We start from the raw sequence: 57,671 nt of genomic DNA, 5'->3' as shown, positions 1-57,671 counted from the left end.
GCCTACGACAGGGGCCAGATCGCACAACGCGTGGGCACGCTGCGGCGCGTGCTGCCGGCCGGGATACGGCTGCACTATGCGATGAAGGCTAACCCCATGCCGGCCGTGGTGCAGATGCTGACGGGGCTGGTCGACGGGATCGACGTCGCCTCCGGCGGCGAACTGCGGGTGGCGCTCGATACGGGCATGGCGCCAGAGCGCGTCAGCTTCGCCGGGCCGGGCAAGACGGATGGTGAATTGCGCAGCGCGGTGGCGGCGGGCATCCTGCTGCACCTGGAGTCGGAACAGGAGCTGGACCGGGTGGCGGTGGCCGGCGAGCATGTGGGTGTGGTACCTCGGGTGGCGATCCGGATCAATCCCGATTTCGAACTGAAGCTGGCCGGCATGAAGATGGGCGGCGGTCCCCGTCCGTTCGGCGTGGATGAGGAACGGGTGCCGGCCATGCTGCGCACGGTCCGGCAGCGGGAGCTGGACTTCCAGGGCTTCCATATTTTCTGCGGCGCCCAGAATTTGTCGGCCGCCGCCATCGCTGAAGCGCAAACGCTGAGCGTGCAACTGGCCGTGCGTATGGCCGAGCACGCGCCCGCGCCCCTGCGCCAGGTCAATATCGGCGCCGGCTTCGGCGTGCCATACTTTCCCGGCGACCAGCCGCTGCCGCTGGAACCGGTGGCAAACGCCTTGCAACAGTCGCTGGACCTGTTGCGCGCCGCCGCGCCGGACGCGGCGCTGGCGCTGGAGCTGGGTCGCTACCTGGTGGCTGAGGCGGGAGTCTATGTGTGCCGCGTCCTGGAGCGCAAAATTTCCCATGGGCACACTTACCTGATCACCGATGGCGGCCTGCACCACCATCTGGCCGCTTCAGGCAACTTCGGCCAGCGGGTACGCCGCAATTTTCCGGTCGCCATCGGCAACCGGATGGCCGGGGAGGCGCGGGAAGTGGTGTCCGTGGTCGGCCCCTTGTGTACGCCGCTGGACGTGCTGGCCGAGCAGATGCCGTTGGCGCCCGCCGTGGCCGGTGATCTGGTGGTGGTGTTTCAGTCGGGCGCATACGGCCTGAGCGCCAGCCCGGCCGGCTTCCTCAGCCATCCACCGGCGCTGGAGGTGCTCGTATGAGCGGCCTGTGCGGTTGGTTCAATCTGCCGTCCAAGGATGGCGGCGACGCTGATGCGACGCTGGCGCGCCAGCGGCTGGCCCGGATGGCGGCGCCACTGACGCGTTTCGACGGCAGCGACGTGCAGGCCATCGCGGGCGCCGATGCGGGGGCGGCCATCGCGGCCCGTCCGGACAGCGCCCATCTGTACCGCGAGGATGGCTTGCTGATCGCCGTCTGGGGCCAGCCCACCATCGCCGGCACGGCGGAAGGCATAGGGGAACGATTGGCCGCCCTGTGGCCGGAGCAGGGCGCGTTGAGCTGCGCCGCGCTGTCGGGCGCGTTCGCCTTGTGCATACTGGACAGCCGCCAGGGCATCGCCTTGCTGGCAGTGGACCGCTATGGCACCCGGCCCATGTTGATCCAGCCCACGCCGAAAGGGGTGCTGTTCGCCAGCTCGGCCGATGCGATGCTGGCCCATCCTGCGGCCGACGCCACGTTGGATCATCAAGCCATCTTCAATTACCTGTACTTCCATATGGTACCGGCGCCGGGCACCATGTATCGCCAACAACAGCGATTGCTGCCGGGCGAGTATGTGCGTTACGGTCGCGGCGGCATGGAGCGGGGCCGTTACTGGGAAATGCGCTACCTGGAGCAGGAGAGCGCGCCCTGGTCGCGCCTGCGCCCCCAGTTTCTTGAGTTGATGGACAACGCCGTGCGGGAAACGCTGGCCGGCCACCAGGTCGGCGCTTTTCTTAGCGGCGGCACGGACAGTTCCACGGTGGTGGCCATGCTGTCCCGGGCCGGGACGCCGGCCCGCACCTATTCCATCGGCTTCGACGTGGACGGCTACGACGAGATGGATTACGCCAACGTGGCCGTGCACGCGTTCGGCACGCGGCACCGCGCGCTGTACGTCACGGCCGAAGACGTCTGCGCCGCCGTTCCCCACCTGAGCGCCGTGTTCGACCAGCCGTTCGGCAACGCCTCGGCCGTGCCCGCCTACTACTGCGCCCGGATGGCCAGGGCGGACGGCATTACCCGCATGCTGGGTGGCGACGGTGGCGACGAACTGTTCGGCGGCAACGCGCGCTATGCGCACCAGGCCGTGCTGTCGCGCTACGAACGGTGCCCGGCCGCGTTGCGCCAGCTGGTGCTGGAACCGGCGCTGTTCGGGCTGCTGGCCGATAGTCAGCATGCGCTGCCACGCAAGGCGCGCAGCTATGTGCGGCAAGCCCTGGTGCCGCTGCCGGCCCGGCTGGAAACCTACAATCTGTTGCAGGGCTACGGACCAGGCCAGGTGCTGGAAGCAGCATTCCTGGCCACAGTGGACAGCACCGCACCCGCGCGCGTCCTGGACCTGGCCGACTGGCCCTCGCGCCACCTGAGCCAGATCAACCGGCTGCTGGCCCTGGACATGCGCTTCACGCTGGCCGACAACGACTTGCCCAAGGTGAACAAGGCGTGCGAACTGGCGGGGCTGGAGGCCGCCTTTCCATTCCTGAACGATGGGCTGGTGGCGTTCGCCGCCCGGCTGCGTCCCGAGGACAAGCTGCGCGGCACGCGCTTGCGCCATTTCTTCCGCGCGGCGCTGCGCGATACCTTGCCGCGCGCCATCTTGAACAAGAAGAAGCACGGTTTCGGCCTGCCCGTGGGCCATTGGCTGCATACCCACGCGGGCTTGCGCAACCTGGCCGGCGACAGCCTGAGCGACCTGAAGCGGCGAGGCATCGTGCGGCCCGCCTTCATCGATGCATTGCTCGACACGCATCTGGCCGCCCATCCCCCTTACCACGGCACGATGGTGTGGGTACTGATGATGCTGGAGCAATGGTTGCAATTGCGCGCCGAGGCGCGCCGGTCACATGAAGAGGTGCGCGATGAGCTCCAAATCCGCCAGGGATGATCCGGACTGGGATACCAGTTGCCAGGACGGTTTCTACCGCCATTATGAACAGCAGAGCGGCGGCGAGGCCGACTGGCACAGGTTCCAGATGATCCATGCGGCGCTGTGGCGGGCGCTGGGCCAGCCGGCCGGTTCCTTGCGGGTGGGCGATATCGGCTGTGGCGCGGGCACCCAGTGCCGCTTGTGGGCCGGCATGGGACATCGCGTGCAAGGGGTCGACATCAACGAAGCCTTGATCGGACTGGCCCGCCAGCGGGCGCAACAGGCGGGGCTGGAGATCCAGTTCGCCGTCGCGTCGGCCACCGCCTTGCCCTGGGACGATGGGGCGATGGACGTGTGCGTGGCGCCCGAATTGCTCGAACATGTGACGGACTGGACGACCTGCCTCAGCGAGATGGTGCGGGTGTTGCGGCCGGGCGGCGCCTTGTTCATCAGCACCAGCAACAAGCTGTGTCCCAGCCAGGAGGAGTTCAGCCTGCCGCTGTATTCGTGGTATCCCGCGTGGCTCAAGCACCATTGCGAACACCTGGCCCGCACCACCCATCCCCAGCTGGCCGCCTATGCCACCTATCCGGCCGTCAACTGGTTCACCTATTACGGCTTGCGCCAGCACCTGGGGCAGCAAGGTCTGCACTGCATGGACCGCTTCGACATGATGGACCTGGCGGGGCGCGGGCGGATGGCGGTCGCGCTGGTGCGGGCGATCCGGCGCATGCCGCCGCTGCGCTGGCTGGCCCATGTAGCCACGCCATACACGGTCTTGCTCGGGATTAAACCGGCCGTTGCCAGCGGCTCCGCGCGAGGCGCAAGCCAAAGCGCCATGGGGCCGCGTCCCACGGCGTGAAACGGGGCAGTTGCAGCGGATCGCAAGCATGGTGGGCCGCGGCCGCCTGGGTGGAAACGGCCGCCTGGAAGCCAAGCTCGGCGACGATGCGCACATGGCGGCCATCATAATCCTGACCGGGCTTGCCGTTGGGGTAGGCGAAGCACGGCACCGGGCCATCGATCAAGCGTTCCAGGGCCATCTTGCCGGCGCCAATTTCCGACCGTGCCGCGGCCGCCGGCAGCAAGGCCAGGATCGGGTGCCGCACCGTGTGGGCGCCCAGCTCCATGCCGGCACGGTGCAATTGCCGTACCTGGTCGCACGACATCATGAGGCCGGGCGCGCGGGGCGGGGCCAGCCGATCGGCGATTTCCTGGCGCTGCGCAAACGGCAGATATTTTAAGCGCAGCAGCAGTCGATCGAGCGCCAGGATTTTGTGCCGCCAGTCATGGACAGGGTGGCATTCCAGGCCCAGGTGGCGCAAGTCGAGCAAGGGACCGGCGGCGCCGCGCACATGCTCGATCACGGCGTCATTCCACATGCGGCCGCCATCGAGGTAGCCGGTGGCGATGAAGAAACAGGCGCTCAGGCCATGCTGGCGCAACACGGGCAGCGCCAGTTCCACATTGTCCGCATAGCCATCATCGAAGGTGAGGCAGGCCGCGCGCGGTGGCAGGGCGCCGTCGCGCAGGCGCCGGGCCGCCTCGGCCAACGGCAGTACGTGACACCAACGGCGCAGCCAGCGCATGTGCTGGTCGAACTGGTGCACATCCGGTATCGCCGGCTGCAAGGGATCGCGCCGCGCCACGATCCGGTGGTACATCAGGATGGACAGGCGGCGGTGGGGCCAGCGCATCACGCCTCCGGGGCCTGGGGCGCCGCCCGGCTTGGCGCCGCGCGTGGCGACGGCTGCGTGCTGAGCCTGGCCTGGATCAGGGCGCGGGTGGCCAGCAGGGCCGCCGCCAGGTAGTAAGGCACATCGTAATACACCAGGCTCAGGAAGGCGCCGCCCACGGCGAAGCCGACGAAGCTGGCCTGGATCATGGTCGCCAGGCGGGCGGCCCAGGCCAGCTCGGGCTGGCAGGCGGCCTCCCGCGTGATCCAGCTGGCGCAGCGCCAGGTGAAGAAGCCCAGCAGCAGATACAGGGCCAGTCCCACGAAACCATGTTCGCCCAGCACCTGGAAATAAATGCTGTGGGCCGCATGCACGTCGGCCGGGTTGGGCGCGTAGCGGGTGAACAGGGCCGGCTCGGCCACGTCGTAGCCACCGCCGAACAGCCGGTCGCGCGCCAGGTGGTAGGCCATATACCAGGCGTTGATGCGGCCCATGGCCGATTCGTCGGCCTGGAATTCGCCGATGGTGTCCATGCGGCTGCTCCAGCCTTGCGGCATGAACAGCAACAGCAGCGGCGCCAGCAGCACGATCACGGCGCCGCTCAGCCACTTGTTGCGGCTCCGGTACCACATGAACACGGTCATGGCGGCGATCGCGAGCAACGCGCCACGGGAATAGGAACCGAGCGCGGCCAGCGCCGACAGCACCATGGTGACGGCCAGCGCCCGGCGCAGCCATTTGTTGTCGGTTTGCTGCAGCAGATAGTGCATCAACGGGATGGTCATGATGAGCGCCAGGGCGATCGCGTTGTTGTCACCGATAAAGGTGCCTTCCGGACCCCACACGCGCTCCTCGCCGCCCGTGCGCAGCGTGAAGATGCCCCCTTTGACGCCGTAAAAACCCAGCGAGATGACCAGCACCCAGATCAGCCGGTGGATGTCCTCGCGGCTGCGGATCAGCATCATGGTCACCAAACTCATCAGCATGATCTTCATCACCTTGTTCCACTGTGTATAGGCGGCCTCGGGGAACAGGGCGAACAGCGTCGTCACATTCATCCACACGATGAAGGCCAGTAATGTCAGGGTCAGGCCATTGACGGGCAAGCCCTTGGGCCCGCGCTGGCCGGCCATGGCCAGCAAGGTGCAGATGGCGATCAGGTAGGCGAACGGGAAATGCTGCGCGTAGCCCCAGCCTTGCGTGTGCGGGTTCATCACGCTGATCCACACCCACAGCAGCACGCCGGTGACGGGGTTCCTGAATATCATCGGCAGGCTGCCGAATACGATCACGGTGACGAGGATGTCGCGCATGGGGGCGATAGGGGGTTAGGGGTTGACGCGTCTCAACGGCCGGATGCATGGCCGTCGCTACACTGGTGACTGGACATCCAGCCACTATAGGACAGAGGAGCAGCGCCCTTGTTGACCGTGCTCATGGCGACCTACAATGGTGCGCCCACCTTGCCCCGGGTGCTGGCCGCGTATGGCGCGCTGGCGGCGCCGGACGGCGGCTGGCAGCTCGTGATCGTGGATAACGGCAGCACGGACCACAGCCGCGACATCATCGCGGCCCATGCACGCCGCTTGCCGCTGCGCTATGTGTACGAAGGGCGGCGCGGCAAGAACGCGGCGCTCAACCGGGGCCTGGCGCTGGTGCTGGAAGATGCGGCCACGGATCTGGTCGTGTTGACGGATGACGATGCCTTGCCCGCGCCCAACTGGCTGCGCCATCTCGCCAACTGCGCCACCGCGCATCCCGCGTATGCTGTGTTCGGCGGCAGCATCGTGGCCGACTGGGCCAGTCCGCCGCCGGACTGGGTGCTGGCCCATGTGCCGCTGGGCCTGACCTATGGCCTGACGGCGCCCGACCTGGCCGACGGGCCCGTGTTTCCCGGCCTGGTGTGGGGCGCCAACATGGCCGTGCGGCGCGCCGTGTTCGACGCCGGCTATCGCTTCGACGAGAGCCTGGGCCCCAACGGCGGCGAGTACGCGATGGGCGGCGAAACGTCGTTCACGCGGCGGGTGGCCGACGCGGGCTTTCGCAGCTGGTTTTGCCGCGACGCCGTGGTGGCCCACCATATCCGTGCCCATCAATTGCAGCTGCCATTCCTGTTGCAGCGGGCGCGCCGCTTCGGGCGCGGCCAGTACCGCCAGGAACGCCCCGGCGCCGTGCCGGAATGGCTGGGCGTGCCGCGCTGGATGTTCAAGCGCGCGCTGATCGAGGCGGCGGGCGCGGTGCTGGCCTCTGTGCGCGGCGACGCGGCCGCCGCGTTCCGGCATCGGTGGGAGCTGGCGTATCTGCACGGGTACTGCCGCGAAGCGTGGCGCGGCGCCGGCCGGGCCGGGCCGGCGGTGTTGATCACCAGCCACTCCGGCGCGCTGGGCGGCATGGAATTACGCATGGCGCAAGAGGCCCGCTTCCTGGCCGACGCCGGCTACCCATCGCTGCTCGCCACCCACCGGTTTCCCGGCAGCGCAGAATGGAGCGCGCGGCTGGCGGCCGAAGGGTTGCGCTGGACGCCATTCTCGCCGCCGCTGTTCTTCGAGCAATGGCGCTGGCGGCGCTGGAACCGTTGGCGAGCCCGCCTGTTCGCCGTGCCGGCCATGCGGCGCCATGGCGCGCGGCTGGTGCATGTCGCCTTGTGCTGGACCAATTACGGCGCTTCCGCCCTGTGGCTGGCGCGCCAGTGCCGCTTGCCGGTCGTGCTCAGCGTGCATGGTACTTTCGCCATGGATACCATCACGCCATGGCATGCGCCCATGCTGCGGCATGCGTTCGGCGCCGTCGGCGGCGTCTACGCCGTGTCCGCCACGGCCATGCGGCATTTCCTGGCCATCTACCAAGCCTATCTGCCACCGACGGCGCGACTGGCCGTGATCCCGAATTGCGTCGACACTGACCGCTTCCAACCTTGCGCGCAGGCCCGGCTGACAGCCCGCGCGCATTGGGGCTTGCCGCCCGACAGCCTGGTGCTGGGCTGCGTGGCCCGGCTGTCGGTGGAAAAACGTCCGTCGCTCGCGATCGCCTTGCTGGCCCGCTTGCGCCGCCGCCATCCCCAGTTGTACCTGGTGCTGGTGGGAACGGGGCCGTTGGAATCGGCCTTGCGCAATCAGGCCGAGCAGGCTGGCATGAAACAGTACGTCATTTTCGCGGGCTACGTGCAACAGGTGGAAACCGTCATGCCCGGCTTCGACCTGCATCTGCTGATGAGCCGCAATGAAGGCTTTGGCATCGCCACCATCGAGGCGATGGCATGCGGCGTGCCGGCCGTGGCCACTGAAGTGGCCGGCAGCGTCGATATCCTGCGCGACAGCCAGGGCGGCATGCTGGTGCCGGCCAACGACCTGGAACAAGCAACCGCGCGCATCGGCGACCTTCTGGCCGACTTGCCGCTGCGCGAAGCCATGGGGCGCCATGGGCGGGCCGAGGCGCTGGCGCGCTACAGCATCGCCGTGGTGGGCCAGCAGGTGCGCGAGTTCTACCGTGGCCTCATCTGACGGCGGCGCCCCGGCCATGGAGACCACCCGGCGTTCCTTCCTGTATTCGTTCGCGGAAAAATACACCTCGCTGCTGCTCAGCACAGCAGGGGCGATGGTGATCTCACGCGTGCTGACGCCGGCCGAGATCGGCGTCTACTCCGTGGGCGCCGTGCTGGTCGGGCTGGCGCAAGTGGTGCGGGACTTCGGCGTAGGCCAGTTCCTGATCCAGGAACGGCAGCTGACGGATGAAAAACTGCGGGCCGCGCTCACGGTGAGCATCGGCGTGGCCTGGCTGCTGGCCGCCCTGGTGTGGCTGGCAAGCGGGCCGGTGGCCACGTTCTACCACGAACCGCGTTTGCGTAAGGTGCTCGTGCTGTTGGCGTGCAATTTCCTGCTGCTGCCGTTCGGCGCCACGACGCTCGTGTGTTTGCGGCGCGCCATGCGCTTTTCCGCCATCTACGCCATCAATACCGTGCACAGCGTGGTGCAACTGGGCTGCACGCTGGCGCTGGCGTTGCTGGGGTGGAGCTACCTGAGCCTGGCATGGGGTGCCGTGGCCGCCACCGGCGCCTCGCTGCTGGCCAGCCTGTACTTCCGTCCCGCCGGCTTGCCGTGGCTGCCCGGCTGGCGCGGGGTGCGCGGCGTGCTGTCGTTCGGCGCGCTGGCGACGGGCGGCGGAGTGGTGGATGAAATCGGCGTGGCCGCGCCGGAGCTGATCATCGGAAAATTCCTTGGCGTGGCTGAGGTCGGCTTGTTCGGCAAGGCCATGGGCTTGCTCAATGTCTTCAATCAACTGATCACCGGTGCGGTTTCGCCCGTCATCTTCCCGTGGTTTTCGATGCAGGCACGGGCCGGGCAGGATGTGCGCGCCGCCTACCTGAAAACGCTGGCATGCATGACGGCGCTGGCCTGGCCGTTCTTCAGCTTCGTGGCGCTGACGGCCGGCCCGCTGCTGCGGCTGCTGTATGGACCCCAATGGGATGCGGCTCAGCCTTTGATCCGCATCATGTGTTTCTCCTCGGCGTTCTATAGCATGTTCAGCATGGCCCGCTACCTGTTCGTGGCGCTGGGGCAGGTGCGGATGCAGGCCACGCTGGACGCGCAAGCCGTGCCGGCGCGGGTGGCCGCGGTGCTGCTGGCGACGCCGTTCGGTTTGGCGTGGGTGGCCTGGGCGGTCGTGTTTGGCGCCTTGTTTCGCAGCTGGCTCACATGGCGCTGCCTGGTCAGGCTGACCGACATGACGGCGGCGCAGTTGCTTGCCGCGCTGTGGCGCAGCGCCATCGTGACGGCGGCGGCGGCGGGTGGGGCGGTGGCAATGCAATGGACGTGGCAGGACGATGCCGCCCATCCCTTGCCGCGCCTGCTGGCCAGCGCGCTGGCCTGTCTGCTGTGCTGGCTGGCCGCCGTGCTGGCGTGCGGCCATCCGTTGGGCGCTGAAATCGGTTTGGCTGGCCGCAAGTCCTTGAGCATATTAACCAGGCAAGGGAGAACGTGATGCGCGTGGGCGTGGTGTCCTATCCTATGTTGTTCCAGCGCGAAGGCGGCTTGCAGATCCAGGTCCGCGAAACCATCTCCGCTCTCAATGGCTATCGCGACGACCATGCGGCCAAGCTGGAAGTCCAGCTGCTCGACCCCAACCGCCAACGGCTGGACGAATTCGACCTGATCCATGTGTTCGCGGCCATCAACGGCAACCATCGCGTGGTCGAGTCGGCCGATGACATGGGCGTGCCCATCGTGCTGTCGCCGTTGCTGTCGCCGGGCTGGAACCGCGCCAACGGCTGGCGCGCCCGGCTGGCCGAACGCTTGACGGGCCGGTTGACGGCCTGGACCGTGCAAACCAGCTACGCCCAGACCAAGCGCGCGCTGCAACTGGCGCAACGGGTGATCGCGCTGGGCGCGGCGGAGCGGGACGCGATCCAGTCGGCGTTCCGTATCGACCCGGGCAAGATCTGCGTGCTGCCCAACGGCATCAGCGGCCACTTCTTTCACGCCGACGGCGCGCTCTTTCGCAGCTGCTTCAGTATCACGCAGCCGTTCGTGCTCATGGTAGGGTCGATTTCGCCGTACAAGAACCAGTTGGGGCTGGTGCGCGCATTGGCCGGGATGGACTTGCCTGTCGTGCTGATCGGCCATGTCCAGCAGGCCCACCAGGACTATCTGCGTCAATTGCAGCGGGAACCGCAAGTGCGCTGGCTCGGCTCTTTCGAGCATGGCGATCCGCTGCTGGCCAGTGCCTACGCAGCGGCCTCGGTGTTGGCCTTGCCCAGCCAGGGCGAAGTGTTCCCGCTGGCCGTGCTGGAAGCGCTGGCGACGGGCACACCGGTGGTCATGACAGAGGAGAGCGCATTACGGCTGGCGAACGGGGACTTCGCCATCAAGCTGTGCCGCTGGGACGATGGCCGCCGCCAGCGCGAAGCGATCGCCGGGCTGCTGGCGGCGCCCCCAACGCGCGCCGCCGTGCGGGCGCTGGTGGCCGACTACACCTGGCGCCACGTTGCCGGGCGCATTGCCGCCTGCTATGCCAGCGTGCTGCAGGCCCGGCGGGAGGCGACCAGTGCTGTTTAACTCCTTCGGTTTCTTGTTTATCTACCTGCCCGTCGTGCTGGCCGGCTATGCGTGGCTGGGACGCTACGGCCCGCGCGCCGCCATGGCCTGGCTGACCGTGGCCTCGCTGGCCTTTTACGGCTACTGGGACGTGCGCTACCTGCCATTGCTGCTGGCCTCGATCGCCGGCAATTTCTGGCTGGCCAGGCGCCTGGGCGCGGCGGCAGGGGCGGCGCGCCGGCGCTGGCTGTGGGCGGGACTGGGCGCCAATCTGCTGTTGCTGGGCTATTTCAAGTATATGAATTTCTTCGTGCTGGCCATCGGCACGCTGACCGGCCAGCATGGCCAGCCGTGGGCGATCGTGCTGCCGATCGGCATTTCGTTTTTCACCTTCACCCAGATCGCCTTCCTCGTCGATTGCTACCGTGGTGCGGCCAGTGAACCCGGCATCGTCCAGTACGGCCTGTTCGTCAGCTATTTCCCCCACCTGATCGCGGGACCGGTATTGCACCACCGGGAAATGATGCCGCAGTTCGCCGATCCGGCCCAGGGCCGGCTGCGGGCGGCCAATGTCGCGGTGGGCCTATCCATCTTCGTGATTGGACTGGCCAAGAAGACGCTGATCGCCGACAACCTGTCCGACATGGTGGCGCCGGTCTACGCGGCCGGCGCCCATCCGCAACTGGTGGAAGCGTGGATCGCCACGCTCGCCTATACCCTCCAGCTCTATTTCGACTTTTCCGGCTATTCCGACATGGCCATCGGCCTGTCGCGCTTGTTTGGCGTGAAGCTGCCGCTGAACTTCAACTCACCGTACAAGGCGCGCGACATCAGCGACTTCTGGCGCTGCTGGCACATGACCTTGTCACGCTTCCTGCGCGACTACCTATATGTGCCGCTGGGCGGCAACCGCCTGGGACCGGCACGGCGCTACGCCAACCTGATGGTGACGATGTTGCTGGGTGGCCTGTGGCATGGCGCCGGCTGGACCTTCGTGTTGTGGGGCGGTTTGCATGGGCTGTATCTGGTCATCCAGCATGCCTGGCGCGGCTGGCGTGGCGGGGCGGCGCGCTGGTGGCATCAACCGTTGACCTTGATGGCTGTCATGCTGGCCTGGGTCACGTTCCGCGCGCCCGATCTTGCCACGGCGGCCGACGTGTACCGGGCGCTGGCCGGCGGGGCCGGCCTCAGCTTGCCCCATGGGCTGGCCGCTTCGGGCCAACTGTTCGCCAGCCTGGGCCTCCATCCCGGCTTTGACGGCGTGCGCTGGATCGACTTCGGTGGGCTGGGGCCGCCGACGCTGGCGGTGGCCGCCGTGCTGGCACTGTGGGCGCCAAATACTCAAGAAATATTCTTTCATTATGAGCCTGCGATTGAAAGAATATTTCATGCGCCCACGTGGCGCTGGCTCGACTGGCATCCCAGCCCCGCCTGGGGCGTGGCCATGCTCACCCTGTTCCTGGGCTGTCTGCTCAGCATGAACAAGGTCAGTGAATTTCTCTACTTCCAATTCTGATCATGCCCCGCGACCCACATCCCGACTGGCGCAGTTATCTGGCGATCCTGTGTGGCGGCGGTGCCGTCACCATCGCCGCGCTGCTGGCCTTGAACTATGTGGTGGACCCGTACCTGATCCACCAGTGGGACACGCCGCAAGTCATGCGCTTGCGGCCCGCCCGTGAAAAAATGAGCGCCTGGGGCAAGACTTATGCGCTCGCCCGGTTCCAGCCCAGCATCCTGTACCTGGGTAATTCGCGCACTGAGCTGGGCATGCCGACCAGTATCCCGTTGTTCGCCGGTCAAGACGTCTTCAACGGCGCACTGTCTGGCGCCTCGCTGGGCGATACGGTGGCGATGGCGCAGCACGCGCTGGCGATCAATCCGCCCCATACCGTGATCTGGGGCATCGACGCTCCCTCGTTTTCGGTGGAGGTGGGCAACACGGATTTTGACCGGGCCCTGGTTGCACAAGGCGGCTTCTACCAATGGCGGCGCCGCTTGCTGGACCTGAAGCGGGCGCTGACAGTGGACATGACACGCGATTCGCTCAGCGTGCTCATGGGTACGTTCGGCGCCGTGTGTCACTCCAGTCTCGCCTTCCATGGCCAGCGCGATGATGGCTGCATGCGCAGTTCCCCGTACGGCGGCTGGGCCGGCACACGGGCCGCCGTCGTGCCCCGCACCCGGGAATTCGTGCGCGGGTCCGGCCCCACGCGGGCCGCCTATGATGCGCTGGAACAGACGGTGGGCGCGATGTGCCAGGCCGGTGCGCGGGTGCGCCTGTACGTCAACCCGACCCACGCCATGATGGCGGACGCGCTGTACTGGGCCGGCAAGTGGCCGGCGCAGGAGCGCTGGCAAACGTCGCTGGCGGCCATGGCGGCGGTGCAGCGCGGTCGCGGTTGCGATGTGCGCGTCTATGATTTTTCAGGCTTTAACAGTGTGACCACCGAGGCCATCCCCCAGGCGACGCGCCATGAGTACATGGCCAATTATTGGGAACCGTCCCACTACCGGGTCAACGTCGGCCGCATGGTGCTGGGCCGCATGTTCGGCGACGCCGCCACGGCCATTCCCGATGACTTCGGGCTGGAACTGACCCCGGCCGCCATGCCGGCCCACCTGGCGGCCATGCGCGCGGGGCGCGAGCGCTACCACGCCGAACATGTACTGGAAACGACCATGGCGCGCGATATCGCGGCCGAACAACTGGCGCTGGCGCGCGCCAGGCGCAGCCAGCCTTAGTGGCTAGCGCGCGCGGCGCTGCAGGACGGCGCAGCCTTTCTCGCACTGGCGCGACGAGCGCAACAGTTCAGGGTAGTCCTGCTGCCAGCGCTGCAGGATAGCTTGCTCATCGGGACGGGATGCGTCATCCAGGAACACGACGGCGTTGTCCGACAAGCGCGGGAACAGCAGCGGTCCGGCCGGAAACCGGGCTTGCGCGCGCGTGCCCTGGGGCGGACCGTCGATCACCAGCATATCGATGCCGCCGGCAGGCACATCGGCCAGGCCGTACCACGGCCAGTGCTCGCCAGCCAGGCTGTGCGGCTGCAGCGGCGCATACAGCACTTCGGCCCAACCGTGCAGTCCGTGCAGGTGCAATTGCTGGCGCGTCTGCTCGGCGTATTGCAAATCATGTTCCAGACTGTAGACCTTGCCCGCGCCGTTCAGTTGCATGCAGCGGGCCAGCACCAGGGTCGACGTGCCGCTGCTGCATTCAACCACGGTCAGCGGCACGGCCGAGCGCGCATGGCGCACCAGTTCGAGCAGGAAGTCGGGCGAGGCGGCCCAACCGCGCGTGTCCGGCAGGCTGCGGCGCAGGGCCAGTTCCACGTACAGCCCTTGCAGGGCTTCCAGTTGGCGGAACAGGGTGACCGGTTGCTGGTGCGCCTGGTCGTGCACCTGGTCCAGCAGCACATGGACTTGCCGCGTCTTGCGCGCGTTGTACATGCCCAGCAGCAGGGCCAGGCACAGCAGGGAAATGATGGTATAGGGAAGCATAACGGGCCTTTCAGGGGGGAGGAGCGATTTTGCTGATCACATAGCGGTATTTACCGGACGCTTCGGCGGCGATTTCCGGCACTTCGGCGATATCGATCGCCACGTCGGCGCCCAGCCTGGCCTTGAACTGGGCCGCGATGCGCTGCCGCGCGTCGTCGGCCAGCGGGGGCACGCAGACCAGCAACACGCGCGTCAGCAGCAGGCTTTCCTGCACGATCTTGAAAGCGCGTACCTGAGCGATGTCGCGCAGGATATAGATCAGGGCCAGGCCGTGCATGACGGTGCCGTCGTGCGCCACGACGAAGTCCGTGCTGCGCCCCTCCAGGCTGTGCAGCAGTGGCAGCCCGCGTCCGCAGGGGCAGGGCGCCGTGCTGATCGCGCCCACATCGCCGGTGGCGTAGCGGATGAAGGGGAAGTCGGCGCTGGCCAGGTGGGTGACGACGATGGCGCCCGGCGTGCCGTCGGGGACTGGCTGGCCGTCCTGGCCGACGATCTCGACGATGATGTCTTCCGCGCTCAAATGCATGCCGCCTTCCGGGCATTCGTGGGCGATGAAACCCGCGTCGCGGCCGCCATAGCCGTTGGCCACCGGGCAGCCAAAGGCGGTGGCCAGCAGCTTGCGCTGTTCCTCGTACAGGCGCTCGGCCGTCACGAACACCACCTTTGTCCCCAGAGCGTCAAGCGGCACGCGCTGTGCCAGGGCGTGGCGGGCCAGCCGGGATAGTGCGGATGGGTAGCCGAACACCATGCTGGGGCGCAATTGCCTGAGCCGCCGCAGATAGCCGTCCAACTTCACGTCGGACATCTGGAAGGCCGGCAATAGCGTGCTGCGCAGCACGCGGTCGCGCCACGCGCGCCAGCGGTCCTGCGCGCCCAGCTCGATCGGAGAACCCCACACGACCACTTCGGGATCGCCGATATCGACGCCCCACCAGCGGGTGGCGCGCCATTTGGCGGCCACGTCGTGGCTGACACGCGCCTTGCCCAGATAGAAGATCAACGGTTCGCCGCTGGAGCCGCCGGTATTGCAGCGCTGTAAAGGGCCGGCCACGGCGGAACGGAAGGCGTCGCGCTGCGCGCTGATGTCGGCCTTGCGCAGGATGGGCAGGCAACGCAGATCGCGCAGATCGTGCACTTTGGCAGGATCGAAGTCCAGCCTGGCAAACAGCCCGCGATAGTAGGGGACATGGCGGGCCGCGTGGGCCAGGAGCTGGCGCAGGCGCTCCAGCCGCAGTTGTGCCAGCGCGGCGGGCGACAACCATTGGCTGACCTCCAGTTCATGCAGCAGGGCCGCTCCGGCATGGCCTTTGAGACGCTGCTGCAGCAGGAACAGAGGGCGGGCCACCAGCCGCGTGTACCAGCCGGGGTGCGGCAGGCGCGACAGCCGGCGGTATTGGGCCAGCAGGCGCGGGCCAACATACTGCCATGTGTATGCGCTGGCCAGTGCGATGCCGGCTGCGCGCAGGCGCTGGGCGCCCTCGGTGTCATGCAGGACGGCCACCAGTTGGCGGGCCATGGCCCCGGCGTCGCCCGGCGCCACCAACAGTCCCGTCGTCCCGTGTTCCAGCAGGCAGGGGATGCCCCCGACATTGGTGCTCACCACCGGCACGCCACTGGCCAGCGCTTCCAGGATGGAGACGGGCAGATTGTCGGCCAGGCTGGGATTGAGCATGGCGTCGGCGGCACGATACAGGCGCGTCATGCCCTCCTGATCCAGCGCGCCGGCGAAGGTGACGGCATGCGCCACGCCCAGGGCGGCGGCCAGTTGACGCAGCCGGGGCAGTTCCGCGCCTTCGCCGGCGATGGTCATGCGCGCATGGGGTACGGCATGGCGTACCAGGCTGAAAGCGCGCAGCGCCGTGGCGTGGTCATACACGGGTTCCAGGTGGCGGCAGACCAGGATCAGCGGGTGATCCCGGGAGACGGGCGGCCCCGGCGCGAAGCGCTCCAGGTCCACCACGTTGGGCAGGATCAGCGCGGACAAGCCATATTCCCCGAACAGGCGGGCCAGGAAGGCCGAGGGTACGACGATCGCGTGGGCGCGCGCCAGGGTGATCGTGACCAGCTTTCCCTGGCGGGCCAGGAAAGGCGCTGCTTCGCCGCCATGGTAGTGCAGCAGCACTGCTTTGCCGCGCAGCCGGCCTATCCAGATGGCCGGCGCCGCATGCAGATGCCAGGACCAGCCCGAATTGGCCATCACGTGCACGATCTCGGCGCGGCCGGCCGCGCGCCACAGGGCGCGCAAATACGGCAGCAAGCGGCACATGGCCCGCAGGCCGCGCATGGACCCCAGCCACGCCGGCCGCACCGGCGCGTTGCTGCGCACCAGCTCCACTGTGGCGCCGGAGGCGGCCAGTAGCTGGGCCAGCTGGGCGGTCTGGTTGGCCATGCCCCCGGCAGGCGGGGCGCATGGACCAACGAGTGCGATGTGCAACGCGCTCATGTCGGAGTACTCCCCGTCAGCGGGCCGTAGACGTCCGCGTAACGGGCCACGCTGCTGGCCCAGGTGCGTTCGCTTTCGACAAAGCGGCGGGCGTTCTGGCGCAAGCCGTTCCAGGTGTCGGCGTGGCGCGCGAGGTGGATGATGCGCTCGGCCAGGGCGGCGCCATCGCCGGCCGGGAACAGGATGCCGGTCTTGCCATCCTCGATCAGCTCGCGGTGGCCGCCCACGTCCGAGGCCACCACCAGCCGCCCCTGCGCCATCGCTTCCAGCGGCTTGAGGGGCGTGACCAGTTCCGTCAGCCGCATGGGCAGGCGTGGGTAGACCAGTATATCGACCATCTGGTAATACTCGGCGACTCGGACATGGGACACGCGGCCAGCGAAGCGGACGCGCCGTTCCAGTCCCAGACGCCCGACCAGGGCCTGCAACGCCGCTTCCTGCGGACCACCGCCCACCAGCAGCAATTGCAGCGAGGGCAGCGCCTGCACCATGCGCGGCATCGCTTCGATCAGCAGCGCCAGGCCTTCGTAGGCATAGAAAGAGCCGATGAAGCCCAGCACCAGGCTGCCTGTCAGCCCCAGGCTGTGGGCCAGCATGCCCGATGGCCGGGCGGGCGGACGCAACTGGCCCGCCTCCACGGCGTTGGGGATGATGGTGATCTTGGCTGCCGGGATGCCGCGCGCCACCAGGTCGTCGCGCATGCCGCCGCAGATGGTGGTGACGGCATCGGCCCGCCGCAAGGCGTAGCCTTCCAGCGCGCGGGTCAGGCGGTAGCGCAGGCCGCCGGGCCGGCTGGTGCCGTGGTCGGCCGCCGCGTCTTCCCAGAACGCCCGCACCTCGTACACGACGGGGATACCCAGCGCGCGGCCCACCCGCAGGGCGGCCAGCGCATTCAGGGCCGGCGAATGGGCGTGCAGGATGGCCGGCTTGACCTTGGCCGCCACCTGCCGCAGGCGGCGGCTCAGGCCCAGCACGATGCTCCACTGGCGCAGCAGCGGCAGCGCGCTCCACCAGCGTTGCTGTGGCGGCGTGCGGTAGAAGTGCCAGCCGTCCACGTGCTGCTCGGCCGCGCGCGCCGGGTCGGCCGCCGCGTGCTTGGCACTGGTCAGGTGGACAGTGTCCCAGCCCTGCGCGCGCTGCTGGCGCAGGATGGCCAGTGTGCGGAAGGTATAGCCGCTATGCAGCGGCAGGGAATGATCGAGGATGTGCAGGATGCGCATGGGGGTACCCGGCGGGCTGGCTCAGATGGTCTATGATTCAGACATTTCGCTGCGGGCGGTTTGCGCTGCATCAGCTTATCCGGCGCCAGGCCTGGCTCCAGGCTTGCTGGGCCATGCGCGCCAGGGTGTCCTTTGGGCGGGAACGCAACAGCGTCTGAGGGGCCGATGTCGCCGAGGTTGCCGGCATGGCCAGCGCGCCGTCCTCCCAGTCGCGGAACAGCGCGGTCTGGAAGCGCTCCCGGTGGCGGCCGAGGAAGGCGCACAGCCGTTCATAGCGGCGTATCACGGGCCACTCCGGCACGGGCAGGCGGCCGCCGTCGCGCTTGCGCACCATTTCAAAGCTGTGCAGCACGATGACGAAGGCGGGCCAGCGGGCGCGCCAGGCCGATTCCAGCGCGTGCGTCAGTTCACGGTCGGAGCAGGCACACAATTGCGCGTGCCGTACATGGCCGGGAAAATCGCGAAAGGATGATACGGGAAATTCCCACACGCCGTCGATCAGCACGGGCTGGCTGATGGGCTGTCCCCAGGCGCCGATCGGAAAGGACGGCGAGTAGCTGCTGTCGTAGCGCAGGCCGTTTTCGGCCAGGGCGCGCAGGGTCACGCGGTCGGCGCCGAAGCTGCCGGCGCGGAACGCCTGCAACGGCCCGGCGCCGGCGGCCCGCAGGTTGGCTATGGCTTGCCGGATCAGCGCGCTCTGCCGCTCCACGGGCAGCCGGCACAGGTACTGGCAGACCTGGGCCTGAGCGCGGCCATCGCCCGGCGCCGTCGCCCATTCCGGGTGCAGATGCAGCTCCACCTGCTGGCCGGCGCGCTGCACCAGGCCGACGATATGGCGCAAGGGTTCCAGTCCCGCCTGCTGGGGGAACAGGCCTTCCACGAAGTAGTTGGCCAGCAGACCATGGTAGCGCAGCACGCCGAGCTGGTAGGGCAAGCCATAGCCGCCGCGGTCCGTCAGGCCGTGGATGTCGGCGGCCAGTTCCTGGTCCAGCCGGCGGCCGGCGGGCAGGGGCTGGTGGGGCCAGCCGGCGGCGTTGGGCCACAGTTCCGTGTCCACGGTCAGGAACACCTTGAGGACGTGGTCGGGCTTCATGCGGCGCGCCGTTCGGCGCCCTCCGGCTGGTCCAGTACCTGGCGCAGGAAGCAGTCGAACATCAGCAGCGACCACAGCGCGGCGCTATGGTCGCGCTGGCCGTTGAATTGCTCGTCCACCAGTTGCCGCACGTAGTCCATGTTGAAGATGCCGGAGTCGGCCAGCGCGCCATCCTGGGCGCATCGCTGCAGGCGAGGGCGCAGCGGTCCAGCCACCCATCCGGCCATGGGCACGGCGAAACCCATCTTGGGACGGTGCAGGACGGCGTCCGGCAAGTAAGGCGCCATCGCCAGCTTGAACAGGTGCTTGCCCTCGTTGCCCTTCAATTTCATCTGCGGCGGCAGGCCCGAGATCCAGCTCACCAGTTCGTGGTCGAGCAAGGGCACGCGCACTTCCAGGCCATGGGCCATGCTGGCGCGATCGACCTTGGTGAGGATGTCGCCGGGCAGGTAGGTTTTCAAGTCCAGGTACTGCACTTGCGACAGCGGATCGGCGGCGGGACTGGCGGCTGCGTGGCGCCGCAGCACGTCGATCGCGCGATAGCCGCCCAGGCTGGCCTTGAAGCTTGGGCTGAACAAACGGGTGCGCGCATCGTCGTCCATGATGGCGATGCTGTGGAAGTAGGCGCCGATGGTGTCGCGCGCCATGGCCTGCAAGGTGGCCTTGGCCCGCAACGGACGCGGCAGCCACGGCGCGCGCGGGTAGGCATGGCCCAGCGCCGCGCACACGGGGCGCCGCAACAGGGCGGGTATGCGGGCGCGCCACCGCTCCTCCTGCACATGCCAGCGGTAGCGTGCATAGCCGGCCAGGTTTTCATCGCCGCCATCGCCCGACAAGGCCACCGTGACCCGCTGCCGCGCCAGTTGGCACACACGGTAGGTGGGCAGGGCGGAACTGTCCGCGAACGGTTCGTCGTACAGGGTGGCCAGGCGGTCGATCAGGCCGGTGTCGTCGCCATCCAACCGCAGTTCGTGGTGGCGGGTGGCGCAATGGCTGGCGACCAGGCGGGCGTAGGCGCTTTCGTCGTAACGCTGGTCGGCGAAACCGATGGCGCAGGTGTTGACGGGTTCGTGCGTGCACTGCGCCATCATGGCCACCACGGCGCTGGAATCGACCCCGCCCGACAGGAAGGCGCCCAGCGGCACGTCGGCCACCAGCCGCATGCGCACCGCGTCGGCCAGGCGCGCCGTCAGTTCTTCCGCCGCCTGGGCCTCGCTGGCGACGGCCACCGGGGCGAACGGGACGTCCCAGTACGGTTGCGGCGCGCCCAGGCCGCCGCCCTTGCGTACGCACAGCGTGTGCCCCGGCGGCAGCTTGCGGGCCTGCGCCAGGATGGTGCGCGGATCGGGCACGTAGCCGTAGGCGAAATATTCCTCCACCGCCATGGGATCGAGCGTGCGCCGCATGGCCGGGTGCAGCAGCAGGGCTTTCAGTTCGGAGGCGAAGACCAGTTGTCCATGGTCGAGCTGCGCGTAGTACAGGGGCTTGACGCCCAGCCGGTCGCGCGCCAGGAACAGGGTCTGTGCGTTGCGGTCCCACAGCGCGAACGCGAACATGCCGCGAAAGCGCTCGACGCAACGAACGCCCCATTGCTCCCACGCATGCACGATCACTTCCGTGTCGCAGTGGGTACGGAAGACGTGGCCGTATTGCCGCAGCTCGCGCACCAGCGATTGGAAATTGTAGATCTCGCCGTTGTAGACCAGCACCACGCTGTGGTCCTCGTTGTACATGGGCTGGTGGCCGGCCGAGACATCGATGACGGACAGCCGGCGGTGGGCCAGGCCCAGTCCCGGTTCGTGGTGGCTGCCGCCGCCGTCCGGGCCGCGGTGGCGCATGCTGGCATTCATCCGCTCCAGCAAACTGTGGTCGGGTTCACTCATGCCATGCATATCGAACAGTCCCACTATGGCGCACATGATTTCTCCTTCAGCGTGAACGTGGTACGGGCGGCGCGGACAGGGCGTCATAAACGGCCAGGTAGGCGTCCGCCATGGCCAGCAGGCTGTAGTCGGACAGCACCAGCCGCCGCGCGCGGCCGCCATGGCGTTGCGCGAGGCCGGGGATACGGAAATAGTCGGCGATGGCATCGGCCAGCGGCTCCGGGGCGCCCGGCGGCACCAGCGTGCCGGTCCAACTGGGTTGTACCAGGTCCAGGTTGCCACCCACGGCCGTGGCCACCACCGGCAAGCCGGTGGCCATGGCTTCCAGGATGGCGTTCGAGCTGCCTTCGCTGAGCGAGGGCAGGACGAACACATCCATAGCGCGCAACAGTTGCGGCACATCGTCACGGGCGCCGGGCAGCCAGGCCAGGCTGGCCATGCCGGCCTGGGCCAGCAGGTCGAGACATGGTTCGCGGCATGGACCATCGCCGATGATCATCAGGCGCAGGCGGGAGTAGCCCTCGGCCTCCTCTTCCAGCAACAGGCGAAATGCCTGGATCAAGGCCTGGTGGTCCTTGATCGGCGCCATCCGTCCCACACTGCCGATGACAAACGCGTCCTCGCACAGGAAACCGGGCGGGCCGACGGCGGCTGGCGGCCCCAGCCGGGGATGGAATTGCAGGCTGTCGACCCCGTTGCCGATGTGGGTCACACGGGCCGGGCGGGCGCCGATGGTGCCGATCAGCCATTGCTCCAGATCCTTGCTGACAGCGATAAAGTGGCCGATCAGGGGCCGCAACACCTTGCGCAACAGCTTGTAACGGGGATTCTGGCCTTGCAGGTCGCTCAGGTCACGCCCATGTTCGCCATGAATGCGCAGCCGCACGCCGGCCGCGGCGGCCAGCAACTGGCCCTCCAGGCTGGCCAGGTTGCGGGTGTGGATCAAATCTGGATGCAGGCGTTTCAACACCTGGAACAGGCGCAGATAATGTCCCCAGTCTTTGCCTTCGCGCTTGTTGACGCAGATTACCTCCACGCCCGCGCGCTTGAGGCGGTGCTGGAATGGCGCATCGTTTTTCAGACATACGATCACATGCCGGTAGCGTTCCGGCGGCATGTGGTTGATCAGGTTGATCAAGCCGTTCTCCATCCCGCCCACGCCCAATTGGTGGATCAGATGGACGATCAGCGGCGCGGCCTGGGGGGCGCCGGGCTCGGCCAGGTGGTCGCTGTCATTGGTCTGCATGACGTAACCCTAGTTCGATGGCGGGCAGCATGGCGCCCAGGAAGCGCTCCAGCGCCGCGGCGGCGTCGGCCGTGTCGTCGCTGGCGGCGGCGATCGCGATCACGGCGCCGCTGTCGGGCTGCCGCAGCAAGCGGGCCTTGGCCAGCGCCAGTTTGACGATAATGGGGCTGGCCGTGTCGGTGCCGCCCTGGCGATACCAGCGCCACACCAGCAGCCGTCTGGCGCCGGCACGCAGTTCTAGCTGCTGCACCGCGAGGCGGCGCGCACCCAGCGTCACGTTGCGGCTCGACGTCACGCTCTCGTGCCACGCCGCTTGGCCCGGGGCGCGCGGCACGGGGTCGAATGCGGTGAGTAATTCCGCGCCCCGGCGTTGCTGGCGATACCAGGCAAGTTGCAGCGTCACCTGGGCGATGCTGTCACCGAAGCTGGCCGCATAGGACAGGGCTGGCGGCGCGCTGGGCAGGCGCCAGTCATCGGCCTGCCACGGCACGTGGCGCCATGGTGGTGGCGGGTCGCCGATGTCCAGCCGAGGGGGCGCGCCCGCGGGCGGCGCCGTGGTCGCTTGCATGGCCGTGGCCAGCAAGGGCCAGGATGCGGTGATGGCGACGCAGTACAGGGCGGCACGCCAAATCTGCCGGACGTCCGCGACCGGGGCTGGTGGCGTCAAGCTGGGCGGCGGACGCACTGGCGCCGGGGTGGCTTCGCGCCACAGGCGGCCGCACCAGAACAGCAGCAGGCAGACGATGCCGAAGAACAGCCAGCCGTAGATCAGGTGATCGATGCCAACGGCCAGCCGCATGTCGCTCACGTAGCCAAGCAACACGATGAGATAGGCGCGCACGCCGTTGGCCAGTACCGGCAACAACATGGAGACGGCCACGAACAGCAAGCGGCGCACGGGTTGGCGGTAGTTGAGCCAGGCGTACAAGGCGCCCAAGGCGACCGAAGCGATGACGTAGCGCAAACCGCTGCACGCATCGACGACCGACCAGTTTCCGTTCGGCAGGGTTAAGTAATTGTTCTCTCGCAGCACCGGCACCCCGCTCAATTGCAAGGCCGTGACGGTGAAGCGTGCCGTGAAGTTGATCAGTGGCGGAATCAGCACTTCGCCGAACGGCACGGCCAGCAGCAGATAGGCGAGCGGGAAAGCGATCTCGCGGGCGCATCGGCCCCCGGCGATGGCGGCAGTGGCCGCGCCCAACATGGCGACCACCATGTATTGCTGCAGCGACGGCACTTCGGCCAATGCCCCCAGCAGCCAACCGCCGCCCAGCAGCGCGAGCAGCGCCATGGCGGGCGGCGACGGCTTGGGCGCCAGATCCGCCAGCACATGGCGGCGCCGCCAGATCAGCCAGGCGCTGACGGGCACCACGACAAAGCCATGTGCATACGTCTGCGAACGCCACCACAGCCCGACCATGCCTGCCAGTGTGGCGGCATGGAGCGCCATCACGGCGGCCAGCGCCACCAGCAGGCTGGCCAGCGCGGCGCGCGGCCATGGCGTGCGAAGGTCGCTGGCCATCGGCTTGAGCATGGCGCTGCGATTCATGGCGCCGCCTCCGCACCGCTGGCGCGCACGCCCAGCAATTCGCCGAGACTGGCCAGATTGCGCTGCCAGTCGTAGCGCTCCAGCACGCAGCGGCGGGCAGCGTGGCCGATGGTGGTGGCGTATCCCGGGTCCAGGGCCCGGTGTATCCGGGTCACCCAGGCCTGGGGCTGATCGGCGCACAACACGGCGTGCTCCAACTCGGCTTCGATGCCTTGCAGCGCCGCCGTGCTGGCGACCACCGGCAGGCCCATGGCCATCGCTTCCAGCACCTTGTTCTGCACCCCGCGCGCGACCTGCAATGGCGCGACGGCCATGGCGGCATGCTGCAGATAGGGGCGGATGTCCGGCACCGTGCCGCTGACGTGGACGCCGGCCTGGGACGCCAGCGCCCGCACCGCCGCCGTCGGGTGGGCGCCGACGATGTGAAAGTGGAGCGCAGGATGGCTGGCGCGCAACGCTGGCAGCACCTGCGCCGCGAACCAGCAAACGGCTTCCACATTGGGCCAATAATCCATCGCCCCCGTGAACACCAGCACGCTTTGTCCGGCCGGATAGGGATTGGGATGGCTGGCGTCCGGCGCGAAGTAAGCGCCATCGACACCGTTACGGAAGTGGGCGACCTTGTGCGCGCTTTCGGGCGCCAGGGTGCGGAACAATGCCGCCTCGGGGCCGGACACGAGGGTGGTGCGGTCGAACTGGCAGGCGACGTGGCGCTCGTACGCGAGCAAACAGCGTGCTTCGCGGCGGTAGAGCGCGGCCAGCGGCCAGCGGTGGTTGCCGGCGTAGGCCAGCCACTTTGCCGAATCCACGTCGACCAGGTCCATCACCCGGTGCAGCGGACCGTGTCCGCCATGGGCCGGCACGTATTGGGCCATGGGGCCGGAAAAGGCCAGCGCCGCGCCGATGGGGAAACGGGCCAAGGTTTGCTCCACCCACAGCCGCAGAGGCGCGCTGCGGTAATAGCGCACGCTGGCCGGCTCATCGCTGGCCAGCGCAGCCAAGGCGCGCAGGCGGGCACGCGCGGGCTGCAAGGAGATGAAGCTGCTGCTGGCGCACATGGCCCGCAACCGTTCCACATGCTGCCTGTCGTCCGGGTGATCGACGAACGTGCCCAGGTGGACGTGGAAATGGCGCTGCAGATAGGCGAGCACATGCCAGGCACGGATCTTGTCGCCCTTGTTGGGCGGGTAGGGGATGCGATGGGTGAGATAGAGCAGGTGGCGCATGATCAGCCCAACTGGCGCACGATGTGAGGTCCCAGCGCATTGGCCAGCCGCAGGGGCAGCCGCTGCCAGGCCCGGATCAGCAGCCGGTAGCGGGGATTGAGGGGATGGTTGGCGGGCACCTGGCGGGCGCGGTGCAACTGGTATTCGTAATGCAGCGGTTGCGGCGTGAAGCCCCAGTTCTTCTTGAAATCGTAGGAACCGGTACCGGCCTTGCTGCGGCCGAAATCGAACACCCGACTGCCGCGCTGGCACGCATGGCGCATCACTTCCCAATACATATAGTCGTTGGCGGCCAGCGCGCGTGCGGCCTGGCCGCCGCCACCGTAATAGGGCAGGATCTCGTCGCGGAACCGGAAACTCAGCACGCCGCTGACGGCCTGCGCCCCGTGTTCGATGCACAGCACTTCGCAGTCCGCGCCAAACTCCTGTTGCAGCAGACGAAAGTAGCGCCGGCTGAAGACGGGCGTGCCAAGGCGGTGCACGCTGGCCGCGTACAGCGCGTAGAAGCGCTCCGTGTCGTCGTCGAAGCGGCTGAGCAGGCCGGCCGCCGCACCCTTGCGCACCATGGCCCGCTGTTTGCGGGGGATGGCCAGCAGGTTGGTGTCGGGTTCGGGCGACAGGGGCTTGCGGAAGGTGTGGTACATATCGCTGCGCGGCCAGTCCGCATGGCGGGGCGCCAGGTTGCGGTATTCGAGATGGTCGACGCCGAGGCGGGCCGCCAGCGCCTGGGCGGCCGCGTCCAGGGCGGCAGCTGCTTCGGCGTCGAGCGCCGCAACGCCGCCGTAGACGCAGAACGGCAGCGAGACGAGGCTGTTGCCGAACAGCGGACTGCGGATCTGGGCCAGCGGCAAGATGCCACGCAGTACACCATCCGATTCCGCGTACAGGAACCACACGGGGTGGCCAAAAGCCTGTTCGATCACGTTCTTCCAGCCGGCCCGATGGAAGAACGTGGCGTCGGGGCAGGCCTGCACGAAGCGATCCCATCGTTCGGCGTCGCCCGTCCCCATCAGGCCGACGATGGGTGGGGCGGTGACATGGGGCGGACGATCCAGTGTCATGGCTGCTCCGGGAAGATGTCGGCGATCGTGCCCCATTCGAAGTCGTGCAGCAGCCGGCCGATGCGCGCTTCCATCCGGCCCAGGTTCAGGTAGTGGCGGAACCGGGTCGACCAGGCGAGGCCGTGCTGCCGCGGTTGGCCGGGGTCCAGCTCCCAAGGGTGAAAGTAGAATATCCCGGCCTGGCCATCGCGCGAATTGATCCGCCGCAAGGCCCAGCGCGAACAGCGGTAGGGATAGAGCCGGAAGTAGCCGCCACCGCCAGCCGGCAGATTGTGGCCGCCGACGCGGATGGTACTGACTGGCAGTTCCAGCAAGCCTTGCCGGCCGTCCGGATAGTGGGCGAAACGGGGCGCGTCCGGGGCGCCGTAGTGGTCGTGCCGGATCGGGTACAGGCTGGAACTGTAGCGGTAGCCCGCCGCCTGCAGGCTGGCGTGGGCCCAGGGGCTGGCCGCGCCGATGGAAAAGCTGGGGGCGCGATAGCCGCGGACTGGCTGGCCACTCAGTTGCTCCAGCAGCTGCTTGCTGCGGCTGATGTCGTGCATGAATTCAGCCTGGCTCATGCCGCTCACGCGCGCGTGGCCGTAGCCGTGGCTGGCCAACTCGTGGCCGCCAGCGGCGATACGGCGCACCAGGGCCGGATAACGTTCAGCCACCCAGCCTAGCGTAAAGAAGGTGGCGCGGCAGCCCGCGCCGTCGAGCAGGCCGAGGATGCGATCCACATTCGCTTCCACCCGGCACGGAAGGCTGTCCCAACTGTCGCGCGCGATGTGGGGCGCGAAGGCCGATACATGGAAGTAATCTTCCACGTCGACGGTGAGCGCGTTGCGGCGGGCCAGTGCGGACGACGGGGCCGGGTTCATGGCGCGCGCTCCCGCCGTTGCGCCAGCCATTGGCCGACCACGGCCGCGATGCGGGGCGCCGCGTGGCCATCCCACAGCCGTGGCACCCGGCCCGCCTTGCCGCCATATTGGAGAATGTCGTCGCACAGGGCCAGGATGACGGCTGGGTCACGGCCGGCCAGCGCGTTGCTGCCTTCGCTGATGGTGATGGGGCGCTCCGTGTTGTCCCGCAGCGTCAGGCAGGGCACGCCCAGGGCCGTGGTTTCCTCCTGCACCCCGCCGGAATCGGTGAGCACCATGCGCGCGCCGCGCATCAAGCCCAGCATGTCGAGATAGCCGAGTGGCGGCAGGCAAGCCAGATGCGGCTGGTCGAGCAGGCCGCTCATGCCGAATTGCTCCAGTCTGGCGCGCGTGCGTGGATGGAGCGGGAACAACACGGGCAGCCGTGCGCTGAGGCGGCCGGCCATTTCCAGCAGCGCGCGCAGGCGCTGAGGATCATCGACGTTGCCGGCCCGGTGCAGCGTCAGCAGCGCGTACGGCGCGCCGCGCGCGATGAAGCCGGCCAGGTTGTGGCTGGCCAGCACCTGCTCCGGCGCGGGCGCGCCTGGCAACAAACGCAGCAGGGTGTCGATCATCACGTTGCCGACGAAATGAATGCGCGCGCTGGGGATGCCTTCACGCAGCAGGTTGTCGGCGGCGCCCGCTTCGGTGGTAAACAGGAGTTCGGACAACTGGTCCGTCAGCACCCGGTTGATTTCCTCCGGCATCGCGCGGTCAAAGCTGCGCAAGCCGGCCTCCACATGCAGCACGGGCACGTTGCGCTTGGCCGCCACCAGCGCGCAGGCCAGGGTCGAGTTAACGTCGCCCACCACCAGCGTTGCCGTGGGCGCCTGCTGCTCAAGCACGGCGTCGAAACGGCGCATGACCTCGGCCGTCTGGACGGCGTGGTTGGCCGAGCCCACGTCGAGCGCGATGTCGGGTGGCGGCAGGTCCAGCGCGCTGAAGAACTGGGCATTCATGGCGGCGTCGTAATGCTGGCCGGTATGCACCAGCGTCAGGACGGGCGCCGGTTCAAGCTGGCGCAAGGCGGCCAGTACCGGCGCCATCTTCATCAGGTTGGGGCGGGCGGCGACGACGCACAGCAGGCGTGGCGGGGGGGAGGGGGCGATGGACATGGTGGCGGCACTTTCTCAGAACAGCAGGATCATGGCCGCGCTGACGGCGTTTTCCCGGTAGTCGCCGCCCGCATTGCTGCGGTGGCGGGTGTGGCGCACGTCCAGCGTGGCCGTCAGCTTGGGCTGCAATTGGCGCGTCAGGTTCAGATTGACGCTGTCGTTGCGGTCCGTGCGGCCTGTGTCCAGCGCGTCGGCCACGCTGCGGCTGGCGGCGGCGCCGAGGCTGTCGCGTGACGACATGCGCCAGCTCCACCCGGCCTGGACGGTGCGCTGGCGCGTGTACTGGTCCAGCGCCAACTGGCCAGGCGGCAGCAAGGGACTGTCGATGGCGCTGTTGGTCTGGGTAGTGCGGCGGCTCGTGTTCAGCGCCAGCGCGAGCGTGCTGCGCGGACCGGAATAGACGGCCGCGCCACTCCACTGCTTCTGCAGGAAATACTGGTGGCTGAAATAGTTGACGTTGCCCGCGTAGGGACCCAGCAACTGGGACAGGCGCAGGAAGGCGTTCACCACCTGTAACCGCATCTGCGGGTCGGGAATACGGACGGCCCATAGCTGGTAGAGGAAATTGCCCACCACGTCAGGCTGCAGGCGCTGGAACTGGGCCGAGGTGGTGCTGATATCCTCGTCGTAATTGAGGGTCCAGACCACGGTATGCATGCGGTGTTGCAGCGCCAGACTGTGGGTCTGGCCAAAGAAGCGGCGGCCCACACTGGCCGAGGCGCTGGTCCGGTCCGATGGCTGCCACGCCGCGCCGGCCGACCAATGGCGCCCGCGTGGCGCGGTGTCAAGCGCCTGATAATCGGCCCGCTCATAGCCGACGGTACCGAACACGGTGAGCATGGGGTCCACCGGTACCCGCAAGGTGGCGGCCGCGTCGTTGTTGGTGACCGGCACCGAGGCCACGTCGCGGGTGCTGCGGTGGTCGGCGCTGGCCTGCCATTGCCAGCCGCGCCCGCCGTCGTCGCCGCTCAAGCTCAGGCGCAGGTCGCGGCTGTCGACGTCGTACAGGCTGTCGGCCCGGACGCGCTCATAGGCGTAGCGCAGCTCCGCCGTCGCCAGACCCCGAAAATAGTGGCGCAGCATGGGCGTGACGCTGACCGTGCGGGTGGAAACCGCGTTCGTGCTGTCCTGGCCAGGGTCGGTGATCTGGGGACCGAAGGCGGAAATGTTTTGCTGGCTGATGGCCGTGCGCGCGTCCAGGTACAGCCATTCTGGCAGCAGTTCGGCGTGTCCGCCGGCGTCGAGCGACTGGGTCCTGCGCGCCGCCTCGGCCGTGCTGCGCCGTTCCTGCAGCGTGTAATCGAGCTGCAAGGTGAGCCGGGGACCGGTGGCCGCGACCGCGATGCCGGGCGCCAGTTCGGTGATCCAGGCGGAGCGGGCCTCGGACTGCGGACTCAGGCGCACATTGTCGGAATAGCTCTCGCCGACGCGTACGCTGGGCGAAATCGTCCAATCGGCCGGTGTGGCCGACGCCGGGATGCCCAGCGCCACCACCGCCCACGACCAGTGCCGAGGTCCGCGCCATGGTGCGCTAATCATAATAGCCATAGTATTGGCCGCCCGGGAACTCTTTGGTCTTGTTGTAGATCAGGTTCACGTGCGGACATTGTTCGACGCGGCGCAAGGCTTCCTGGACCGCGTGCTGGGTCGTGGTTTCCGCTTCCACCACCATCACGATCTGGCCCATCTGGGTGGCCAGCACGCTGGCCTCGGTCGTGATCAGCAAGGGCGGCGAATCGAAGATGACGATCCGGTCCGCGTAGCGTTCGGCGATGTCGGTCAACAGCGCGCTCATGCTGCGGCTGGCCAGCAGCTCGGTGGCGTGCTTGAACGGCCGCCCGGCCGGCAGGATGCTGAGCGTGGGGACGTTGGTGCGCAGAATCACCTCGGGCAGGCCGAGCTGGTCGTTCGTGAGGATATCCATCAAGCCGGGCGCCGAGCCCAGGCCCAACACCTTGAGCACGGACGGGCGCGCCACGTCGGCGTCCACCAGCAGCACGGTGTTGTCCATTTCCATGGCGATGCTCATGGCCAGGTTGACGGCGCAATAGGTCTTGCCTTCGCCGGGCAGGGCGCTGGTGATGAAGATCAGGTTGCCATGCCGGATCGCGCCCCCGCCCGTCTCAGCGCGGGCGTTGCGCAGCAGCGGCCGCTTGATGATGCGGAAATCCTCGGCCACGCTGGTGCGGCCGCTATCTTGCGTGACCATGCCCATTTGACTCAGGCGGTCCAGGTTGATTTCAACCAGGCGGTTGGCGCCGATGGCGGCGGGCACGGTATCGGTGTTCATCATGGCCAGGGTCCCTTACAATTTGAGTAGCGTGGCGGCCATCACGCCGCCATAGGCGCACAGCAGGATGCCAAGCGCGCCGCCGAACGCGTATTGGGCGCGCTTGCGCCGGCGCTTGCCCGCTTCCGTCCAGTTCATCGCCACCGTGCCGAGCACGGGCAAGCCGGTCTGCTCGCGCAATTCGCTGGGACTGAGGAAGGTGGGCCGGATCTGGCTGATCAGCAGCGCGGCGGCATTGCCGATCAGGATGGCGCCACCGAGCACGGCGCTGTACAGCAAGCCGCGGTTGGGGCCGACGGGCGTGACGGGCACGGTGGGCGGGTCGATGATCTTGAAGGTCATCATGTCGGTGGTGGTGCTCAGGTCGCCCGACAATTTTGCCGCTTCGCGCCGGCCGATCAGCTTTTCGTAGTTATCCTTGTTGATCAGGTAGTCGCGGTTGAGCTGGGCCAGTTGCGATTCCACTTCCGGCACCGCATTGGCCCGCGATTGCAGCCTGGCGCTGCGCGCCTCGTATTCGCGCACCCGTGCCTTGATGGACGCCACCCGCGCGTCGGCTTCTGTGAGCGACACTTTGAGCTGCTGCAACATGGGGCTGTAATTCTTGCCGGGATCGCTGCTGGCCGCGCGCAGCTTGCTTTCCTCCACCTTGCGTGCTTCGAGCTGGGCCACCAGGCGCTTGGCGGCCACGATGTCCGGATATTGTTCCGTGTATTGCATGCGCAGCGCATCCAGGTTCTTGTTGAGCACGGCGATGCGGGCGTCGAGTTCCGGATTGGCGATGGCGGCCGGATCCAGGTCGGCGCCCAGGATGGGTTCGTCGCCGCTGATCTGGCTGCTGATGGCGTTGCGGGCCTGTTCGGCCTCGGCCAGCTCCAGCCGGGCGCTGTTGAGTGCATCGGCCGCCATCAGCAGTTGTGCGCCATAGTCGCCCCCTTCACGGGGCAGCAGCACGTTGTGCTTGAGCTTGAATTCCTTGACCGAGTTCTCGGCCGCCACCAGCTTGTCCTCGTAGCTCTTGATCTGTTCGTCGATGAACTGCACCGCCTTTTGCGACTCGCCCCGTTTGCCGCCCAGGCTGCCTTCGACAAAAATCGTCAGCAGCGACTGCACCACGTCGCGCACCAGGCGCGGATTCTTGTTGTTGTAGGTGATGGTGTAGATGTCGAAGGTGCCGGTGCCGCCGATCTTGATCCGGCTCAGTAACTCATCGAGTTGCCGTTCGTGTTCGCGCGGGGTACTGGCGTTCAAGTCCAGGTCCACCATGCGCATCACACGCTCCACGTTGGGCCGGCTCAACAGCGTGCGGCTCATGATGGCCACCTGCTGTTCCACGTTGGGTACGCTGGTCATACCGGCCAGCAGCGGTTTGAGGATACTTTGGGTATCGACGAACACGCGGGCCGTGGTCTGGTAGTCGTCCGGCAGCGTGGCCACCTTGACCCAGCCCAGCACGGCGACCAGCCACATGATGGCCAATCCCTGCCAGCGATATTTCCATATCCCTTTCAGGCTGGATAGCAGTTGGCTGATTATTTCCTGCATGGCCCAGTTACTCCCCGGCGGTTGTGCTTGAGGCGTGCCCCAAGACGTTGCTCTTGAGAGCGAATTATAGGATTGACATCGAAGTCTGAATTTCGAACCTGTCCCGTGCTTGAGGCAAATCAACAGCACCCGGCGCGGTTTTCTGAATCATAGACAGCGTTAGGTGGAGCCTGGTCCACGACTTGTAACGAGGAGTGACGTGATGTCCATTCATATCCGTAGCGCCGGTGGCTGGCTGCCGGTCATCTTTGCCGCATCGCTGGCCCTGGCCGGCTGTGCGCACCGCCCGTCCGCGCCGCCCGAGGCGACGCCGCCCCTGGCGGACTATACGATTGGCGCCGGCGACATGCTGACCATCAATGTGTGGCGCAATCCCGAAGTGTCGCTCAGCGTGCCGGTGCGTCCGGACGGCAAGGTCACCACGCCGCTGGTGGAGGACATGCCGGCGGCGGGCAAGACATCGACCCAACTGGCCCGCGATGTCGAAAAGGCATTGGAGAAATATATCCAGCAACCGATGGTGACCGTCATCGTCACCAGTTTTGTCGGCCCGTATGCGCAACAGATCCGCGTCATCGGCCAGGCGGCCAAGCCGCAGGCATTGCCGTACCGGCAAGGCATGTCGCTGATGGACGTGCTGATCGCCGTGGGCGGGGTGACCGATTTCGCGGCCGGCAACAAGGCCAACATCATCCGCATGCTCGATGGCCGGCAGCTGAGTGTGCCCGTGCGCCTGCAGGATTTGCTGCGCGATGGCGACATTTCCGCCAATGTCACCATGCTTCCCGGTGACGTGCTGGTGATCCCGGAAAGCCTGTTCTGAAGCTTGCTGCATGCAAGTGAACATCCCCTCACTGGCAAAAAAATATTCACGTTTTTCGGGAACTTTCTCTCTGGACAGGCGGTCAGAAGTGTATGAGCCCCAGCGCAAGTTAACTCGGCACGGGGTGCACCGACCAAAGGGGGATGCCATCGTGCAAGAAGACGACACCATTATTTCCTTCGAAGCCGTTTCAGGTCTGCGTGACCTGGTGGTGGGCGAAGGACGCGCCAGCGACGCGCCAGACGATCAGATCGACCAGCAGACGTTCCATATCCGGATGGCCAATTCACATGGCCGGCGCGAGGCGGCCAGTCTGCTATTGAAAAAAATGTACGGCTGGCGCGGCTACGCGGTTGATCCCGGTGTCAGCCACGCGCTCAACAAGATCACGCTGTTCGCCGAAACGGACGGCCACACCGTGGGCACCATGTCGTTGTGCCTCGACAGTGAGGACGTGGGCTTGCCGGCCGACGAGAACTTCCGCGACATGCTGGACGAACTGCGGTCCCAGCAGCGGCGTTTGTGCGAACCGTCGCGGCTGGCGATCGACAAGGGCGTATCCAAGCGCGTGTTCGCCGCGCTGATCCATATATCGTATATCTACGCCCACAACATCCATGGCTATACGGATTACGTGATCGAAGTCAATCCTCGCCATGTGATGTTCTACAAGCGCATGCTGGGCTTTCGCGATTTTGGCGGCGAGCGGCCGTGCACCCGGGTGGGCGCGCCGGCCGTGCTGCTGCGCCTGGACCTGGCCTACATGGGGGAACAGATCCGTCAATTTGGCGGACTCATGGAGCAACGGAGCAATGAACGTTCTTTCTATCCCTATTTCTTCCCCACGTGGGATGAGCCCGGTATCACGGCCCGGCTGATGCAGGGACGGACCTAGTCAGGGATGCGGCGCCGGGCCGCGCAGGTAATTGACGGGGATGGCGTAGGTGATCCCGCTCGGTGTGGCGATGGCAGCCTCTTTCAAGCCCTTGACGTACACCATGTTGATCACGCCATAGACCAACCCCGTCTCCGTGTCGTACAGCGGGCTGCCGCTGTTGCCCGGGTAGGCCGTGCCGTCCAGCTGGAAGATCGGGTAGGCTTGCCGGTGCAGCTGGCTGGCCAGCCGTGCATCCAGCTTGCCGGAACTGACGGGCGGCGTGGCCACGGGCGTGATGGCCGACACCATGCCCCGGTGTGTGACGGGATGCAAACCCAGCACCATCCCCAGCGGGAAGCCCGTGAAGGCCAGCAGCCTGCCTTCCGCCACGGTGCTGGAATCGCCCAGGCGCATGGCGGGCAACGGCGTGCCAGCCATGTGCAACTGGGCCAGGTCGTGCTCCTGGTCGAGCGCGCTGATGGACGCCGCGCGAAACTGGGCGCCGTCGCCCTGGCCGACCAGTACGCCCAACACCTGGGAGGCGTCGGCGTTGCGCAAGTCCTGCAGCACATGGGCCGCCGTGACCACGGTCAGGCCATCGCCGATCACGAAGCCGGTGCCGACAAAGGTGAGGGGCGGAGTGCGCAGTTTCTGGTAACTGCCGATGCCGACGATGGAAGGTTTGGCATGCTCGATCACCTGCTCCAGCTCCGCCCCCGTTGACGCCGGCCCGGCCAGCGCCATGACTACCCAAGGCCACAATTTCATGCTGATGCCCCCTTGGTCCGTCCAGGCCGCAGCGCCGCCGCGCACAGCAGCAACATCGACAGCAGGGCGATCCTGGGCACATCGAGCAAGCTGTCGAAGAGGCCGACGGCGTGAAACGCGGCCAATGATGCCAGCCAGACGGCCGCCTCACGCTCACCCATCAGCATGCGGCGCAGCAATCCCGTGACGACCGTCAGCAACAGGCCGGCGTAGGCCGTCAGGCCCAGGGCGCCCAGTTCGAAATACAGGTTGAGCGCTATATTTTTGATGTGCCAGGGTAAATGGTAGCGGTCGCTGCTGAAGAACCAGTAGTCATTACCGTCGGTGAAGGCGCCGTTGCGCAACAGCTCGTGCTCGGTGATGGCGTCACGCACACTGACGTTGTCGACCTCCAGTCGCGCGTCCTGCCCTTCGAGCGACAACTCCAGTTGTACCGGCACGCGCCAGTAAGGCGGACCCTGTCCCAGCAAGGTGGAGTTGACGAGAAATCGCAGATGGCGCCAGGTATCGCCATGCGCCAGCATGGGCAAGGGCGTGGCCGTGCAGCGTTCCGGATACAGCAGCAGGCGCGCGCACAGATTGATGTGCAGGTAGGCCGGTGGCCCGGGATTGCGCACGTCCAGCTCCACCAGGTAAGGCGTTTGAGGCCGCACGTCGACCCGCTGCAGCATGCGCAAGCGTTCACCATAGCCATGCGTGAACGCGGACGCACTCAATTGCAGGTAGCGGTTGTTGTGCTCGTCGATGTAGCGGTAACTGGGCGGCTGTTCACGGCCTGGATTGTGCCAGTAGTACGTGGCCGGAAAGGTGCCCAATCCCATCCCCAGCCATGGCGCCACCGGATCCGCTTCCATCATGAGCAGGGTGTGGCGCCAATGCACGGCGCGCAGGCGCAAGTCACCCACACTGCTGCTGAAGCGTTCCATCACATAGTAGCTGTTACAGATCGGCACGGAAACGCCGATCAACAACAGGCCGGCGAACAGGTGGCCAAGTTGCACGGAAGGCCACGTGGCTGGCGGCACTGGCGCACCCGCCGGCGCCCGCGCGCGCGCGAGGGTCGCATAGGAATGGAGCAGGGCGCCGCCGGCGGCGGCCGCCAAGGTCGTGCCCAGTCCGCGATAGCCATATGACAGGAAGGCCCGTTGGCAAACATAGGCCAGCGCGCCCACCGCGGCCACGGCGGTGCCGAGCACGAGCGTGGGACGCGGCCCCGCACGGCGCAACTGCGCGGCCAGCAATATCAACAAAGCCAACGCCAGGGCCAGGTAGAGGCCACGGGAAAACGTGGTCAGGCTGACGTAGACCGTGCCTGCCAACAAGGGGAGCGACAGCCAGCGTGCGCGGCCGACCCCCAGGCGTTCGGACATGAAGGCGAAGGCGAGCAGTGGGGCGCACAAGGCCAGATAGCCATCCAATGCGGCGCCGCCCGTGTGCATTGCGGAGAAGGGGGCGGTGGTCCGGTAGTCGCTGGCGAAATTCGTCAAGCCGGGAAACCAGGCCCGTTCGCGCACATCGGCCAGCGTCACCAAGGCCAGGCCGGCCAGCATGCCCGGCACCAGATAGCGGAACAAACCCTCCAGTTGTGCGCCGGCCGTGCGTCGCAACGGCATCCACAGCAGCATGGCCCAGCCCCATGCTTTTCCCACCCGCAAGGCATTGTAGGGGCTCAAATAGTTGTTGAATCCGTTCACGTCCGGCGGTGGCCATGGACGGCCGCCACGCCAGATGCCAATGGCCCAGCCCAGCGCCAGCAGGCAGAGCCAGAACATCACGCCCGCCGGCAGCCGCGCGGCTTGCTCCCTGCCGCCGGCGGGCCCCAGGCGGGGTGTGCTCGCGTAGCACACCATGACGGTCACCATGAGCAACAGGTCGCTTTCATCGATGAAGAACCAACCGGTCACGGGCGCCAGATCCAGCGTGGGCAGCAGCGCCGGCAACAGCAGCAGCCAGAGGCGGGGCCGCCAGCAGAGCGCGGCGCCATAGCCTAGCAATATCAGGCCCAGCCAACTGCGCTCAAGCGGAAAGTCGGTGAGCGTCGCCACCAGGCCCGCGCCGGCCAACATGGATACCACATGGCAGGGCCAGGCGCGCATGGATTACCACTTGGCCAGCAAGGACTGGACTTCCTCGCGGCGGCCGAAGTCCTTGTTAGCCAGCAGTTGCTGGAATTGGGCCCGCGCATCCTGCCGTTTGCCCGCGTCCGCCAGCAACATGGCGTAGTGATAGCGCACTTCCGTCGATGCTGGTGCCGCCGCGCTGGCCTGTTGCAGCAGCGCCAGTGCGCGCGCTGTCTGTCCCTGTTCCTTCAGGATCCAGCCCAGCGTATCGAGCACGGCGCCGTTATGAGGCGCCAGCTTGACGGCGCGCTCTGCGAAACCGGCGGCCCGCGGGTCGTGCTGCTGCTGGCAGATCCAGGCCAAATTATTCAAGGCGATGATGTTGTTTGGATCTTGCTGAACGGCCAGCTCGAACTGGACGAGCGCGGCTGGATAGTCGCGGTCCGCGAGCAAGCTTTCCCCGAAGCGCACGCGCACGGCCTGGTCGTCGGGATGCCCGCGCAGCCAACGCGCCATGCCGGCGTGCGCCGCCGTGGCGTCGCCAGCCATGTGCTGGGCGTCGTGGATGGCGATCACCATGAGGCCGGACGGGTGCAGATCATAGGCGCGCTGGTAAGCGCGCAGTGCGGGTGCTGCTTGCTTCTGCAGCATCAACAGGTCACCTTCCAGTTTGTAGGGCAGAGGACTGTCGGGATGTTGTCGTCGCATGGCGTGGACAATATCCAGCGCGGCGCCGTAGCGGCGCTGGCTCATTTGCACGCCAGCCAGCATGGCCTGGGCCTCCGGATAGTCGGGCCGCAAGGCGATCGCCCGTTCCAGGTTGTGCGCGGCGGTCGCCGTGTGCTTGAGCGCCAGCTCGGCGCTGGCGATGTGCAGTTGCACGGACGCGTTTCCCGGTTGCACGAGGGCCAGCTTGTTCCAGCTGTCGAGGGCGGCGTCGCCATTGCCCATCGCGCCTTGTGCATCGGCAAGCAAACGCAACACGTCGGCTTGTTGGGGCAAGCTGGTCTGCAACTTTTGCGCGATGACCAGCCCCTGTTGCGCCGGACCAAATTGCAAATAGAACCGGGCCAGCGCGATGGCCGGTGCTGGCGCGTCCGGCGCGGTGCTGGCGGCCCGTTCCAGCCAAGTCTTGGCCGGGCCAAGCTGGCCTTGCACCAGCGCCAACCTACCCAGGGCCGTCATCAAGTCGACGTTTTTCTTGTCAGTGGCCAACGCCGCCTCCAGGCGCTGGCGGGCCTGTTCGGGATGCTGTTCGTACAGGTCCAGTTGGGTCAGATTGTCGAGCGCCGCCTGGCTGTGCGGATCATGCGACAAGGCGTGCAGGAAACTGGCGCGCGCGGCTGTCCGATCTTGTTTGGCCAGCAGCACACCCCCCTTCAGGTTGTCGACCAGGACATTGTCACCCTGGTGCTGCTCCATCCTGGCGATGGTGCGCAGGGCCAGGTCGGTCTTGCCGTTGCGCAGTTGGGCCAGCACCAGCAGCAATCCGGGACGGGGGTTGGCCGCATCCATGGCCGCGGAGCGCTCCAGTTCCGCCAGCGCCGCGTCCGTGTCGCCCATGGCCATGCGGCTCAGGCCCAGCGCCGCATGCAGCGGGGCGGATGCGGGCGCGAGTGTGCTGGCTTGCTGGTACATGGCGCTGGCCTTGGCGTATTGCTTCAGTTGCATGTAGGCTTCGCCCGCCAGGACCAGCGTTGCCGGCTCGTCCGGCTGCCCGGCCAGCATGGGGGTCAGCAGGCGTATCGCCTCGCCGGCGTTGCCATTGCGCACAGCGATCGTGGCCAGCAAACGCGTCGCGTAACGATGGCCGGGGTAGGCGTCGAGATAGCGCCGCAGATGCTGTTCCGCTTGGGGCAGGGTGCCCCTGCCCAGTTCCACGGCGCCCATCAGCAAGATACTGGGCAGATGGTCCGGTGCGGCGCGCAACACCAGTTGCAGTTGCTCCTGGGCCGAGTCCAGCTTGCGCTCTTGAAAATCCAGCAGGGCTTGCTGGTATGCTAGCTTAGGACTGCCAGGCGCCAGCTTGCGCGCGGCGACCAGTTCCGTCCTTGCCAAGGCAGACTGCCCCGATTGCACATACAGCGCCACGATGTCCACGCGCGCCTGGACCAGTTGCGGCCGCAGCTTCGCAGCCTGGCGCAGCGCCACCAGCGCAGGCTCGAATTTGCCTTGCGCCTGCAGCAGTTCACCGCGCAGCCGGTATGCGCCGGGCTCGTTCGGCGTGGCGGCGATGGCGCGGTCCGCCAGTGACAGGGCGGCGTCCGGGTGATGCTCGCGTTGGGCGATCCGGGCCAATCCCAACAGGGCGCTGGGGTTGGACGGCTGGCGCACCAGCAACTGTTCGAACAGGGTGCGGGCCGCGTCCAGACGGCCCAAACCCAGCAGCGCATCACCGCGTACCGCCTGCTGGCGCGGCTGGGCCGGATCGTCAGGCAAGCGTTCCAGCGCCTGTTCGTAATGCCCCTGTTGCACCAGCGCGCTGCCCAGCGCGGGCAGGACGTCGGCCGACGGCATTTTCAGTTGATCGGCCCGCCGCAACTCCTTTTCGGCAGAGACGGGGTCGCCCACTTCCAGATACAGCTGTCCCAGCAGGATACGGGCCGCACCAAGGCCGGGGTCGTGTTGCAGCACATTTTTGACCTGGATGATGGCCGACTTCGGCTCGCCACGCGACTGGTAATCGCGGGCCTCCGCCAGCAAGGTGGCGTCGTCCTTCAACCTGCCACAACCGGACAGGCTCGCCAGCGACAGCGCCGCTACCAGCAGCAGGCGGGCCCTTCCCCTCAGGCTGGATGACAAACTGGGCATGGGGTTCTCCTCCGAATCGATCACGCTAGGGTAGGAAGTTTGCACGCGGGGCTCCTTGAGTGGGCGCAAAGGTACGCGCATTGGCAGCGAGCGGCATGCGGCTTGTGCTATCTCAACGGCATGCCGGCGCCGATCCGTACAATCGGGACGTCGCGCCCATCCGCCGGTAGGGCCGCATACAGCCTGGACGGGCGCTCAACAGGAGGAAGGCATGGACGTTGTGGCGGTAGTGGGACTGGGTTATGTGGGCTTGTCGCTGGCGGTGGCGTTTGGCGCGCACCGGCACACCATCGGCGTCGATCTATCTGAACGCAAGGTGGCGAGCTACCGCGACGGAGTGGATCCGGCCGGCGAAGTGTCGGCGCAGCAGTTCGCGGCCGCCAAGTGGCTCAGCATGGGGTGCGATCCGGCCGCGCTGGCCGCCGCCGACTACATCGTGATCGCCGTGCCCACCCCGGTCGACAGCGCTCACAGTCCCGACTTTAGCGCGCTGGTCGGCGCCAGCGAAAGCGTGGGGCGCAACATGAAGGCGGGCGCCATCGTCATCTACGAGTCGACCGTCTATCCGGGCGCCACCGAGGAAATCTGCATCCCCATCCTGGAACGCTGCTCGGGGCTGCGCTGGCGGCACGACTTTCACGTCGGCTTTTCCCCCGAGCGCATCAATCCCGGCGACCGGGAACATACGCTCGCCTCCATCCGCAAGGTGGTGGCCGGCGACGACAGCGCGACCCTCGATCGGGTGGCGGCGCTGTACGAACTGGTGGTGGCGGCCGGCGTGCACCGGGCTTCCAGCATCCAGGTGGCGGAAGCGGCCAAAGTCATAGAAAACACCCAGCGCGACCTGAACATCGCCCTGATGAACGAACTGGCCATCATCTTCGACCGGCTCGGCATCGACACCCTGGAAGTGTTGCAGGCGGCCGGCACCAAGTGGAATTTCCTGCCGTTCCGCCCAGGCCTGGTGGGCGGACATTGCATCGGCGTCGATCCCTATTACCTGACCCACAAGGCCGAGATGCTGGGCTACCATCCGCAGGTCATCCTGGCCGGGCGCCGCATCAACGATGGCATGGCCAAATTCGTGGCCGAGAAGGCGGTCAAGGAAATGGTACGGGCCGGCTTCAAGCTGAAGGGCTCCTGCGTCAACGTGCTGGGGCTGACGTTCAAGGAAAATTGCCCGGACCTGCGCAACTCCAAGGTGGTGGACTTGATCCGCGAGCTCGAATCGTATGGCTTGCAGGTCCATGTGCATGACCCGGTGGCGGATCCCGAGGAAGCGCTGCATGAATATGGCTTGCGGCTGGAAAGCTGGGAACAGTTGCCGCGCGCCGACGCGCTGATCAGCGCCGTCGGGCACCGGGAACTGTTGGCCCGGCCGCTGGTCCAGTATCAGGACAAGGTCACGGAAGCCGGTTGCTTCATCGATATCAAAGCCCACTTCGACCAGCGCAGCCTGCGCGACAGCGGCCTGAACGTATGGAGACTGTAAGCACCCACGGCGGCGAGCACGGCTTGCCAGAATCAGCCTACCAGCGGGTGCGGGAACGGCTGGAAGGCCAGCGCCATCACTGGCTGATCACGGGCGTGGCCGGCTTCATCGGCTCGCATCTGCTGGAAGCGTTGCTGGAACTGGGCCAGCAGGTGACGGGCATGGACAACTTCCTGACCGGCCACGCCCACAATCTGGACCAGGTGCGCGACAGTGTTGGCCCCCATGCGTGGGAACGGTTCCGCTTGCTGCAGGCCGATATCCGCGATCCCGCGGCTTGCCAGCAAGCTTGCACGCAGGTGGACTTCGTGCTGCACCAGGCCGCGCTGGGCTCGGTACAACGGTCGATCGAGCAGCCGCAGCTGTGTAACGACATCAACATCGGCGGCTTTCTGAATGTACTGACAGCCGCCCGCGCGGCGGGCGTGCGGCGCGTCGTGTATGCGGCGTCGAGCGCCACCTATGGCGACCATACCGCCTTGCCCAAGGTCGAACACGTGATCGGCCAGCCATTATCGCCCTACGCGTTGACGAAATATGTCAATGAATTGTATGCCGGCGTGTGCGCCCGCTGCTATGGCCAGGAAGCCATCGGGCTGCGCTATTTCAACGTCTACGGGCCGCGCCAGGACCCCGCGGGCGCCTACGCGGCCGTGATTCCCCAGTGGATAACGGCCATGCTGGCTTGCCGTCCGGTCCAGATCAACGGCGACGGCGAAACCAGCCGCGACTTCTGCTACGTGGGCAATGTGGTGCAGGCAAACTTGCTGGCCGCGCTGGCGGAGCAAGCCGGCGCCGTCAACGAAGTCTACAACGTGGCGGCCAATTCGCGCACCAGCCTGAACGAGCTGCATCGCCTGCTGTCGGAATTGCTGGCCGAACGCCGCCCCGATTTGCCCGTGCTGGCGCCCCAATACCGAGCCTTCCGCGCCGGCGACGTACGACATTCCCATGCCGATATCGACAAGGCGGGCCGCCTGCTCGGTTATGCCCCCACCCATGACTTGCGGCGCGGCTTGCGGCTCGCGCTGCGCTGGTACTTGCGCCAACGGCCGGTCGCGGCCTAGCGCCGCCGGCCCGTCTGCCGGCGCGGCTGCCAGCTCGCACAACGCGCCGGGCTCAGGGCAGCGCCGTTGGCATGCCCCGGATGGCGCGCGGCACGCCCCGAAAATCGACGGTATGGAGTACGACCGGCCGGCGCCACACCTTGGCGATATACGCCAGCACCTGTTCCGCTTGCGGCACATCCAGGCCGCGACCATCGCGCCGCGCGTCATGCGTCAACTCCAGGCTGCCGTCATGGTGCAGGCGCGAGACGACGATGCTGGGGGCCCCGTAGTGGTAGGTGGGGGCCAGGATGGCTTCATGGATGGCGTGCAGATCCCGGTTCATGATCCGCGTCTCGCCGTCCGCGCGCGTAGCGTGGACGAACAGATCCAGCTGGTCCGCCAGTTCGCGATCGAGGTGGTTGCGGATGAACCCAGTATCGTCCTCGTCCGTGCACACACGACAGGCCGCCGCCAGGCCATCGCGCGCCACGATATGCTCCCATAGGGCGAATCCCAGATGATAGGGGTTGATCGACAGCGCCTGTCCCGCTCCGTCCCCATACGGGCTGACGACATCGGAATGCGACTTTATGGCTTGCACCCAGCACGCCTGCGGCAGGAAGTCCGCCTCGCGCAGCAGGCGCGCGTGCCAATACGAGGCCCAGCCCTCGTTCATGATCTGGCACGCATGGACGGGGTAGAAATAGTAGGCTTCCTCGCGCACGGCCAGGAAAATCTCCCGTTCCCAGTCCTCCAGCTCGGGGCCGTGGTGGGCGATGAACCACAGCAAGTCGGGTTCAGGGGAGGGCCGCGACTCGCCCGGACGCGCCGTGTCCGCCGCAAGCGGTGGGGCGCCTACCAGCGCCCGGTAGCGTCGCCAGAACGCTGTGTCGGCCATGGACGGCGATGGCGGTGGCGCCGGGCGCGGCGTCTCATGGTCTGGCCGATGTAGCGGCGCCTGCACGTCGATATGGGATTCCAGCGCCAAGGCGGCATCCAGTACGGTTTCCACCCGGCGTGGCCCATATTGCGCGATGGCCTGTTCCACACGCCGCGCCCGCACAGCGCTGCGCTCCAGAACGTGGCCGCCCGTCATGTCCATGCAATGCCGGAACAGCGCGTTGCGTTTGACGAAGTCGGCATGGCCGATGACATGGGCTGTCACCAGCGCGTTCTCCGCCGCACTATTACTGTCCAGCAGGTAGGCGCGGCATGGGTCGCCTGGAAACATCACTTCGAATACGTGGGAGTGGCCCATGTGATGCCGCACCAGTTGATGCACATAGCGCGCGCCGAACGACCAGTGCGGCATTCGTATCGGCAATCCGTACGCGGCGATCTCCAGCATAAAACTCGCCGGCACCACGGAAAAATCGATGGGATAGCAGTCCAGTCCCTGGGCTCGGGCCAGCCGTTCAAAACCAGCCTGCCAATCGGCATGACCGGACGGGCTCACGACGATGCTCCGTTCACGGCTTGCCCCGCGAAGAAGGTGCGCAAGGCATGCCAGACATCGTCGCCCCTGGCCAGCCTGCCGTAGCCGATGGGGCGCCCCTGCCGCGCCTGTTCCGCGCACAAGCGCGTCATCTCGCTGGCGTCACCACGCGGCATACCGGGTAGTGTCTCCACGTAGCCCAGATAGTTCAAGCGGCCGCACAAGGCGGTGAGCAGCGCGCCCGCGTGGTTGCGGTCTTCGGTGAAGTTCTCACCGTCGGACGCGTAGAACAGGTAGCAGTTGTGGCTGTCGGGGCCGTAATGCTGGTCCATCAGCGTCAGTGCCAGCTGGAACGCGCTGGACGCCAGGGTGCCGCCGTCGCCGCTGGCCTGGAGGAAATCGCGCTCGGCGAACTCCCACGCGTGGGCCGTGTGGGCGATGAAGCGGATGTCCACGCGCTGGTAGTGGCGGCGCAGGCCCTGCGTGGCGTAGAAAAAAAAGGTCTTGGCGAGCGACCGTTGCACCTCCGTCATGCTGGCCGAGACGTCCAGCACGAAGAACACGGCGGCCGCGCAGGCGGGCCGGGGCCGCTTTACAAGCTGGCGAAAGCGCAAGTCCTCGTTGGTGAAGGGCGCGCCTGCGGGCTGCACGGCGCGCCGCTTGAGCGCTTCCTTGACCGTGCGGCGGCGGTCCAGCCTGGAGCGGGCACCACGCTTGTCCCACCCTTCGCGCAGCAGTTCGGGCTGCGTCAGCAGCGCCAGCCGGCGCGGTTGCAGGTCGGGCAGCTTGAACTCTTCCCACAGCCAGTCGATGATGTCGTCCATGGAGAAGGCCAGTTCCACGCGCATCGTGCCGTCGCGGCCGCCGCCCTGGCCGGCTGGCGTGTCTTTGGTACCGGCAGGGCGCAACAGCTCGCCTGGCTGGCCGCCGCCCTGGCCCACGCCCAGCTGGCTGTGGCCATCCGCCAGGCGCAGGCGGGCATGGGTCAACAAGGGCAGCGGTACATGTATCGTGCGCCGCTGGCCGGACGTGATGGCGTCGCCGGCGCTGATCATGGCGGGAAGCTGGCCTTGCAGCGCCTCGCGCAGCTTGTCGTTATGCCGCAGCCAGTCGCGCGCGCCGCGCGAGAAGAGCTGGTACCACCGGGGGGCGTCCGCCTGCGCCATGGCCAGTCTCCCGTCATTCCTGCGCCAGCACGGTGGTGACATAATTGAGCGCCGCACGGGCGCTGTGGCTGTCATAACCATAGTCATCGATCATGCGTTTTTCCACGGCCGACAACCTGGCGCGTACTTCGTCGTCAGGCCGCTGGGCGGAACTGACCAGCCGCAACACGTCGCGTCGCTGCTCGAACAGGAATTGCTGCATGGCCTCGCGTAGCGGCGCGTGGCTGCCCAGGCAGAACCGTTCACCCCGCTTGTATGCCCCCATCGCCTTGCGCACCACCTCCTGCCTGAACGATTGCTTGCCCGCGTCCGAAATATGGATCTTTTCTTCAACAGCGCGCAAAAAACGTTCGTCGGGACGCCGTTCTTCGCTGGTGATCGGGTCCTTGAGCTGGCGGTTGTCCAGCATGGCTTCCACTTCGTCCAGATATTTTGCCAGCAGCGCTTCCGCGTCCTGTTCGAAAGAAACGAACAGGGCCTTGTGTACATCCTCCCTGACCCAGCGGTTGTAAAACTCCTTGCGCGTCAAGACGAGGAAGTCGATCCATTTGCGCTTGCGGCGGGCATCGATCCGTGCGTCGTGTTCGATGCCATCCTTCAGCGCCAGCAACACGTCCATGGTCGATAAGCTGTGCCCGCTGGACTGGATGATGGCGGTCGACAGGGCGTTGATGACGAAGCGGGGCGAGACGCCCGCCAGCCCCTCATCCGGCCCCGCTTCGCCGGCGCGCGTCTGGTGGCCTTCCGGTGGCCGGCCACCATCCGGGCCGTCGCCGGCGTGCATCCGCACCTTCTGGATCAATTCCGCTTCCCGCTCGTCCTCCTCATGCAGCCTGGTCAGTATCGCGAACACGGCCGCCGCGTGCAGGACGTGCGGATCGAGGTGGACTTCGCCAAACGCGGGCGCCGAGGTCCGGATCAGCTTGCAATAAATGCGCGCTTCGTCGCGATAGTTGAGCGTGTAGGGCACTTGCACGATCACCATCCGATCCAGCAGGGCTTCGTTTTCGCTCTCCAGCAGAAATTTACGGAACTCGGCCAGGTTGGTGTGGGCCAGGATCGCCTCGTCCAGGTGGATCAAGGGGAAGCGGGCCACCTTGACGTTGCACTCCTGGGTCAGCGTCAGCAACAAATAGAGGAATTCGCGCTTGACCTTGAGGATCTCTATCATCTCCAGCATGCCCCGGCTGGCCGCGTACACGGCGCCCGACCAGGACCAGGCCCGCGGGTCGCCCTCGTCGCCGTAGCTGGCCACTTTGGCCAGGTCGACGGAACCGACCAGGTCGGCCAGGTCGGCGGTGCTGGGATCGTGCGGCGCATAGGTACCCACCGCGCAGCGGCCGGCCTCGGAGATGAAGATGCGCTCGACGGGCATGCGCAGGAAGTCGCCGCCATGGTCGGTATCGAGCCGGCTGCGGCAGTGGGGGCACAGCTCGCCAGCGACCTCGACCCCATAGTGGGTGTGCAAGCCGGCGCGCAAGGCGTGCGGCAACAAGTGCAATGGCGATTCGTGCAGCGGACAGCCCGCGATGGCGTACAGGGCGCCGCCGTCCGTGGCGCTGTATTGCTCCAGGCCCCGCTTGATTCGAATGACGAGCGTGGATTTGCCGCCCGAAGGCGGCCCCAGCAATAGCAACATGCGCCGACCCACTTCGGAGCCGGCCGCTGCCGCCTTGAAATAGTCGGCCACGCGTGCCAGCGCCGCGTCGATGCCGTACAGTTCGTTGGCGAACAGGCGGCAACCACGGTGTCCGGAGGCATCCTCCGCACCGGCCCAGCACAGCATGTCCCAGATATATTGGTGGGCAGTGCGTGCCAGCTGGCTGGCACGTTCCGGCAGAATCTGCGCCATGAACTGCGCGAACGGGCCGGACCAGCCAGGGTCTCGCTGCCGTCCGCTATACGCCCGCAGGCTGTCCAGGTAACTGGCCTGGCCCGCATGCGCAGCCGGTTGAAGCTCATCATCATTGGTTGCATCATCCATCGCCGCCCATCCTCCATCATCGTCGGCAGGTTGCAGTATCGGACGACGGCGGAGCGACGGGCGTGACACGGATCAATCGTGTGCCGGGATATTCCGACCGGGAACTGACTCTAACGGTTCGCTGGCCGCCGGTGCGCTATGGCACCGCGTTATGCCTGGCCAGCGCGGTCCCATGGTGGCGTGCCCTGGAAGTGATGCGCGAGGAAATCGATCATCACGCGCACCTTGGCGCTCAAGTGGCGCCGGCTGGGATAGACGGCCAGCACGTCGATGTCGGGAACGGCGTAGTCGGGCAGGACCCGCAGCAAGCGGCCGGCCCGCACATCGGCGCCCACCAGGAAAGTGGGCTGGCAGATGATGCCCATGCCCCCCAAAGCGGCCGCGCGGGCCGTATCGCCGTTATTGGTGTGCATCACGCAGCGCACCTTAACGGTCTGCTGCTTTCCCGCCGCGTCCAGCAGCGGCCATTGGTCGGCCAGCGCCGCGTAGCTATAGCCGATGCACTGGTGCTGTTGCAGCTCGGCCGGGGTGGCCGGCATGCCAAACTGGCGCAGATAGGCAGGGGCCGCGCACAGGATGTTGTGGCAGGTGGCCAGCTTGCGCGCCACATGCGAACTCGAGCCCGCGCCGGAGATACGGATGGCCAGGTCGTAGCCTTCGTCCACGATGTCGACCACGCGGTCGATCAAGGCCACTTCGAGCTGGACGTCGGGATATTGTTGGTGAAAAACCGGCCACAACGGCGCCAGTTGCAGCACGCCGAAACTGAGCGGGGCGTTGATGCGCAGCAGACCGTGCGGTTGCAGCGTGGCCGCCGACACGATCGCTTCCGCCTCGGCCACGTCGTCGAGGATGGTCCTGGCCCGCTCATACAGGGCTTCGCCGCTGGAGGTGAGCGACATCTTGCGCGAACTGCGGTTGAGCAGCCGGGTACGCAGATGCGCTTCCAGGTCGCTGATATAGCGGGTCACGTTGGCGGGGGAGGTATCGAGCGCTTCGGCGGCCCGCGCGAAGCCTTCGCGGCGCACGACTTCGACGAACACTTCCAGCGCCCGCAAACGATCCATTACCCTCTCCAATTCACAAATAATGCATGACGGCGCCGTTTTCGGCGCCAGACCATCAGAAGTATAGAGGATTACGCGGAGCTGGATGCCGCCACCGGCGACAGGGAAGGGAGCTTAGTGCAGTGCGTAATTACTGTTGCCCGCTTCCTTGAGCAGGCGCAAACCACCAATATCGCCGATGCGGGCGGCGCCGCTCAAGGTTTCGCCGTCGGCATATCCTTCGCTGAGGCCGCGGACGGCCTGCGCATCGCCGGCCCGGGCCGCCTGCTTGAGCAGACGCATGCCTTCACCTTGCTTGGCGGGATCAGACAGGTAGCGCAGCGCCAATTCACGCTGGGCCACCGGCGAACCCAACGCGGCCCATTCCTCCAGCCGGCGATTGGCGGCGCCGTCGACGCGCCCATCCATGGAATGCACCGCCTGTTCAACCACAGTCGGCGATGGAATGGCGTCCACCTTGGCCTGGTGGGCGATCAACGCCCCCACCAGCACCAGCGCTGAGGCCACCAACACTCCCGACTTGTTGAATAAATCCATGTATGACTACCTTTGATCGAAGCAAGTGCCGTGGTTGGCTCGCAGAACGTTGATGACGATGCAGTGCACCATTATACTCAATTGGAAACTAATTGCCTAATGCGCAATATTTCAATAATGAAAAAATAGTTACTCTTTTCGTGACGCGCCCGCCGGAGCTGGTGCAATTCGGGCATAGTAGCATGAACGGCAAGCGTCGCCTTGGCGCCACCAACACTTTGCTGTAACAAGTGTAACTGTGTGTTAATACGTGGTGCGCTGCCCAAGTTGCTGCGGCTTTTTCGCAACGCAACATGCGGCGGGATGGTGAGTAGCAGGGCTGGTTGCCGGCGGTAACGGCGCCACTGCGAGTGGCAGGTGGATGGCGACGGCCCGCCGGTGAGCCGGACGCGTCAGTCTGGCGCCCGCTCGATGCCGTTACGGGACAGCCAGTCAGCGGCCTGTTCCAGTACTTCCCGGTAGGCCAGTTCGACGGTCGCAAACAGCGGCGCGATATCAGCCATACGTCGTTCCGCCAACGCCAGTTCGAGCCCCAGCGAGGCCGTTACCAGGCGTTTGGCGCCCAGGCTGCCCACCGAACCGCGCAGGCTGTGGAAGATCCTGCCTGCATCGGCCAGCCGTTGCTCCTTGATCGCCTGGCCCGCTTGCACCAGCGGCGTCATCGCAGGGGCGCAGGCATCACGCACGATCTTGCTGACAATGGCGCGCGCATTGTCATCGTTGCCCATGTATTTCAATAAAGTGTCGACCGAAAACACGGTTTCGGTCGAGCCGGCGGGAACCAGGGCGGACATACGGTACTCCGAAGCAAAAGACTAAGCAGCGCCTATGATACTCCGTCTGACAGGGTGCTGCCATTCTGGCATCGCCGCTTGCCGCGTCAGCGTGGGACGGACCGTTCTTATTGCTTGACCAGTTCGATCTGCCAGTAACCATTCTTGCCATCCGTCTTGTGGTCGAGGATAGTTTGCGGCAGTTGTACCCCCAGGCTCGCCACACGCTGCGGATCGATCAGCACGGTCGGGGTTTCCTGGCGCAGGATGGGCAACACGTCCGGTTTCACGCGTCGCTTCAGGATTTTCGCGGCCTGCACGCCCGCCAGGCTGCCCACCATGCCGAAATCGGCACCCACATACAGTGCCGCGCCCGGCACCCGCACCATGGCCAGCGTGACGACGGGAATCTTGTGCTCGGTCCCGAAATCGCCCAGGTCGATGGCCGCCTCGTAGTGGCGCAAGCCATAATAAGTGTCGAGCGGCACGGCATACATCTGCACCCCCTTGCCGTCTTCGTACAGCTCCTTCAGCGATGGAATGATGCTGTCCGTCTTGGCCACCAGCCGCGCGTTGACGTTCATATTCATGGCGCGGCCGCTGCTGGAGGCGGCCGCCACATTGGCCACGCCGTTCTCATCATCCGTATGGATCATGCCGATCCGGCTGACGTGCGGGAAAATATCGTGCACCACCTTGAGCGAATGGCCCATGTCCGCATACAGCGTGGAACCGGTCACGCCGGGGCCGGCGTCTTCCAGCGACAGGCAACCCACGTCCTCGGGATTGGCGACCGCGGTAAACACCAGCGGAATGTGGGCGTCGGCCAGCATGCCGCGGGAGAACTTGGTAGCCGGGGTACCAATGGTCAGCACCAGGTCCGGCTTGGCGGCGACGATGCGGGCCGCTTCCTGGCGGATCCGCATCAACACGCCCAGACGGCTCCAGAAGCCACCGTTTTCAATGTCAAAGTCGATCTTGACCCGGTTCACTTCCAGGTTCTTGCCGGCCACCACGTCGTTACGTTGCAGGGCCGACAGAAAACCCGCATAGGCTTCCTGGTACGGTTCGATATCCGTCACCTGCAGCACTTCCACCCGGAAAGTATGGGTTTCATCCATGGTTTCCGGCGGCAGGGGTTGGAATGCGAGGGCGGAGCGGCTGAGCAGGCTCAGCGCGAAGACGAGGACGGCGTAGTTTTTTGGCATTGTCGGTGGCTAGCTGGGCGAAGTCGAAATGGCGGAAGGGCGCGTGGCAGCGCCGTGACCAAGACCAGGCGCATGCTGCGTGCATGGGGCCAATTAAACCAGAATAACATGCAACTTCGGCAATAAATCGCTAGCCTTGGCGAGCCAAATTACACACTTGCCGGGCCAGCATCACACCGGTGCCGGCTGTGCCTTGCTGGCGTACATGGCGTTGTCGGCGTGGCGGAGCAGTTGCAGCGTGTCGGCGCCATGGTCCGGATAATGGGCCACGCCGATGCTGGCCTCGATGGACAGGCTGCCCCGTTCGGCCAATGCGACTGGAACAGACAAGGCCTGGTGGATCTTGTCCTTGACCACCAGCGCATGATCGGGCGAGCCCACGTTCTCCAGGATGACGACAAATTCATCGCCGCCGATACGGGCCACGGTGTCGCTCTCGCGCACGCAAGCCTGGATGCGCCACGCCACTTCCTTGAGCAGCAGGTCGCCACAGTCGTGGCCATATTCGTCGTTGACCAGCTTGAACTTGTCCAGGTCGATGAACAGCAACGACAGCCGTCCCTGCTGGCGCTGGGCGCGGGCGAATGCGGTGTCCAGCCGGTCATGAAACAGGCGGCGGTTGGGGAGCCGGGTCAGTTCATCGTGCTGGGCCATGAAGCGCAACTGCGCATGCATGCGCTTGCGCTGGATCGCCGTGGCCACCTGGGTCGACACGAACAGCAACAGATCGCGGTCGCGATCCGTGTAGGCGTGTTCGCCCTGGCCCTGCAACAACAGCACACCTAACGGCCCTTGCGAGGTGGTCAACGGTACGCCCAGCCAGCAGTGAGGACTCAGGCCAGCGGCCGAGCGCAACGCCTCCGGCAGGGGCGCCAGGTCAGCAGGGTCCAGCAACAGCGGGCGCCCCAGGCGCCGTACTTCCTCACCCATCACATGCGCCAGCAAGCTTTGCGGCAAGGGGCCATGCTGATCGGCGTGATAGGCGAAGCGCAACTGGTCGCCGCACTCGTCATGCAGCCCGACGGCAAAACAGGCCGCCGGCAACAGCCCGCCGATAATCTGGTGGATGTGCTGGAAAAGCTGCGGCAAGTCTTCCGTCGCATGGGCCGCCTCGGAAATCGCGTACAGGGCCGCCTGGGTCGCCTCGGCCCGTTTAGCGGCCGTGATATCGCGCGCCACGGCCACCCGCAGCTGGTGCTGATCGGACCAGCGCGCCGACCACAACAGGTGCACCAGGGTGCCATCCTTGCGCACGTAGCGGTTCTCGAAATGCAGATTGGGGTGGCCGCCCATGATGTCGTCTGCGGCGGCCAGCGTGCGTGCGCGGTCTTCCGGCGCCACCATGTCGATCATCACGCGGCCTTGCATTTCCTCCGGGGTGTAGCCAAAAATACGCTCGCAGGCGACGCTGGCGAACACAAATTGGCCGCTCGCATCGACCATACAGACGGCATCCAGCAACAAGTCGGCGAAGTTGGCCACTGGGGCGGGAAATAAATTGTCCATATTGCAAGTTTCCACCGCTAGGCATGAGGATGACGACTACTGTACTACCAAGTCTTCTGCCAAGAAAGGGCTCAGGTGCATCAAACGCACCCGAGATGCTCAGGCGAGCGGGCGTTGGCGGTGGAAGGTGAGGGTGCTGTAAGGCACGTTGGAGGGCGGCGCCGAGTTCAGGATACCGGGCTTCATGGCGCCCACCACATGCATCTCGCACGGTTTGCAGTCGAAGCGCAAAGTGTAGCGTTCCTCGCCGCTCACCAGCGTCATCGGCTCGGCGCGGACCTGGCCCTGCACCCCTTGCACACCCTTGGCCTGCTTGGGGCAGAGGTTGAACGAGAAGCGCAGGCAGTGCTTGGTGATCATCAACGGCACTTCGCCCGCCTCCTCGTGCGACTCGTAGGCGGCGGCGATCATCTGCACGCCGTGTTTGGTGTAGAACGCGCGCGCCTTCTCGTTGTAGACGTTGGCCAGATAGCTCAGTTGGGTATCGGGATAGACGGCCGGCGGTTCCTGCGGCGCCTTGCGTTCCGGGCGCTGCCAGGCCGCCAGGCGCGCGGCCTCGTGGGCGGCGATGGCATCGCGGCGCAGGGCGTTGATGGCCGACGATGGCACAAACCATGGCTGCGACAACGACAGCGCGATGCCATCCACTTCAAACATGGTGTTACCCAGCTTGCCCAGGCTGGCGTGCAGCGCCGCTTCCGCCTGTTCCGCATGCTGCGCCGGCTGCAGCGCCATGGTCGCGTAAGTGCTGCTGGTGATGCCGTCCTCGTCGCGCAGCGTCAGGCGCAGGCCGTCCGCGTCCTCGCTCAGCGCCAGTTGCAGCGCCACCTTGCGTTCCGACGATTTCTTTTGCAGCGACGCCTCCCAGTGGTGGTCGCGGTTGCGCATCACCGACACGCCGGCCTTCAGACCCGCCAGCTCGCGCAATTGTTCGTTGGGGAATACGCGCCACAATTCGCCTTCCGAACTGTCGCCCAGCTTCTTGACGACATTGGCCTGCAGGCCCACGACTTCGCGCTTGTTCATGTAGTTCAAGCCATCGCCATTGGCCATGGGCGCGTTGGTCACCAGGTCGAAATGGTCGGTGCCGATGCGGCTGACGATGCCCAGTTCAACGCCCACATACTTGGGGGAATCGAAGGCGCCGATTTCGTCCTGGCGGCCATTGGCGAAATAATCGGTGTGGCCACGGTGGAAGGTCTTGTCCACGTCCGGCGTGAACAGCACGCGCGTGTGGCCGCTGGCGGCGCGGCTCAATTCGGGGCGGCGTTCCAGGATCTCGTCCAGCAGCAACCGGTAGTGGGCCGTGATGTTCTTCACATAACCCATATCCTTGTAGCGGCCTTCGATCTTGAAGGAGCGGATGCCGGCGTCGACCAGCGCTTCCAGGTTCGCGCTCTGGTCATTGTCCTTCATCGACAGCAGGTGCTTTTCGTAGGCGACCACGCGGCCCTGGCTGTCGCTCAGGGTGTAGGGCAGGCGGCAGGCTTGCGAACAATCGCCGCGGTTGGCGCTGCGGCCGGTGTCGGCGTGCGAGATATAGCACTGGCCGGAATAGGCCACGCACAGCGCGCCATGGATGAAGTATTCGAGCGGAGTGTCGACTTCGGCCCGGATCTTGCGGATCTGTTCGATGGTCAGTTCGCGCGCCAGCACCAGTTGCGAGAAGCCGGAGGCGCCCAGGAACTTGGCCTTTTCCACGGTGCGGATGTCGCACTGGGTGCTGGCGTGCAGCTGGATCGGTGGCAGGTCCATTTCGAGCAGGCCCATGTCCTGGATGATCAGGGCGTCCACGCCGGCATCGTAGAGCTGCCAGATCTGCTTGCGGGCCGCTTCCAGTTCCGCGTCGTGCAGGATGGTGTTGATGGTGACGAAGATACGCGAGCGGAACTTGTGGGCGAATTCGACCAGTGCCGAAATGTCTTCGATCGGGTTGCTGGCGTTGTGGCGCGCGCCGAAGGCGGGGCCGCCGATGTAGACCGCGTCGGCCCCGTGCAGGATGGCCTCGCGCCCGATTTCGGCGGTTTTGGCGGGCGACAGCAGTTCAATTTCGTGGTCGAGCAGGGACATGGCGGTATTCTCACAGGCGAAGGCCGAAATTTTAGCAAAATCAAGCGCTTAAGTCATCCAATCATGGAGGGGTTCAAGCAACCTGGGAATCACACCATTCTCCAGACGTCATTTTACATAATATAAAGTGTGCGGATTTTGCAAGTGCGCGCTGTCATAGGGGAGGGTGGCCGCTTCTGCGTCGTTCGGTGTCAAAAATAAATTGACACTGACCAACAAAACGGCGCTAGCTGCGGTTGCCGCCATCCTTGACATAAAAACCTCCCACAAGCTGCTCTGGCCGCTCTTTTCTGCACGGTCGATGCAGGCTGCTCCCACGATTTGGATTGGGTCGATGTTTAGTTGCATAGCGACGGCTAAGCAGGTTTCATCGTCCATCACACGTCTGCCGTGTAGGTAGTGGCCGACTGCGCCTTGGGTGATCCCCAAGACGTCGGCAAGTTCCTGCTGGGTCGCCTTTCCCAGCTTTACTTGCAATTGCTCAAGAAATTTCACGCTTTTCATATCTTTCTCCTTGACACTAATACAGGTGTGTTATTTAATACACCTGTGTTTAATACAGCTGTGTTCATAGGCTGGATCGTAGGGGTAAACCAATGCGTAGTCAATCAGTAAACGAGAAAGAACCTCTCCAATTGTCACTCTCTGCCGCTGAGCGGGACATGCTGCGTATGTGGCTTCCTGATCATATCGTCAGTTTGGAGACTTCGGCCAAGGTGGACGAGGCTTGGCAAATCTGGCAACCGCAACTTGATGCTGCTCGTGCTCTGCTGGGGAAGCTGGGCGGAAAGTAATGCTAGCTGTTGGTGAGGGTCGTTAGAGCTTGCTCGATCTCGTCTCGCAGTTGTTCGGTAGTAGGAATTTTTCGGTACCGGATTGTTTGGTATCCGGCGTTTTGGAGCATGGCGTCACGGTCCGCGTCTTTGTCTTGTTTGTTGTCGTGGGTGCTGTCGTCAAGTTCGATGATCGCAATCGGGGTTAGCTGCTTTGAGCAGATAACGAAATCCGCAAATTTCCGGTCGAATCTGTTGCGGTCTGCACGACGGTTAGTTGTCAGTAGGGCTTGAAAGCTAACTTGGGCTAGTACCACGCATTCGGGGAGGGCGGTAGTAAGGGCCGTGTACATCTGTTCTTCACGATCCGTAAGAGGTCTACGCGCTTTTACTTTTAGGTCTTTTAAATTATTAAGGATGCCGAGTTTCTCGATGTCGTTGGCGAAGTTGATTGCGAAGACAACGATGAAAATTAGGACGATGCCGAAAACGTAGAAGTCAAATTTGTGCATTGGTAGTTCCATTGATCGTTTGTTTTGTTCATATTTTATCGTGACTTGTCACGTTTATTTAGTGCGCCATGTTGGCGTTGTACTAATCGCTCTAGCGGGCGAATCACATAGGGGTACACCATGAAATCGACTATCCAAATCCTGCACGTTGTCCAAAACGCTGGCCGCTCGAAGAAGACCGGCAATGACTACGACATGCGCCTTGCGCAATGCATCGTCCAGAAAGTGAACCGCGACACGGGTGAGATCTCGCCGCTGATCGGGGAACTGCTGCTGCCACAGCAGTACAAAGACATTCAGCCCGGTACTTATGAGGTCGAATTTGAGGTTTCCATTTCGTCGGAAAAGCGCGTCGGTTCGCAGGTCGCCACCATCACTCCAATTGGTGCAGCGCCCGCTAAAGCCTCGGCACCATCGGCGCAGGCTGCAAAGGCGGCCTAACGCATGTCCGGGTCGCTGCAATTCGTCATCGTATGTCAGCCGGGCGCGTCTGTGTCGAGCGTGACTGCTGGTGCTACTTACACGGAGTGCACGACGTCGGATGGTCAGGCGGGCAGGCCGGTTGTTGTACAGGCTTACTTGCTTGACGCGGCACCGGATCAATCAAGCGGGGTGGATGTGAATGTAACGGCGGACATTTTTATCGGTGCGGCTCTGGTGCTGTGCTTGGCCCTTGGTTGGATCGCGGGCGGTCAGCGATGAGTGCCTTGCTTGGGGCGCTGTCTCCGATTCTGTTTCTGACGGCGCTGTTTGTCGGCGCGGTCTATCTGATCAAGTACATCATTCATCGGATTGTGGATCACAAATGAACACGCTCACTGCCGCGCAAATCATCGCTTACTGCTGCACCGCCTTTGGCATCGGCTATGCCGGTGGCGCAATTCAACGGATCGCACGGCGGGCCATTGAAACGCTGGAATAGTTTTCGTTGTACTGGGCTGTCTGCCGATCAGTCCTTTTATTTTTTGGCGCATCTTTTTTAGGAGTGGTTATGAATAAGAACATCAAACGCGGCCTTATCGCCGCTGGCGCGCTGGTTGCATCGGGTGCCGCACTGGCTGCCGATCCGGGCGTTGACGCCATCACTGCGCTGTCCGCGACCGCGCAAACCTACATCACGGCTTCCTTCGGCGTGGCCGTGCTGGTGGCCGGTGGCTTCTGGGGCATCAAGATGATGAAGAAAGCGTTCTCCCGCGCTGGTTAAGCGGCGGTCGCTTCTCGCGTCGATTGGGGGCTGTGGTCGTAAGGCTTCGGCCCTTTTCTATTTCTGCGGTTTGGGTGAGGTCATTATGGAGCGGAGCTTGGTTTTATGATTGCGCGGCTAATCTTGCGAACGCTTGCTGTCGTTTTGCTCGTCGTTCCTTCACTTGCTCAAGCTTCTCGTCAATTTGTTATTCGGGGCGATACGGGAGGACCTAATTATCCTTTGTCGCCAGCTAGTTGCAAATATTGGGAGGGGGGGAATAGTGCTTTGTCTGCTGTGTGTGAAGGTCTTGATGAGGCTTTTCTGAAAACTGTTCCGGATTATGGGACGGTTATTGTGACTGTTACTAATCGTTATAGTGGTGCGGTAAACAAGACTTCTGCATTCATTTCTGCCACCGGGACTTGTTCGGCTGGTGCTAGTGCTGGGAATGTTTCTTTGGTTGCTGCATATGTGTCTGTCGCTACTGGCAATGTGCTTCAGGAAGTGAATGGTGTGGGTTCCGTTCAGGGGGCGGCTGATGGTTGCAAGATTAAGGCGACTGGCTCTGATTTTTGCATGACGGCGACTAGTGATGCTGTTAATGGTGTGGCGAAAAAAACCTGTGTATTTCAAATGGTGGAGACGGGCGAAATGGCGGGTGTGAATCAGGCGCCTGACGATACCGTTCCCGCATATTCAGGTGGTAGTTCTGGCACTGGAACGGGCGGTACAGGTACAGGCGGCACTGGTACGGGTGATACGAGCGGTACAGGTGGTACAGGTGGCACGGGTGGCACTGGTACGGGTGGCACTGGTACGGGTGGCACTGGCACCGGCGGTACTGGTGGTACAGGTGGCACGGGTGGCACGGGTGGCACAGGCGGTACTGGTGGCACAGGTGGTACAGGTGGTACAGGTGGTACAGGTGGTACGGGCACAGGTGGAACAAATTGCGGCGCTCCAGGGGAGCCTGCTTGCAAGATTGACGAAAGCGGCACGCCGTCCGGCATTGGTGGCGCTTTGGATGCGCTCAATGCGCTTGTGAATGGCGTGGGTGGTGATCGTCAGAACGGCTTTAATGATGCAGTATCCAGCGCGGGCAAGGATACGTCTCTTGGCTTCGGCTATCAGCTGCCGCAAGGCTCTTGTACGAATCCTACGGTTGGCTTGCCCGGTATCGGTGGACAGTGGACAGTGGACGTTTGCAGCTATACCGGTATGTTCGCCACGATGTTCGAACTGCTGTGGGTGTTTTTCTTTGGTTACTCGGTAATGTCGTTGGTCGCTCGCGCCACGGCTAAGCCTGTTGCCTGATAGGGAGTTGATATGCCAGTTCTAGGTACGCTGCTTTTCAACATGTTCACCGGGCTTGTTGCATGGCTGGCGAAATATCTTACGCAAAAGGTCGCTGTTACCGTTGCGATCATCGCCATCGTTACCGTGCTGTTTGTTGGTCTGTACACCGCGACACGGGCGGCAATAACTGCTGCGCTTGCCGGCGCCGGTGCGCTGCATCCGATGTTCGGTGCTGGCGTCTCCATGGTGATTTCTCCGCATAGCGGTGCCTTGATTTCCAGCTACATCACTTTCTGGTCATTGGTCGAACTGTACAAATGGAAGGTCAACATCATGCAGCTTTGGAGCCGGACGATATGAGTGTTCAAGTTCGTGAATGGCTGCTGCTGGTCGCTGATCTTGCCCCCGTATAGCCGGACACAGCCTATCGCTTAGTTAGCGCCGTTTTCCTGAGCCCGGCGCGCCAGCTCCCTCCTGAACATGCGAGGCGATTTCAACTTCAACGATGAATGCGGATGAAC

Annotated in this window: 46 protein-coding genes (1 of these 46 running past the window's edge); 16 read left to right on the top strand and 30 right to left on the bottom strand. The window is 65.5% G+C overall.

Going from position 1 to position 57,671, the window contains the following annotated elements; genetic code table 11:
- The 3 genes in view from H3H39_RS09555 to H3H39_RS09545 are tightly spaced (each overlapping or abutting the next) and all read left to right on the top strand, a layout consistent with a single transcriptional unit that may run on beyond the window.
- Positions 1-1,113, top strand: partial view of a pyridoxal-dependent decarboxylase, exosortase A system-associated gene (locus H3H39_RS09555; protein WP_182153146.1) — the 3' portion only. 117 nt of this gene lie to the left of the window's left edge; only the last 1,113 of its 1,230 coding nucleotides appear in the window; its start codon lies beyond the left edge, outside the window; its stop codon occupies positions 1,111-1,113.
- Positions 1,110-2,999, top strand: a complete 1,890-nt coding sequence (locus H3H39_RS09550) for an asparagine synthetase B family protein (RefSeq protein ID WP_182153145.1) — start codon at positions 1,110-1,112, stop codon at positions 2,997-2,999. Before H3H39_RS09555 ends, H3H39_RS09550 begins: the two co-directional genes overlap by 4 nt.
- Positions 2,974-3,843, top strand: a complete 870-nt coding sequence (locus tag H3H39_RS09545) for a class I SAM-dependent methyltransferase (protein ID WP_182153144.1) — start codon at positions 2,974-2,976, stop codon at positions 3,841-3,843. Before H3H39_RS09550 ends, H3H39_RS09545 begins: the two co-directional genes overlap by 26 nt.
- On the opposite strand, the gene H3H39_RS09540 is transcribed toward H3H39_RS09545, so the two are convergent.
- Both H3H39_RS09540 and H3H39_RS09535 read right to left on the bottom strand, forming a co-directional pair.
- Positions 3,770-4,678 carry a polysaccharide deacetylase family protein gene (locus H3H39_RS09540; RefSeq protein ID WP_182153143.1) on the bottom strand — a complete coding sequence of 303 codons (909 nt, stop codon included), beginning with the start codon at positions 4,676-4,678 and terminating at the stop codon, positions 3,770-3,772. The two genes, H3H39_RS09545 and H3H39_RS09540, sit on opposite strands and share 74 nt — an antisense overlap.
- The gene (locus H3H39_RS09535; protein ID WP_182153142.1) at positions 4,678-5,970 is read right to left on the bottom strand and encodes a putative O-glycosylation ligase, exosortase A system-associated; all 1,293 of its coding nucleotides are present in this window, start codon (positions 5,968-5,970) and stop codon (positions 4,678-4,680) included. The genes H3H39_RS09540 and H3H39_RS09535 overlap by 1 nt, the downstream gene beginning before the upstream one ends.
- Positions 5,971-6,087: 117 nt before the next feature.
- On the opposite strand from H3H39_RS09535, the gene H3H39_RS09530 reads away from it, so the two are divergent.
- From H3H39_RS09530 to H3H39_RS09510, 5 genes are read left to right on the top strand one after another with little or no spacing between them, the layout of a single operon-like run.
- The gene (locus H3H39_RS09530) at positions 6,088-8,157 is read left to right on the top strand and encodes a glycosyltransferase (protein WP_311196895.1); all 2,070 of its coding nucleotides are present in this window, start codon (positions 6,088-6,090) and stop codon (positions 8,155-8,157) included.
- Entirely contained in the window at positions 8,144-9,634 is a 1,491-nt protein-coding gene (locus H3H39_RS09525) for a lipopolysaccharide biosynthesis protein (RefSeq protein WP_311196885.1), read from the top strand. The genes H3H39_RS09530 and H3H39_RS09525 overlap by 14 nt, the downstream gene beginning before the upstream one ends.
- Positions 9,634-10,707, top strand: coding sequence for a glycosyltransferase (locus tag H3H39_RS09520; protein ID WP_229217953.1), 1,074 nt, complete (start codon positions 9,634-9,636; stop codon positions 10,705-10,707). Before H3H39_RS09525 ends, H3H39_RS09520 begins: the two co-directional genes overlap by 1 nt.
- Positions 10,697-12,202, top strand: a complete 1,506-nt coding sequence (locus H3H39_RS09515; protein ID WP_182153141.1) for an MBOAT family O-acyltransferase — start codon at positions 10,697-10,699, stop codon at positions 12,200-12,202. Before H3H39_RS09520 ends, H3H39_RS09515 begins: the two co-directional genes overlap by 11 nt.
- Positions 12,203-12,204: 2 nt before the next feature.
- Positions 12,205-13,431: a hypothetical protein gene (locus H3H39_RS09510; RefSeq protein ID WP_182153140.1), complete on the top strand. Its 1,227-nt coding sequence runs from the start codon at positions 12,205-12,207 to the stop codon at positions 13,429-13,431.
- A gap of 3 nt (positions 13,432-13,434) precedes the next feature.
- Here the strand turns inward: H3H39_RS09510 and H3H39_RS09505 are convergent, their stop codons facing one another.
- The 14 genes from H3H39_RS09505 to H3H39_RS09440 all read right to left on the bottom strand — a co-directional run bounded on the left by H3H39_RS09505 (position 13,435) and on the right by H3H39_RS09440 (position 31,757).
- Positions 13,435-14,187, bottom strand: coding sequence for a class I SAM-dependent methyltransferase (locus H3H39_RS09505; protein WP_182153139.1), 753 nt, complete (start codon positions 14,185-14,187; stop codon positions 13,435-13,437).
- Positions 14,188-14,197: 10 nt separating this feature from the next.
- The gene (locus tag H3H39_RS09500; RefSeq protein ID WP_182153138.1) at positions 14,198-16,630 is read right to left on the bottom strand and encodes a glycosyltransferase; all 2,433 of its coding nucleotides are present in this window, start codon (positions 16,628-16,630) and stop codon (positions 14,198-14,200) included.
- Positions 16,627-17,850 (bottom strand): TIGR04063 family PEP-CTERM/XrtA system glycosyltransferase, encoded by a 1,224-nt coding sequence (locus H3H39_RS09495; protein ID WP_182153137.1) that lies wholly within the window; start codon positions 17,848-17,850, stop codon positions 16,627-16,629. Before H3H39_RS09495 ends, H3H39_RS09500 begins: the two co-directional genes overlap by 4 nt.
- A 70-nt stretch (positions 17,851-17,920) precedes the next feature.
- On the bottom strand, positions 17,921-18,943 hold the full coding sequence (locus H3H39_RS09490) for a polysaccharide deacetylase family protein (protein ID WP_182153136.1): 1,023 nt from the start codon (positions 18,941-18,943) through the stop codon (positions 17,921-17,923).
- Complete coding sequence (locus H3H39_RS09485) at positions 18,940-20,862, bottom strand: XrtA/PEP-CTERM system amidotransferase (RefSeq protein WP_182153135.1); 1,923 nt, start codon at positions 20,860-20,862, stop codon at positions 18,940-18,942. The genes H3H39_RS09490 and H3H39_RS09485 overlap by 4 nt, the downstream gene beginning before the upstream one ends.
- Positions 20,863-20,872: 10 nt before the next feature.
- Positions 20,873-22,072 (bottom strand): TIGR03088 family PEP-CTERM/XrtA system glycosyltransferase, encoded by a 1,200-nt coding sequence (locus H3H39_RS09480; protein ID WP_182153134.1) that lies wholly within the window; start codon positions 22,070-22,072, stop codon positions 20,873-20,875.
- Complete coding sequence (gene xrtA / locus H3H39_RS09475) at positions 22,059-23,621, bottom strand: exosortase A (RefSeq protein WP_182153133.1); 1,563 nt, start codon at positions 23,619-23,621, stop codon at positions 22,059-22,061. The genes H3H39_RS09480 and xrtA overlap by 14 nt, the downstream gene beginning before the upstream one ends.
- Positions 23,618-24,847 (bottom strand): TIGR03087 family PEP-CTERM/XrtA system glycosyltransferase, encoded by a 1,230-nt coding sequence (locus H3H39_RS09470; protein WP_182153132.1) that lies wholly within the window; start codon positions 24,845-24,847, stop codon positions 23,618-23,620. Before H3H39_RS09470 ends, xrtA begins: the two co-directional genes overlap by 4 nt.
- Before the next feature lie 2 nt (positions 24,848-24,849).
- Positions 24,850-25,857 carry a FemAB family XrtA/PEP-CTERM system-associated protein gene (locus H3H39_RS09465; protein WP_229217977.1) on the bottom strand — a complete coding sequence of 336 codons (1,008 nt, stop codon included), beginning with the start codon at positions 25,855-25,857 and terminating at the stop codon, positions 24,850-24,852.
- A gap of 47 nt (positions 25,858-25,904) precedes the next feature.
- Positions 25,905-26,768 carry an XrtA system polysaccharide deacetylase gene (locus tag H3H39_RS09460; protein ID WP_182153130.1) on the bottom strand — a complete coding sequence of 288 codons (864 nt, stop codon included), beginning with the start codon at positions 26,766-26,768 and terminating at the stop codon, positions 25,905-25,907.
- Complete coding sequence (wecB, locus tag H3H39_RS09455; protein ID WP_182153129.1) at positions 26,765-27,922, bottom strand: non-hydrolyzing UDP-N-acetylglucosamine 2-epimerase; 1,158 nt, start codon at positions 27,920-27,922, stop codon at positions 26,765-26,767. Before wecB ends, H3H39_RS09460 begins: the two co-directional genes overlap by 4 nt.
- Positions 27,923-27,937: 15 nt before the next feature.
- Positions 27,938-29,470 carry a TIGR03016 family PEP-CTERM system-associated outer membrane protein gene (locus tag H3H39_RS09450; protein ID WP_182153128.1) on the bottom strand — a complete coding sequence of 511 codons (1,533 nt, stop codon included), beginning with the start codon at positions 29,468-29,470 and terminating at the stop codon, positions 27,938-27,940.
- A complete protein-coding gene (locus H3H39_RS09445; RefSeq protein WP_182153127.1) occupies positions 29,454-30,215 on the bottom strand; it encodes an XrtA-associated tyrosine autokinase in 762 nt (253 codons plus the stop codon). Before H3H39_RS09445 ends, H3H39_RS09450 begins: the two co-directional genes overlap by 17 nt.
- A 12-nt stretch (positions 30,216-30,227) precedes the next feature.
- On the bottom strand, positions 30,228-31,757 hold the full coding sequence (locus tag H3H39_RS09440; protein ID WP_182153126.1) for an XrtA system polysaccharide chain length determinant: 1,530 nt from the start codon (positions 31,755-31,757) through the stop codon (positions 30,228-30,230).
- Positions 31,758-31,959: 202 nt separating this feature from the next.
- On the opposite strand from H3H39_RS09440, the gene H3H39_RS09435 reads away from it, so the two are divergent.
- Both H3H39_RS09435 and H3H39_RS09430 read left to right on the top strand, forming a co-directional pair.
- A complete protein-coding gene (locus tag H3H39_RS09435; RefSeq protein ID WP_182153125.1) occupies positions 31,960-32,580 on the top strand; it encodes an XrtA/PEP-CTERM system exopolysaccharide export protein in 621 nt (206 codons plus the stop codon).
- A gap of 151 nt (positions 32,581-32,731) precedes the next feature.
- Entirely contained in the window at positions 32,732-33,475 is a 744-nt protein-coding gene (locus H3H39_RS09430) for an N-acyl amino acid synthase FeeM domain-containing protein (RefSeq protein ID WP_311196884.1), read from the top strand.
- Here the strand turns inward: H3H39_RS09430 and H3H39_RS09425 are convergent, their stop codons facing one another.
- Genes H3H39_RS09425 through prsT form a run of 3 tightly spaced genes read right to left on the bottom strand, consistent with a single transcriptional unit; the run spans position 33,476 to position 39,141 of the window.
- Positions 33,476-34,225, bottom strand: a complete 750-nt coding sequence (locus H3H39_RS09425) for a S1 family peptidase (protein ID WP_182153124.1) — start codon at positions 34,223-34,225, stop codon at positions 33,476-33,478.
- Entirely contained in the window at positions 34,222-36,321 is a 2,100-nt protein-coding gene (locus H3H39_RS09420) for a hypothetical protein (RefSeq protein WP_182153123.1), read from the bottom strand. The genes H3H39_RS09425 and H3H39_RS09420 overlap by 4 nt, the downstream gene beginning before the upstream one ends.
- Positions 36,322-36,324: 3 nt before the next feature.
- A complete protein-coding gene (gene prsT / locus H3H39_RS09415) occupies positions 36,325-39,141 on the bottom strand; it encodes an XrtA/PEP-CTERM system TPR-repeat protein PrsT (protein ID WP_182153122.1) in 2,817 nt (938 codons plus the stop codon).
- 166 nt (positions 39,142-39,307) lie between these two features.
- On the opposite strand from prsT, the gene H3H39_RS09410 reads away from it, so the two are divergent.
- Both H3H39_RS09410 and H3H39_RS09405 read left to right on the top strand, forming a co-directional pair.
- The gene (locus H3H39_RS09410) at positions 39,308-40,588 is read left to right on the top strand and encodes a nucleotide sugar dehydrogenase (protein ID WP_182153121.1); all 1,281 of its coding nucleotides are present in this window, start codon (positions 39,308-39,310) and stop codon (positions 40,586-40,588) included.
- The gene (locus tag H3H39_RS09405; protein WP_182153120.1) at positions 40,576-41,655 is read left to right on the top strand and encodes an SDR family oxidoreductase; all 1,080 of its coding nucleotides are present in this window, start codon (positions 40,576-40,578) and stop codon (positions 41,653-41,655) included. Before H3H39_RS09410 ends, H3H39_RS09405 begins: the two co-directional genes overlap by 13 nt.
- A gap of 52 nt (positions 41,656-41,707) precedes the next feature.
- Here the strand turns inward: H3H39_RS09405 and H3H39_RS09400 are convergent, their stop codons facing one another.
- From H3H39_RS09400 to H3H39_RS09350, 11 genes are all read right to left on the bottom strand, one after another.
- Positions 41,708-43,093: a SpoVR family protein gene (locus H3H39_RS09400; RefSeq protein WP_182153119.1), complete on the bottom strand. Its 1,386-nt coding sequence runs from the start codon at positions 43,091-43,093 to the stop codon at positions 41,708-41,710.
- Complete coding sequence (locus tag H3H39_RS09395; protein WP_182153118.1) at positions 43,090-44,238, bottom strand: DUF444 family protein; 1,149 nt, start codon at positions 44,236-44,238, stop codon at positions 43,090-43,092. The genes H3H39_RS09400 and H3H39_RS09395 overlap by 4 nt, the downstream gene beginning before the upstream one ends.
- Before the next feature lie 13 nt (positions 44,239-44,251).
- Positions 44,252-46,222: a serine protein kinase gene (locus H3H39_RS09390; RefSeq protein ID WP_182153117.1), complete on the bottom strand. Its 1,971-nt coding sequence runs from the start codon at positions 46,220-46,222 to the stop codon at positions 44,252-44,254.
- Between the two features lie 149 nt (positions 46,223-46,371).
- Entirely contained in the window at positions 46,372-47,289 is a 918-nt protein-coding gene (locus H3H39_RS09385; protein ID WP_182153116.1) for a LysR family transcriptional regulator, read from the bottom strand.
- Between the two features lie 114 nt (positions 47,290-47,403).
- Positions 47,404-47,826, bottom strand: a complete 423-nt coding sequence (locus H3H39_RS09380) for a hypothetical protein (protein WP_182153115.1) — start codon at positions 47,824-47,826, stop codon at positions 47,404-47,406.
- A 392-nt stretch (positions 47,827-48,218) separates the two neighbouring features.
- Entirely contained in the window at positions 48,219-48,620 is a 402-nt protein-coding gene (locus H3H39_RS09375; protein ID WP_182153114.1) for an Hpt domain-containing protein, read from the bottom strand.
- 107 nt (positions 48,621-48,727) lie between these two features.
- Positions 48,728-49,807 (bottom strand): ABC transporter substrate-binding protein, encoded by a 1,080-nt coding sequence (locus H3H39_RS09370; protein WP_182153113.1) that lies wholly within the window; start codon positions 49,805-49,807, stop codon positions 48,728-48,730.
- Between the two features lie 171 nt (positions 49,808-49,978).
- Positions 49,979-51,313 carry a sensor domain-containing protein gene (locus H3H39_RS09365; RefSeq protein WP_182153112.1) on the bottom strand — a complete coding sequence of 445 codons (1,335 nt, stop codon included), beginning with the start codon at positions 51,311-51,313 and terminating at the stop codon, positions 49,979-49,981.
- Between the two features lie 99 nt (positions 51,314-51,412).
- Complete coding sequence (locus H3H39_RS09360; RefSeq protein WP_182153111.1) at positions 51,413-53,383, bottom strand: peptidase U32 family protein; 1,971 nt, start codon at positions 53,381-53,383, stop codon at positions 51,413-51,415.
- Positions 53,384-53,491: 108 nt separating this feature from the next.
- On the bottom strand, positions 53,492-53,887 hold the full coding sequence (locus H3H39_RS09355) for a helix-turn-helix domain-containing protein (protein ID WP_182153110.1): 396 nt from the start codon (positions 53,885-53,887) through the stop codon (positions 53,492-53,494).
- 292 nt (positions 53,888-54,179) lie between these two features.
- Entirely contained in the window at positions 54,180-54,668 is a 489-nt protein-coding gene (locus H3H39_RS09350) for a DUF2726 domain-containing protein (RefSeq protein WP_182153109.1), read from the bottom strand.
- Between the two features lie 120 nt (positions 54,669-54,788).
- Here H3H39_RS09350 and H3H39_RS09345 point away from each other — a divergent pair, with 120 nt between their 5' ends.
- The 4 genes from H3H39_RS09345 to H3H39_RS09330 all read left to right on the top strand — a co-directional run bounded on the left by H3H39_RS09345 (position 54,789) and on the right by H3H39_RS09330 (position 57,510).
- A complete protein-coding gene (locus H3H39_RS09345) occupies positions 54,789-55,109 on the top strand; it encodes a hypothetical protein (RefSeq protein ID WP_182153108.1) in 321 nt (106 codons plus the stop codon).
- A gap of 550 nt (positions 55,110-55,659) precedes the next feature.
- Entirely contained in the window at positions 55,660-55,872 is a 213-nt protein-coding gene (locus H3H39_RS09340; RefSeq protein WP_182153107.1) for a major coat protein, read from the top strand.
- A gap of 105 nt (positions 55,873-55,977) precedes the next feature.
- Positions 55,978-57,168 (top strand): hypothetical protein, encoded by a 1,191-nt coding sequence (locus tag H3H39_RS09335; protein WP_182153461.1) that lies wholly within the window; start codon positions 55,978-55,980, stop codon positions 57,166-57,168.
- 12 nt (positions 57,169-57,180) lie between these two features.
- Complete coding sequence (locus H3H39_RS09330) at positions 57,181-57,510, top strand: DUF5455 family protein (RefSeq protein WP_182153106.1); 330 nt, start codon at positions 57,181-57,183, stop codon at positions 57,508-57,510.
- Positions 57,511-57,671 lie beyond the last annotated feature (161 nt).

Origin of the sequence: Rugamonas apoptosis, assembly GCF_014042355.1 — a bacterium.
Classification (GTDB): domain Bacteria; phylum Pseudomonadota; class Gammaproteobacteria; order Burkholderiales; family Burkholderiaceae_D; genus Rugamonas; species Rugamonas apoptosis.
This window is presented reverse-complemented; position numbering and strand designations above follow the sequence as displayed.

Bases quoted from the DNA above. Each gene is read 5' to 3' on its own strand.
- H3H39_RS09550 (WP_182153145.1), top strand. From the start codon at position 1,110: ATGAGCGGCCTGTGCGGTTGGTTCAATCTGCCGTCCAAGGATGGCGGC.
- H3H39_RS09545 (WP_182153144.1), top strand. From the start codon at position 2,974: ATGAGCTCCAAATCCGCCAGGGATGATCCGGACTGGGATACCAGTTGC.
- H3H39_RS09540 (WP_182153143.1), bottom strand. From the start codon at position 4,678: ATGCGCTGGCCCCACCGCCGCCTGTCCATCCTGATGTACCACCGGATC.
- H3H39_RS09535 (WP_182153142.1), bottom strand. From the start codon at position 5,970: ATGCGCGACATCCTCGTCACCGTGATCGTATTCGGCAGCCTGCCGATG.
- H3H39_RS09520 (WP_229217953.1), top strand. From the start codon at position 9,634: ATGCGCGTGGGCGTGGTGTCCTATCCTATGTTGTTCCAGCGCGAAGGC.
- H3H39_RS09510 (WP_182153140.1), top strand. From the start codon at position 12,205: ATGCCCCGCGACCCACATCCCGACTGGCGCAGTTATCTGGCGATCCTG.
- H3H39_RS09505 (WP_182153139.1), bottom strand. From the start codon at position 14,187: ATGCTTCCCTATACCATCATTTCCCTGCTGTGCCTGGCCCTGCTGCTG.
- H3H39_RS09500 (WP_182153138.1), bottom strand. From the start codon at position 16,630: ATGAGCGCGTTGCACATCGCACTCGTTGGTCCATGCGCCCCGCCTGCC.
- H3H39_RS09495 (WP_182153137.1), bottom strand. From the start codon at position 17,850: ATGCGCATCCTGCACATCCTCGATCATTCCCTGCCGCTGCATAGCGGC.
- H3H39_RS09490 (WP_182153136.1), bottom strand. From the start codon at position 18,943: ATGAAGCCCGACCACGTCCTCAAGGTGTTCCTGACCGTGGACACGGAA.
- H3H39_RS09485 (WP_182153135.1), bottom strand. From the start codon at position 20,862: ATGTGCGCCATAGTGGGACTGTTCGATATGCATGGCATGAGTGAACCC.
- H3H39_RS09480 (WP_182153134.1), bottom strand. From the start codon at position 22,072: ATGCAGACCAATGACAGCGACCACCTGGCCGAGCCCGGCGCCCCCCAG.
- xrtA (WP_182153133.1), bottom strand. From the start codon at position 23,621: ATGAATCGCAGCGCCATGCTCAAGCCGATGGCCAGCGACCTTCGCACG.
- H3H39_RS09470 (WP_182153132.1), bottom strand. From the start codon at position 24,847: ATGCGCCACCTGCTCTATCTCACCCATCGCATCCCCTACCCGCCCAAC.
- H3H39_RS09465 (WP_229217977.1), bottom strand. From the start codon at position 25,857: ATGGGGACGGGCGACGCCGAACGATGGGATCGCTTCGTGCAGGCCTGC.
- H3H39_RS09460 (WP_182153130.1), bottom strand. From the start codon at position 26,768: ATGAACCCGGCCCCGTCGTCCGCACTGGCCCGCCGCAACGCGCTCACC.
- wecB (WP_182153129.1), bottom strand. From the start codon at position 27,922: ATGTCCATCGCCCCCTCCCCCCCGCCACGCCTGCTGTGCGTCGTCGCC.
- H3H39_RS09450 (WP_182153128.1), bottom strand. From the start codon at position 29,470: ATGGCTATTATGATTAGCGCACCATGGCGCGGACCTCGGCACTGGTCG.
- H3H39_RS09445 (WP_182153127.1), bottom strand. From the start codon at position 30,215: ATGATGAACACCGATACCGTGCCCGCCGCCATCGGCGCCAACCGCCTG.
- H3H39_RS09440 (WP_182153126.1), bottom strand. From the start codon at position 31,757: ATGCAGGAAATAATCAGCCAACTGCTATCCAGCCTGAAAGGGATATGG.
- H3H39_RS09435 (WP_182153125.1), top strand. From the start codon at position 31,960: ATGTCCATTCATATCCGTAGCGCCGGTGGCTGGCTGCCGGTCATCTTT.
- H3H39_RS09425 (WP_182153124.1), bottom strand. From the start codon at position 34,225: ATGAAATTGTGGCCTTGGGTAGTCATGGCGCTGGCCGGGCCGGCGTCA.
- H3H39_RS09420 (WP_182153123.1), bottom strand. From the start codon at position 36,321: ATGCGCGCCTGGCCCTGCCATGTGGTATCCATGTTGGCCGGCGCGGGC.
- H3H39_RS09410 (WP_182153121.1), top strand. From the start codon at position 39,308: ATGGACGTTGTGGCGGTAGTGGGACTGGGTTATGTGGGCTTGTCGCTG.
- H3H39_RS09405 (WP_182153120.1), top strand. From the start codon at position 40,576: ATGGAGACTGTAAGCACCCACGGCGGCGAGCACGGCTTGCCAGAATCA.
- H3H39_RS09395 (WP_182153118.1), bottom strand. From the start codon at position 44,238: ATGGCGCAGGCGGACGCCCCCCGGTGGTACCAGCTCTTCTCGCGCGGC.
- H3H39_RS09390 (WP_182153117.1), bottom strand. From the start codon at position 46,222: ATGGATGATGCAACCAATGATGATGAGCTTCAACCGGCTGCGCATGCG.
- H3H39_RS09385 (WP_182153116.1), bottom strand. From the start codon at position 47,289: ATGGATCGTTTGCGGGCGCTGGAAGTGTTCGTCGAAGTCGTGCGCCGC.
- H3H39_RS09380 (WP_182153115.1), bottom strand. From the start codon at position 47,826: ATGGATTTATTCAACAAGTCGGGAGTGTTGGTGGCCTCAGCGCTGGTG.
- H3H39_RS09375 (WP_182153114.1), bottom strand. From the start codon at position 48,620: ATGTCCGCCCTGGTTCCCGCCGGCTCGACCGAAACCGTGTTTTCGGTC.
- H3H39_RS09370 (WP_182153113.1), bottom strand. From the start codon at position 49,807: ATGCCAAAAAACTACGCCGTCCTCGTCTTCGCGCTGAGCCTGCTCAGC.
- H3H39_RS09365 (WP_182153112.1), bottom strand. From the start codon at position 51,313: ATGGACAATTTATTTCCCGCCCCAGTGGCCAACTTCGCCGACTTGTTG.
- H3H39_RS09360 (WP_182153111.1), bottom strand. From the start codon at position 53,383: ATGTCCCTGCTCGACCACGAAATTGAACTGCTGTCGCCCGCCAAAACC.
- H3H39_RS09355 (WP_182153110.1), bottom strand. From the start codon at position 53,887: ATGAAAAGCGTGAAATTTCTTGAGCAATTGCAAGTAAAGCTGGGAAAG.
- H3H39_RS09350 (WP_182153109.1), bottom strand. From the start codon at position 54,668: ATGCACAAATTTGACTTCTACGTTTTCGGCATCGTCCTAATTTTCATC.
- H3H39_RS09345 (WP_182153108.1), top strand. From the start codon at position 54,789: ATGAAATCGACTATCCAAATCCTGCACGTTGTCCAAAACGCTGGCCGC.
- H3H39_RS09340 (WP_182153107.1), top strand. From the start codon at position 55,660: ATGAATAAGAACATCAAACGCGGCCTTATCGCCGCTGGCGCGCTGGTT.
- H3H39_RS09335 (WP_182153461.1), top strand. From the start codon at position 55,978: ATGATTGCGCGGCTAATCTTGCGAACGCTTGCTGTCGTTTTGCTCGTC.
- H3H39_RS09330 (WP_182153106.1), top strand. From the start codon at position 57,181: ATGCCAGTTCTAGGTACGCTGCTTTTCAACATGTTCACCGGGCTTGTT.